Raw genomic sequence first — 57671 nt, forward strand, 5'->3', positions numbered from 1 at the left:
GCTATTGGTCGATCCCGGACTTTTTTTTAAGCCAGTCCAGTTCCATCTTCAACCGCCCGATCTCGGAGTAAAGCCGCTCCGGACTGGCCGCCGGATCATCGGGCTTCGGGCCGCGCTTAGTCTCGAAGATGCCTGGCGCCTGCGCGATGAGCTCTCGTTTCCACTCGCCCACCTGAGTCGGATGGACACCGAATTCCTGGGCGATTTCGTTCAGCGTCTTGACGCCGCGGATCGCTTCGAGAGCCACTTTCGTCTTGTACTGGCTGGTGAAACTTTTGCGCTTCCGTTCGCTCATTGCCTGCTCCTTTTATCGCAGGCGCCATCTTAAACTATTGTCCTGAAAATGGGGTCCACTATACCGGTTTTGGGAAAAGTGGAACAGTTTTCCTCAAAACTGTCACCAGATTAGAAAAAAGTTGTACCAGATTAGAAAAAAGCTGGACCGGTTTCCGGGAAAGTGGAACTGCTTTTATGGAAACTGTTCCTGTTTGGCGAAAAGCGTAACTGGTCTACTGAAAAGTGGAACTCTTTTCAGTTAAACTGATCACGTTTTTAAAAAGTTGTACCACTTGGGAACATCGATCTGTTTGTCAAAGTTGGGCGTGAAGAATTTCGTTACATCTCGTCTACATGACTGGCCTTCGGCGGTGTGGGATGGATGGATGGGAGGGAGGCTTTTGGCACTTCCCTGGAACTTACTTTTTACGTCCCATAAGATATATTATGTCAAGTTGAGTGTCTGGGGTCGTGTGGTTTGCTGGGAGGTATGCGACTCGTTCTTTTTCGAAAGGATAATGGTGGCAGGATTTTACCGGCGAGGTTCTACACTCACTTCGTGTTTCGCTTCTCTCGGAGGTACGCTCAATTATATACCCGGGCATGCTCCCCGCACTCTTGGCTTTGAAAAAAAAAATTCGCTCTCCTGGTCTGATGTCGTTTCCGCGTGTTGCTCCTTAACTTCTCACTCCCTTTAGCTCCCTTTAGCTCCCTTTAGCTCCCTTTAGCTCCCTTTAGCTCCCTTTAGCTCCCTTTAGCTCCCTTTAGCTCCCTTTAGCTCCCTTTAGCTCCCTTTAGCTCCCTTGCGACCCCTTACCGTCAACCGTCTTCTGCGGTCAAACTCCTTCCGCCGACACCTCCGATGGTAAAACCGCTTCTATCGCTGTTGTATGAAAAATGGGTGCAGGCCTGCCCCTGCACCCATGCAAAAAGTCCCTTTAAAAGGCAAATTTGGAAGCCGCTTTTTTGGGCACTTTTACCAGCGCCGGCTCTCTAACGCCTTTACCAGTTCGACCACCTTGTCAGCTACCAGTGATTCCAGCAAACGCCCTTTTTTGGCGGTCGCCTTGCCGGGATCGCCCCAGACTCCGCCGGGCCAAAAGCTCCGCTTGTCCCGAACCAGGATCCCCGTCGGAAACGACGGGTACTCGGCCTCGGCAAGCCCTTTGACCAGATGCGGATGCGAGTGCATGATCCTCGAGGTCTCGATCTCGCCCGCGTGGGCGTCGCCACGGGTCTCGATGATCCCGGCGCCGGCTTCCTTGGCCAAATCGTACTCGGTGACGACGGCCATGTTTATCTCGGGCAACTCGCGCATCAGTTCTTCGCCGGCGTCCTGCAACGCCATCTTGTGCGAACCGCCGGCATGACCGGTCAATGCTATGAAATTGGTGAGCCCATGCGAGTGCAGTGATCGCACAATATCCTTGAGCAACGACTTTAAGGTCGCGGTGCTGATCGAGATGGTCCCGGGATGGCACGACGTCGATCGGCAGGATCCGTAATGGATCGGCGGGGCCACGAAGAGCGGAATCCTTTCAGCCGCGCGTTTGCCGACCTCGTATGCCTCGATGGTGTCGGTGGATAACGGCAAGTGGCTGCCATGCTCCTCGACCGACCCGAACGGAATGTACACGGTCTTACTGACCGTCAGACCCTGGGAAAACTCCTCCATGGTCATACTTTCTATCAGCATGGCGAATCTCCTTGATAAACAAATGAATTCAATAGGATTTTACAAGGAACCCCCCTCCCCTGCTTTTGTAATTGGAGGAGGGGAGGGTCGTGGCGCGCTAGGCGGAAGCGAAAGAAACAGGTGGTCCCCTCCCCTATTTTGCCATCCGGGAGAAGGGAGGGAAACCGCCACTCTACTGCGCGTCCAGCATCTCGCGGACTTTTCTGGCCAATTCCATCGGCTTCGCAGGCTTGCGGATGAGATCGATACCATCCATGGCGATACCCTTGTCCTGGATCAGGTCCGCGGTGTAGCCGCTCAAGAAGAGCACCTTTAGCTGCGGCGAGCGCTCCCTGAGCTTCTCGCAGAGCTCTTTTCCGTTCATCTTGGGCATGATGACGTCTAACAGCGCCAGGCTGATGTCGTGAGACCTCGACTGGTAAATCTCGAGCGCCTCTTCACCGTTTCCAGCCAGGATGACGTTGTACCCGTATCTCTTCAATACCGACTCAACGAGTCGGCCGACCGAGGCGTCGTCTTCGACGACGAGTACCGTCTCGCTCCCACCCTGCGGAACATAGCTAGGGGACTGCTCCACCGTCTGCGGCTTTTCGACGTTGAGGGGGAGATAAATGCTGAAGGTGGTCCCGAACCCGCGCTGGCTGAAGATGGTGACGTACCCGCCGTGCTGCTTGATGATGCCGTAGACAATGGAGAGGCCAAGGCCTGTCCCGCGCCCCGGAAGCTTGGTGGTGAAAAACGGCTCGAAGATCTTTTGCTGCGTTTCGGGATCCATCCCGGTGCCGGTATCCGTCACAGTGATCAGGGCGTAGCGCCCAGGCATGCCGTACCCGTGCAGCCGGTGGAATTCCTTGTCCAGCTGCACCGCCTCTGTCTTGATGGTCAGCTCGCCGCCGCCGGGCATGGCGTCCCGCGCATTGGTGCCCAGGTTCATCAGTACCTGCTCGATCTGTCCGCTGTCGGCCATCACCATCAGCTTTTCTTCGCAGAAAGAGGTCTTCAGCGTAACATCTTCGCCGATGATGCGGACCAGGAATTTGACGTGCTTTCGCGCCAGGTCGCTCAATTCCACCTGGTGCAGCAGCATAACCTGTTTGCGACTGAAGGCAAGAAGGCTTCTGGTCAGATGTGTGGCACGGTCGGCGGCATCGAGGATCTGTTCCATACTCTCGAGCCTCGGGTCGCCCGCCGGCAGAGAGTGCTGGAGCAGTTGCCCGAACCCCATGATGACGGTAAGTATGTTGTTGAAGTCGTGGGCGACTCCCCCTGCAAGCTGGCCGATGGCTTCCATCTTTTGAGCTTGGCGCAGCTGCTCTTCGAGCTTCTTGCGCTCCGAGATGCTCTCCATGAACGCCATGAAATGGCTTATGGCGCCGGCGCTGTTCCTGATCGGGGAGATGGTGGCATGCTCCCAGTGCGTCGCTCCACTCTTGTACCGGTTGTAGAGCTCCCCGGTCCAAACCCGCCCCGAAGTGATGGTATTCCAGAGCCCCTGGTACAGTTCAGGCGATGTCTTGCCGCTTTGCAAAAGTTTCGGGTTGCGGCCGATGACTTCATCCGCCTCATAGCCGGTGACGTGGGTAAAGCGGGGATTGACGAACTCGATGTTGCCGAGAGTGTCGGTTATGATGATCGAAACCGGACTTTGCATGACCGCTTGGGAGAGTTTCAGCAGTTGCTCTTCCGCGAGCCTGCGCTCGGTCATATCCTTGTAAATGATGACGGCGCCCACCAGTTCGCCGTCTTCTCTTATCGGGCTGCAGTTGCATTCCACGTAGAAGCTGGTGCCGTCCTTGCGCCAGAAGAGTTCTTCGCTCTTGTAGGGGCGCCCCTCTTGGCACGCTGCGACGACCACGCACTCCTGGATCGGGGAGGGGGATCCGTCTTCCCTGCTGTGATGCATCAGCGCATGCTGGTTTTGTCCCAGCAGTTCCTCCTGAGTCCACCCCACCATGTCAGCGGCAGCAGGATTGACGAAGGTGATCCTCCCCTGCGTATCCACGCCGTTGATTCCTTCGCCCGCGGCATCGAGGATCAGCTGCAGTTGTCGCCTGGTCTTTTCGTGCGCGTCCTGGGCCAGCTTGCGTTCGGTGATGTCCTCGATCACCTGCAGGGCGCCGACCAGCACGCCATGCCGGTCCCTGATCGGAGCGGCGCTGATGGTGATGTAGTGCCCCTCTCCCGACGGATCGCGGTACCACCCTTCGGCCTGAAGGCCGCCGCTGATCAGGGGGGATTCCTGGTAATGGCTGTAATGCTTCGGCAGATCATCGGGCGCATCGTCGAGGATCAGGTCGGCCAGAAGCGGCCTCTCCGTTTCATAGAATATCTTCCAGAGGTTCTCCAAGCCGAGCACTTCATCGGCCTTAATGCCTGTGAGCGCCTCCAAAGCGGAGTTCCAGATGATGACGCGATGCCGGTGATCGAGCACGAAGGTAGGTACCGTCGAATTCATCACTAGGCTCTCGGCGAACTCTTTCTGCGTCTGCAGCGCTTCCTCGGCCTGCTTGTGTACGGTTACGTCCAGCATGGCGCCGAGGATGCCGCCGTAGCTTCCGTCGCTGGCCGGGAAGGTGGTCTTGAAGAAGGTGATGTCACGCTGGGTAAGGTGGCCGTTGAGCGCCTTCGCGTCGAACACCTGAACACCGCCTGCACTGACTAGTTCCTCGTCCGAGCGGTGGTACTGGTCGGCCAGATCTGACGGTACTACGTCGTAGACGGTTTTCCCCAGGAGTTCGTCCCTGGTGATGCCGTTGAAGTCGAGGAATGCCTGGTTGCAGCCAAGGTACCTTCCCAGGGAGTCCTTGTAGTAGACCGGGATGGGGATGATGTCGATGAGGATCCTGGAGAAATCCAGCTGGCTCTTCAGCTCGCTTTTCTGGGCTTCCAGCTCTTTCAGGAGCTGATCGAAGGCATCGCGCAGCACCCCGATCTCGTCGCCCGTGTTGACGCCGACTGCTTCGGCTGCCTCCTTGTGTTGCGTCATGCCCCGGATCTGTTCGGTAAAGGCAAGTAGCGGCGCCGTCAGGAATTTCATCGAGAGCCAGACGACGAGTATCGAGATGAGCAACACCACCGCCAGGGCGAAAAGGACGTAGGTCCGCGCCTTGTGGATCGGTGAGTAGGCCTCTTTCTGCGGAAAGTTCGAGGCGAGGATCCAGCCGGTGGATTTCAACCTCTTAAAGGAGCTGATCACCTGCACCTTGCGGGAGTTCACCGTTTCGCCGGTCCCCTCGAACCCGGCAACGGCACGGTCGTAGAGTACGTTGGCGCCGACCGGGACGTCCTTGCGGAAGATGCGCCTGCGGTCGGGATGGACGATCATGGTCCGGTCTTTGTTGTACAGGTACAGGTACCCTTCCTTGCCGAGCACCACGCTCCCGATCCTGGTCAGGAAATTGTCCTTGGCGAGGTCTATGCTCCCGGTCAGAACGGCGGAAACCTTCCCGTCGTTGCCGAAGATGGGCGAGGTGAACATGATGATCGGGTGATGGTGCGGCTGCGCCGAGATGAAGGGTTCGGATATCTGCGGTTTCCCCGCGGCAAGGGTATTTTTCAGGTAGTCGCGTTGCAAAAACGTCCTGCCAAGGAGCGTCTTTTCCACCGGGTTGCCGGAGATGAGCACTCCCTCGGGCGAGAAAAGGAAGAGGCCGTTGTCGAACATGGCCAGCGTGTCCGGCCGTTCATCGAAGAACGTTCTCAGCGCAGCCTGGTCCTTTACGGCCCCTTTGCTCAGGGTCCCCGCTGTGGCAACGAGCTCGGTCTGGGAGGAGATTATCTTGTCGTCGATCTGGTCCGCGATGGCGGAGACCATGTTGAACTGCTGGGTATACAGCAGCTGCTTGAGCTGGCCCACGAAGTACATCTGGGTGGAAATAGCGAGAACAGACAGCAACCCCGCTATCAGCAGCGATATGGTGACCGTCATCTTGGTCTTCAGACTGAAAGGTAACAAGCAGCCTCCGTGCTATCAACCACAGTTATGCCGGTTGACGCCAATATCTGCCGAAGCGGTGCATGTGCGTGGTGAAAATAACGTAAACACGACACCTTAATATGAATTCCGGCTGCGTGTCCAGACCAAAAAGAGAGGGCTTCGCTCTCCGGAATGGCAGCTAACTAGCTGTTGTTGACGGCAGTACCTGCTACCATGGCCAGATTAAAATAACTGTCGGGCTTTGATGCGGGATCTGCTATAGTAATCGGAATAACTGCCAAAAAATAAAATAGTATTTTGTAATGTTACGGCGTGCCGCAACATGAAATGGAGCGCCAACCGATGCTGGAAATAGGTAAATACAACAGGCTTGAAGTAAAAAAGATCAGCGCCATCGGCGCATTCCTCGTCTCGGAGCTTGGGGACATCCTGATGCCGACCAAGTACGTCCCCGAGGGGCTGCACCCGGGCGAGCACGTAAAGGTCTTCGTCTACCTCGATTCGGAAGACCGGCTCCTGGCGACCACCTTGACCCCGAAGGCCCAGGTGGGGGACTTCGCCGTACTGGAGGTGAAGGATGTCGGCAACGTGGGCGCGTTTTTGGACTGGGGGCTGGAAAAGGACCTGCTGGTACCTTTCAGCGAACAGCCAAAGCCTCTGAACAAGGGAGAAAAGCACCTGGTGCGGGTCTACCTGGACCGTTCGGAGCGCATAGCGGCCTCGGCCAAGCTGGGGAAGTTCCTGGAGAAGTCGCGCATCGAACTGAAGGAGGGAGAGGAGGTAAGGCTCACCTTCTACCAGTTAGGCGAACTGGGGGCCAAGGTCATCATCAACGACCGTTACGACGGGCTCTTGTTCAAGAGCGAGCTCTTCGGCAGCTACGAGGTGGGCACTTCGGTCAAGGGGTTCGTCAAGAAGATCCGCCCCGACGGCAAGATCGACGTGACGCTCAGGAAAGGCGGCGGGAAGGACCTCCACGGCAGCCGCGAGAGCGTGCTTCGGGTGCTGAGCGAGAGAGGGGGCTTTCTTACGGTGGGCGACAAGTCTTCGCCTGAGCTGATTTCGGAGATGTTCAGCATGAGCAAGAAGAGCTTCAAGACGGTGATCGGGAACCTCTACAAGGAAGGGGTGATCCAGATCACGCCTGAGGGTATCCGGCTGCGCTGACCGCCCCCTCCCCTATCTGCAAAAAAAAAGAGCCCGGTCGCCGCTGCGATCCGGGCTCTTTATGTTATGGCACCAGGCTAAGGGGGACAGGCACCTGCGCCAGTCCCCCTTGCGGGTCTAGCGGCGGTCGCCGAAAAGCCTCAGCATGGAGAGGAACATGTTGATGAAGTCGAGGTAGAGGGTAAGAGCGCCGAGAACGGCACCCTTGCGGCCGGCGTTCCCCATCTGCTTGATTTTCTGCGTGTCGTAGGCTGTGAGCCCGGTGAAGACGATAACGCCGCAGACGCTCAGTACCCAGGAGAGCATGGAACTGTGCAGGAACATGTTCACCAAGGAGGCGATCACCACGCCGACGAGCCCCATGAACAGGAAGCTCCCCCAGGAGGTGAGGTCGCTGCGGGTCAGGTAGCCGTACAGGCTCATGGCGCAGAACATACCCGAGGTGACCAGGAAGGTCGAGGCGATGGAGGTCGAGGTATAGGCGACGAAGATGCTCGACATGGTGAGCCCGTTAACCGCGGCGTAAATAAGGAAAAGGGCGCTCGCCGTGGTGGCGCTGATCCTGTTGATGGCGCCGCTGATGGCGATAACGAGCCCCAGTTCGCCGAACACCAGCGCGTAAAAGAGGATGCGGTTGCCCAGGATAGCCTGAAGCAGAGCCGGCGAAGAGGCGGTCATCAGCGAGACCAGGGCGGTGAGAGCCAAGCCTCCCCCCATCCATCCGTAGACCCCCCTCATCACGCCCCCCTGGGCGATGCTGATCGTTCTTGCTTGTGTCTGATATCTTTCCATGCTGTCTCCGTTAGTTATTCGCGTTTTAATACGGGCGCTTTTGCATTCCGTCAAGGGCGTCTTCACCTGTTACGCGTGAAGAAATGCTCGCCGTGTTTGAAATATATTGGCAACGCCGGTGATTATACAGACAAATCTGCCAGAATGTACAGCCTGTTCGACCATGGACAAGCATTTGTCACTCAATGAAGGTGCCAGTGTGACTTCACGCTGGTTGCGGCCAACGACATACGCTTCATTTAGCCCTTTCGTACTGGCTGGGCCATGCGGAATCGATCTGCAGGGCTTTGGCCGCGTGCAGCGGCCAGTACGGGTCCCTCAGCATCTCGCGCGCCAGGAACACCGCATCGGCAAGACCCGTCGCCACGATATGCTCGGCTTGCACCGGGGCGGTGATGAAACCGACGGCGCCGGTGGCGATGCCTGCCTGCTTCCTGATCTCGGTGGCGAAGGGGGTCTGGAAGCCGGGGCCGAAAGGGGGCGCCGCCTCGGGCACCAGTCCGCAGCTGGAGCAGTCGATCAGATCGACTCCGATCGCCTTGAGCCTTCGCACCAGCTCCACCGTCTGCTCCAGATCCCATCCACCCTCCATCCAGTCCGTTGCCGAGACCCTCACGAACACCGGAAGATGCTCGGGCCAGATCTCGCGCACAGCCTTCGCCACCCGCAACGGGAAGCGGCAACGGTTCTCCAGCGACCCTCCGAAATCGTCGGCGCGCAGGTTCGACAGCGGCGAGAGGAACTCGTGCAGCAGGTAGCCGTGCGCCATGTGAATCTCCACCACCTCGAATCCCGCTTCGGCGCTGCGGCGCGCGGCAGAGGCGAACTGCCCCAGGATGATCTCCAGGTCCTGGACGGTTGCCTCCCGGGGAGAGGGGAAGTTCGCGGCAAACGGAACCGGGCTGGGGGCGATGGTCTGCCAGCCGCGGTGGTTGGCATCCACCGGGCCGCTCCCTTTCCAGGGAAGGTCGGTGGAAGCCTTGCGCCCGGCATGGGCCAGCTGGATTCCCGGCACCGCACCCTGTTCCTTGATGAAGCGGGCGATGGGGGCAAAGGCCCGGGCGTGGTCCGCGCACCAGATGCCGGAGTCGTCCGGCGAAATGCGCCCCTGCTGGGAAACCGCCGTCGCTTCGACCATGACGAGCCCGGCGCCGCCGACCGCCCGGCTTCCCAGGTGTACCAGGTGCCAATCCGTCGGCATCCCGTCTTTACTTGAATACTGGCACATGGGGGAGACGAAGATACGGTTTTTGAAGGTCAGCTCCCGCAGCTGCAGCGGGGTAAAGAGCATGCTCATTGGTTAACCCTCCCTATGAAAGAATCGCGGGGCAAGCCCCAACCCCTGCGGCAGTTTATCAACCGGCAGGGGAAGGTCAATGCAAAGGCGCAGTTAAAGCTAGCTCTGGCAGCGGGGGCAGTAGAAGGTGGAGCGGTTGCCGAGCCTTCCCCGCTCTATGGCGCTGCCGCATTGCCGGCAGGCGAGCCCTTCCCTGCCGTAGACGAAGAGCTGCTGCGGGAAATAGACGAGCTTCTCCTCGCGGACGCTGAAATCCATGACGCGGCCGGCCTCGATGGAGGCGGCGAGGGTTTTCTTGATGCAGTCGCAAAGCCTGTAGCAGTCGGCCTCGGAAAGGGAGCCCGCCGGTGTGGACGGAAGCATGGCGCAGCGGAACAGGGTTTCGGCCGCGTAGATGTTGCCGAGACCGGCGACCACGGAACTGTCCATCAGGAAGCGCTGCAGAGGCGCCTTCTTGCCGCGGCTTTTGCGGTAGAGGTAGGGGGCGGTGAGCTCATCGGTCAAAGGTTCCGGCCCGATTCCCTGCAAAAGCTTGTGCTTTAGCGGGTCGCCGGAGGTGAAGTGAATCGAGCCGAAGCGGCGCACGTCGTTTAGCCGCAGTACAAGCCCGGACTCAAGCTCCAGGTCGAAGTGGTCGTGCACGCCTGCGCCGGCTCCGGCGGGAACCAGGCGCAGGTGCCCGGTCATGCCCAGGTGCAGCAGCAAGGAGCCTTGCCGGCAGGTAATGACCAGGTACTTGCCGCGACGGGTCAGCGAAAGGATGCTCTGGCCGGCAAGAAGACGCGGGAGTTCCTGCGGCACCATGGTGCGCAGTTTGGCGCTGCGAATGGCGACAACGGCGATCCTGGCTCCGACCAGTTGCGCTGCGATCCCCAGCCGCGTCACTTCGACTTCAGGTAATTCGGGCATCGGTGCTCCGTGTGGACCGGCGTGCGGCTTGCTACCCCATGGGCATCGGGTTGCAGACGTTGTCGGCGGAGTTGGCCTCGGCCCCGCAGGTAAAGCAGGTGACGGTCGGATGGTCGGTTATATGCGCGATCTCCTCGCTGCGCCCGGCGCTCTTCAACATGCAGATGTGACCCGTATGTTTGGCTCCACACTGGCAGGTCTTGTTGGATTCCATGTCTTAACTCTCCTCTATGGATGTGAAATATCGAACTACAAGTACCCCAAACATGCTGTGGCAGTCAATACATCTGTTAGTCGAATATCAACGTGTGCAACATGACTCACAACGGCGGCGGCCAGTGAATATTAAAAGCTATCTGCCAGTACGACAAATTTGCAAGAAAACATTATCAAGATATAATTTGCACTTGCTAGTTTAAAAATTCGAAGATATATTAGAGAACACTCAAGCGCCTGAGCACTGCCAGTCTTTCGGGCAGCTATGACAATATTTCGAAGGTGTGCGGGCAACATCGGCAACGAGGGGAAAATGAACAATCTGTCGGAAGCTGCGACCCCTGTCAACATCAGGACGAAAAGAGCTCCTGTTCCTCTTGCGGACCCCGCATCCGCCCCCCTCATGCAGCGGGAGCCTGTCCGCATCGATTACGAGCAGGTGCTGCGCACCATCTTCACAACGGCGCCCCTGGGCTTGTACCAGGCCGACATCGACGGCAGGAGAATCGCCGGCGCTGCAGGGGATGACGATAACGAAGCGCTTATCGGCTTCATCCACCCCCAGGAGCGCAAGGCGCTCACGGCCAGCTGGCAGCAGAGCATGGAGAGCGGAGCGCAGTGGTCGCAACGCTTCAAGTACCGTTCAGCCGACGGCAGGGTTTTCTGGCTGCATGCGGTGATCGCCCAGGTGCGAAACAGCCGGGGCGAAGTCACCGGCTACCAGGGTTGCAACCTCGACATCACCGCTGAAGTTCACACCAACGAGCAACTGGCGCTCAGCGAGGAACGCCACCGTAAGGCGGTGGAGGCGGTGAGTTCCGGGATCTGGGATCTGGACGTCGCCACCAGCACCTGCTACTTCAGCCCCTTTTGCTACGAGATGCTCGGCTACCGCCCCGGGCAGTCGCCGGTGAAACTGGAGGACTGGAGCAGCATCCTGCACCCGGCACAGTTGGAGGCCGCGCGCGTCCTGAAGGAAAGATGCGTAGAGGGGGCCGTGGAGAATTTCGAGTTCGAATTCCGCCTGAAGACCAACGAGGGGAAATGGCGCTGGTTTCGCTGCGAGGGGAAAGCGGCCGACCGCGACGCCTCAGGAAAGGCAATCCGGCTGGCGGGGATATTGTGCGACATCAACCAGGGCAAAATGATGGAACACCTGCTGCGCATGGAGCACGAGCTGCTGAACCTGATCACCTCCACGAGCCCTGTCGGTATCATGTTCATAGAACCCGACGGCAAGGTGGCCTTTGCCAATCCCCGCGCCGAACTTATCCTCGGGGAGTCCAAGCATGAGATGGCCGCCAGAAACGACGGCTCCCCGGTCTGGGGCATCACCCGCGAACAAAGCCAAGGCCACGTCGAGCCCGACCTGTCGCTTGGGGAACTGCTGCGCGAAACCCAGAGAATCGCCCAGTTGGGGAGCTACGTCCTCGACCTGGCCGGGGACCGCTGGAACTGCTCCAGCAAACTGGAGGAGATCCTGGGGATGGATCGAACCTTTCCCAGGACCCTGCAGGGACACTTCGAGATGGTCCACGACGAGTACCGGCAGCTTTTCAAGGAAAGGTACCTGGCCGCCATCGGCGACGGGCGCCCCTTCGAGATGGAATACCCGATTCGCAGGCAAAGCGACGGCGTGGAACGCTGGGTCACCGAGTGCTGCGAGCTTTCCGGGGTGGCCGCAGGGAAGCAGCCGCGGATGATCGGCACCATCAAGGACATCACCGAGAGAAAGGAGGCCGAAGAGGCGATCAGGAAACTGAACGACGAATTGGACCGGCGGGTGATTGAAAGAACCTCACAGCTGGCGGCGGCAAAGCAGGAAATCGAGTCCTTCAGCTATTCCGTTTCCCATGACCTCCGTGCTCCGCTGCGGCATATCAACAGCTACAGTTCCATCCTGATCGAGGAGCACGGCCACGCGCTCCCTGAGGAGGCTCACTACTACCTGGAGCGGATCAGCACCGCCAGTTCCAGGATGGGAAAGCAGATAGACGACCTCTTGACCCTCACCAGGGTGGGCAGAACATTGATGAAGCGCCAAACCTTCGACATCAGCCTTCTTGCGTCGGAGGTAGCCGACATGCTGGCCGGGGAGGAGGGGTCGCAACCAGTCGAGTTCCTGATACAGAAAGGGCTGACCGCTTTCGGCGACAGCGTGCTGGTGCGCCTTGTTTTGCAGAACCTTTTGGGAAATTCGATGAAGTACGCCTCACGGGTCTCCTGCCCGGTGATCGAGTTCGGCCAGATTCAGGGTCGCGGGCGCCAGACCTTCTTCGTAAAGGACAACGGGGTCGGCTTCGACATGGCCTACGTGGACAAGCTCTTCCAACCGTTCCAACGCCTGCACGGCTCCGAATTCGAGGGAACCGGCATCGGGCTTGCCACGGTGCGCCGCATCATCGATCGCCACGGAGGGAGCATCTGGGCCGAGGGGATGGAGAACCGCGGCGCCACCTTCTATTTCACCCTTTCCCAGCCGCGCAAAAATGCTGCGCAACACGAGCCGACTTCAAGCTAAGATAAAACCCCGTTCAATAAATATCAATCCTCGCCCCCCCTACCCCGTTTTTCTTTCCCCATGGCCTCGACCGCCAGGGCCGCTGCCTGCTGGAATGGGGCTTCGGCTGACGCGAGGCATCGGCCCAGACATGGCGACCCTCGATTAATCGCCCCCAGGCAAAATATTGCTACCATTTTACCAAACCTTGTTCTATGATATTGCAATAGTTGCAGCAAGCCCCGGCACGCACAGTACAGACAACTGCCTTCAGTGATCGATAGAGGGAATTTTATGAGGAAGACCTACCAGATGGTGGAGAAGGCATTGGTGGCGAGGTTGCTTAAGGGGGATCCGAAACCGGGCTGCACCCTGGAGAGCGAGCGTGATCTCGCGCAAAGCTTTTCGGTGAGCCGGGCCACGGTGAGGGAGGCCCTGCAGAAACTGCAGAATGCGGGATGGATCTCGGTGCAGCAGCGACATTGTACGGTGGTGAACGATTTCTGGTCCCAGGGGGACCTGGAGCTCATCTCCTCCATCACCCGCAACAGCGAGGATTTTCCGCCCGACCTGGCGTCCCACTTCCTGGAGTTGCGGGTCCAGTTCGCGCCGGACTACGCGAGAAGGGCCGTCGAGAACAACGCTGCCGGGCTTGCCGAGATCCTGGCGCGGGCCGACAAGGTCCGCAACTGCGCCGGCTCCCTGGTGAAATACGACTGGGAACTGCACATGGCCATGGCGGTGATGTCGGGGAACAGGATCTATCCCCTGATCCTGAACAGCTTTTCCAGCGTCTACTCCAAGCTGCGCACCGCCCTCTTCACCAGGGAGGAATACCGGCTCCAGGCGCGGAAGTACTACCGGGAGATGCTGCAGGCAGCGAGCACCGGCAACGCGATCCTCGCTGAAAGCATCACGAGGGGCGCGATGAAGCTGAGGCTCGACTCCTTCCAGATCCAGTTCGGCGGGATGCAGGGGCTGCCGGCACCGGCCTGACTCAGGGGCAGAGGGTGAAGCAGATAGTCGCGCCGTTGCCGACCTCGGCCTCGGCCCAGATCCTCCCGCCATGGCGGTGCACGATGCGCTGCGCCGTGGCGAGCCCTATCCCGAGGCCGGGGAACTCTTCCTCGCGGTGCATGCGCTGAAACGGAGCGAAGAGCCGCTGGGCGAAGCGCAGGTCGAACCCCGCCCCGTCGTCGCGGATGTAGTAGACGGTACTGCCCCCTTCCTTTTTTTCTCCGAACTCGACAGTCGCCTTTTCCTTTTGGGCCGTGAACTTCCAGGCGTTCCCCAGCAACTGCTCGATAACCGTCCTCATCAGCTGGGGGTCTGCCTTGACCGGCAGTTTCTCCGCTATCCTGAACTCTACCTGCCTCGCGGGGGCGGCCTGCTGCAAAGAGCCCGCGTATTGGCGCGCCAGCGCGGCCAGGTCCACTTCGACCAGAGTCAGATCCTGTTTGGTCACCCGGGAGAGAAAGAGAAGCGCTTCGAGAAGGTCCTCCATCTTGCGCGCAGACCTGGTGATGCAGTCCAGGTAGCTCTGCGCGGTCGGCTCCAGTTGTTCGTTGTAGTCCTCGACGAGGGCGCTGCTGAAACCGACGAGGTGCCTAAGCGGCGCGCGCAGGTCGTGGGAGACGGAATAGCTGAAGCTTTCCAGTTCCTGGGCAAGAAGGGCGACCTCCCGCTCCGCCTTGCTGCGCCCCTGCTGTTCTTGATTCAAAAGGGCTTCGGTTTCGGCAAGCTTTGCCTGGCAGAGGGCGAGGCGGCTTTCCGGATCACTCGCCAGGGCCGATTGCTGTTCCTGTACGCACACCGATTCTTGTTTTTCTCTTTCCTGCCTCTTCAAACCATCCCCCCTTCAGCGACTCTGCGTCATTCATGTTGCCAATATGTCCAAACACTTCGGTACTGATTTCTCCGGAGACGCCTAGAAAAGATACCGCTCCGCTTCCAGCGCGGCATCGGCAAGCTTGCGCTTTTGCTGCAGCAGACCTGTGGCGTCGTACTTGGTGAAGCGCCGGATGCCGCTCAGCATCAGGGTCAGCGCGTCACCTTCTTCGATGTAATAGGCAGCCTTGCGGGCCGCGGCGGCGCACCTCTCGCCGGCGTTGAAGGTGAAGGTCTTGACTGCCGCCTGCACCGCGTCCCTGCGGGCGGGGCTGAGCGACGGGAGCATCTTCTCGCCCCGCAGCACCGCGCTTTCGATGGCGAAGATGTTGATCACCACGTCCGCTGCGGCTAACAGCACCTCCTGCTCTTCCCTGATGGCGGCCTGGAATTTTTGCGCCGCGCTCCCCGCCAGGACCAGAAACGCCTGTTTCAGCCCGGCCAGGAGCGCCTTCTCGGCGGCGAATGGGACGCTGTCGTCCAACTCCTCGAAGGAGGGGGTCATCAGCGACTCAAAGGCCTTGAGCGCTTCCTGCTGCAGCGGGATCTCGCCCTTCATGGCGCGGGCCAAAAGCGTCCCCGGGACGAGCAGGCGGTTGATCTCGTTTGTCCCTTCGAAGATCCGGTTGATGCGCTCGTCGCGGTAGTAGCGCTCGGCGGGGTACTCCTGCACGAAGCCGTAGCCGCCGTGGATCTGCACCACTTCGTCCGCCACGAAAGCGAGCACCTCGCTGCAGAAGACCTTGGCGACGGCGCACTCCATGGCGTACTCCTCGATGGCGCGCTGGTAGACGTCGTAGTAGTTGAGGGTGTCGCGGGGGATGGTGGCAAGACGCTGGTCGATGAGCCCGGCCAGTCGGTAGACCATCGATTCGGCAGCGAAGACCGCGGACGTCATGTCGGCGATCTTCTCCTTGATGGCGCCGAAGGAGCCTATGGTACGCCCGAACTGCTTTCTCAGGTTCGCGTACTTGATGCCGTCGGCAAGCGCTCCCTTGGCCGCCCCGGTGACCGCGGCCCCGAGCTTGAAGCGCCCTACGTTCAGCACGTTGAAAGCGATCTTGTGCCCCTTGCCGATCTCGCCCAGGACGTTTTGCACCGGCACCTTGGCGTTGTCGAGGATGACCTGGGTCGTGGAGGAGCCCTTGATCCCCATCTTCTTCTCCTCGGGCCCGACGCTCACCCCTTCGAAGCCGCGCTCGACCAGGAAGGCGGTGAAATGCTCCTTGTCCACCTTGGCGAAAATGGTGTAGAGGCTCGCGATGGAGCCGTTGGTGGTGAACTGCTTGGTGCCGTTCAAAAGGTAGTGGCTGCCGTCGGCGGAGAGGGTCGCCGTCGCCTTGGCCCCCAGGGCGTCGCTACCGGAATCGGGCTCGGTAAGGCAGTAGGCCGCGATCCATTCGCCGGTAACCAGTTTTTCGAGGTACTTCTTTTTTTGCTCCTCTGTGCCGTAGTAGACCAGCGGGAGCGTACCGATGCCGGTGTGGGCCGAGTAGGCGACGGAAAAGGAGCCCGAACCGGAGATTTTCTCCGCCGCGAGCATGCTGGTCGCCTTGTCCAGTTCCAGCCCGCCGTACTCCTCTGGGACGTCGATCATCAAAAGCCCGAGTTCGCCGCATCTCTTCATCAGGTGCACCACGTGCTCGAACTGCTGGTGCTCGATCTCTTCCCGCACCGGAAGCACCTCGTTCGCGACGAACTGCTCGGTGGTCTGCCCTATCTGCTTCTGCTCGTCGGTGAAATCCTCCGGGGTGAACAGCTCGTCCTTTCCGGTTTCAGCGATCAGAAACTCCCCGCCTTTGAATATCCTCGCAGTCATAAAGCACCTCTGTCTTGTAATGTCATTTCAGTCGGAGCGGGAAGCCTTCACCCCCGCACACCCCTTCCCTCACCCCCGCCCCCCCCAGAGGGCGAGGGGAGAACACCCGCACTCCGCCCCCCCCACAGTGCTCGACTTAGACCATCTCGAAGATCCCTGCCGCGCCCATGCCGCCGCCGATGCACATGGAGACGCAGCCGTAGCGCTCCTTCCGGCGCCGCAATTCGTGCAACAGCGTCGCGGTCAGCTTGGTCCCGGTGCATCCCAGCGGATGCCCCATGGCGATGGCGCCGCCGTTCACGTTGACCCTCTCCGGGTCGAGCTTCAGCTCGTCGATACAGACCAGCGACTGGACGGCGAAGGCCTCGTTCAGCTCGAAGAGGGAGACCTGGTCCAGGGAGAGCCCGGCAAGCTTTAACGCCGCTGGAATGGCCTCGATGGGGCCGGTCCCCATGATCTCGGGCGGGACCCCCTTGACGGCGAAGCAGACAAAGCGCGCCATCGGCTGCAAGCCGGTTCGCTTCAGGAAATCCTCGGAGACGACCAGCGCCGCCGCGGCCCCGTCGGTCATCTGGGAGGAGTTGCCTGCGGTAACGCTGCCGCTGGCCTTGAAGGCGGGCTTGAGCTTCGCGAGTGCCGCAACCGTCGTGTCGGCGCGGACGCCGTCGTCGACGCTAACCTGTTCCACGCTGCACTTCATCTTCAGGCCGTCCAGGCCGCAGATTTGAGCTTCAACCGGGACGATCTCGTCGGCAAACCTCCCCTCCCTTATCGCCTGTGCCGCCTTTTGGTGGCTCGCCGCGGCGAAGGCGTCCTGGTCCTCGCGGGACACCCCGTACTTCTCGACCATGAGCTCCGCGGTGATTCCCATCGAGGCGTAGGTCTCGGGCCAGGCATGGACGAGCCCCGGGTTGGCGCTGAACTTGTTCCCCCCCATGGGGATGAGCGACATGCTCTCGGTCCCCCCCGCGACGATGCAGTCGGCGAAGCCGGCCATGATGCGCTCGGCGGCGGTGGCGATGGTCTGCAGCCCGGAGGAGCAGAAGCGGTTCACCGTCTGGCAGGGAACCTGGTACGGGACGCCCGCCTTGAAAGCGGCGATGCGCGCCACGTTCATCCCCTGTTCGGCCTCGGGGAAGGCGCAACCGATGATGACGTCGTCGAGTTCTGCCGGGTCGATGCCGGTGGCGTCGATGACCCCTTTGATGGCCGCGGCGGCCAGGTCGTCGGGGCGCACCTGCCTCAGTTTCCCCTTGTAGGCCTTGGTCGCCGGAGTGCGCAGGGCGGTAACTATGTATGCGGTTCTCATGGTGTTTCTCCTATAGTCGCTGACCGGATGCAGCTTTTGCTTACCAAATCCCCCCTGTCCCCCCTTCGCAAAGGGGGGAACGTTAGTTCACGTGCAGCGCTTGGAGGGAAAATACGTCCTAAGTTCCCCGACATTCGCCTAATTCCTGAGGGGCCTTCCTTTTTTCAGCATGTGCTGGATGCGCTCCAAGGTCTTCTTCTGGCCGCAGAACTTGAGGAACATCTCGCGCTCCAGCTCCAACAGGTACTCTTCGGTGATGAGGGTGCCGCCGGGGACGTCGCCGCCGGTGATGACGTCGGCTATGCCTGAGGCGAGGTAGCTGTCGTAGCTGGAAATGAAGCCGCCGCGCTCAAGGTTCCAAAGCTGCACCTTGATGCTGGAGGCGACGCTTTTCCCGGGCGCCTTGACGCCAGTTGCCGGGCGCCCCGGCCGGTAATTCGCGGCGAGCGCTATCGCCTTCAGCTTGGCGTCGTGGATGCGCCGGTCCAGGTCGAGCGTGATGCCGTCCCCCTGCCGCATAAGGCCTAGCGCCAGCAGCTCGGCAGCGGAACTGCTCATCTTGCCCATGGCGATGTTCTGGTAGTTGCGGAACAAAAAGGACGAGACGTCGGCCCCGTTCTCCTCGGCAAGCCTGACCGCCCTGATGGCCATCTCCTTGGTGCCGCCGCCGGCGGGGATCAGCCCTACGCCGATCTCCACCAGGCCCATGTAGGTCTCGGCATGGGCGTTGATGGCGTCGGCGTGCAGGCAGGTCTCGCACGCCCCTCCCATGGCGAGGCCGTGGGGAGCGGCGACCACCGGAACCTTCGAGTACTTGATGGACATCATCGCCTTCTGGAAGGCCTTTACGGTAAGGGCTAAGTCGTCCCAGGCCCCTTCCGCTATCGCCATAGCGACCAGCATCAGGTTGGCGCCGGCGGAGAACGCCCCCCCCTCGTTGGCGATCACCATCCCGATCCCGTCGGCCTCGGCGCGACGGATCCCCTTCTGGATCATGGCGAGCGTCTCGCCCCCCATGGTGTTCAGCTTGGAATGGAATTCGAGGCAGAAGACGCCGTCGCCTATGTCGATGAGCGAAGCGGCTGAGTTTCGCTCCACCTCGCCGCCGGCGCTTTTCAAAAGGGTGAGCGAGACGCTTCCCTCGGGCCTCGGTATTTCTGCGAAATCGTGCTTTTCCGGGAGGTACTGGAACTTTTTGCCTGCCTCGACCCGGTAGAAGCTCTGCACCTCTTTGAACCAATCCGGCAGGGCGACGCCGTCGCGCTCGCAGCGGGAGACGAACTCGGCGACCCCGAGGGCGTCCAGCAATTCGAATGGGCCGAGCTCCCAGTTGTAACCCCATTTCATGGCGTTATCGACGTTGACCGCGTCGTCGGCGATTTCGGCAAGCCTCTTCACTACGTAGATCAAGGTATCCCGCAGGGTGAGCCAGGCGAATTGAGCCGCGCGATCCCCACCGGATAGAAGCGTCCTCACGCGCTGCCCGGGGTCGTCGACCTGTTTGGCCGCGGCCACCGAGGCGAACTTGGGACGGACGCAGGGGTTGTAGCTGCCGCTACGGTAGTCGTAGCAAAGCTTCACGCTTTCCCCTTCTACGGTTTCGCGGCGGTAGAAGCCCCCCTTCCCTTTCTTGCCGGTAAGACCGTCGGACACCATGCGCCGGATCTCTTCCGGCACCAGGAACAGCTCACGCTCGTCGTCGCCGGAAAGAAGGGCATAGCTGTTATCGAGCACCCGGACCACCGTATCGATCCCCACCAGGTCCCAGAGGGCGAAGGTGCCGGTCTTGGGTCGGGCGAGCGCCGGGCCGGTGACGGCATCGACCTCCTCGACGGTAAGCCCCATGGCGGTCATGTGGCGCCAGGCGGCGGCGCCGGTATAGGTGCCGATGCGGTTGGCGATGAAGTTGGGTGTGTCCTTCCCGTAGACCACCCCTTTACCGAGCCTCTTCCCCAGGAATTGGGCCATTGCGGCCAGCAATTGCGGGTCGGTTTCGGCGCAGGGGACCATCTCCATCAGGCGCATGTAGCGGGGGGGATTGAAGAAATGGGTGACCATGAAGCGCCGCCTCACCTGAATCGGCAGCGCCCGGGCCAGTTCGTTCACCGAGAGCCCGGAGGTGTTGGTGGAAAGGACGGCGTCCGGCTTCAGGTTCGGGACCACCAGCTCTGCGAAGAGCTTCAGCTTCACCTCCAGGTTCTCCAGCACCACCTCGATCACCCAGTCGCATTCCTTGAGCCTTGCCGCGTCGTCCTCGAAGTTGCCGGGATGGATGTACTCGGCATAGGCCGGGGCGTACAGCGGCGCGGGCTTCGCGAAGGCTAAGGCGGAAAGCGCGTTCGAGGCGATCCGGCTTCGCTCCCGGTCCTCTCCCTCTCCCCGGGGCGGGGCGTCGGGGGGAACCAGGTCCAGCAGCAGGACCTCGACGCCGGCGTTGGCCAGATGGGCCGCTATGGCCGCTCCCATGACCCCTGCCCCCAATACCGCGACCTTGTTTATCTGTCTCATCACGTCCTCCGATTGCGCAGGCAGGCCCTTACGATTCGCTGCCGTTGTAGAGATGGTCTATCTGGTCCCGGTACCGCTCCGAGATCACCTGCCGTTTCACCTTGAGGGTCGGGGTCAGCTCGCCGCTGTCAATGGTGAAGTCGCGCGGCAAGAGCGCGAACTTCTTGATGGCCTGGAAGGGGGCAAGCTCGTTGTTGACCGCCTCGACGCGGCTTTGGTACAGCTCGATCACAGGCTGGTGCACGACCAGGTCATCCAGGTCGTGGTAGGCGATTCTGCGCTCCTGGGCGAATTCCAAAAGCCTTTCCAGGGTCGGGACCAGAAGTGCTGTCAGGTAGGGCTTCCTGTCGCCGTAGACGTAGGCCTGGGAGATGTACTTGTCCCGCTTCAGGAGGTTCTCGATCGGCTGGGGGGCGATGTTCTTCCCGCCGGCGGTGACGATCAGGTCCTTTTTGCGGTCGGTGATGTAGAGGAAGCCTTCCTCCAGGCGGCCGATGTCGCCGGTCCTGAACCAGCCGTCGGCCAGCGCCTCCTTCGTCGCGGCCTCGTCGTTGAAGTAGCCGGCCATGACCTGCGGGCCGCGCGCCAGCACCTCGCCGTCGCCTGCTATGGCGATCTCGGTAGAGGCGAGCGGGGTCCCGACCGATCCGAAGCGCAGGGCGTCATAGCTGTTGCTGCAAAGGACGGGGCTCGTCTCGGTGAGGCCGTACCCTTCGAAGACCGGCACCCCGATGATCCAGAAGAACTCGTTGATCTCCCGGTCCAGGGGCGCGCCGCCGCTTGCGCAGAACTTGAGGCGGTCGCCGAAGCGGCTGCGCAGCTTGCTGAACACCAGCCGGTCCGCGATCGCGTGCTGGAAGGAAAGCCAAAACGGCACGTATTTATCTATGTAGCGCGCGTAGACGTAGCGGCGCCCGACGGCAAGGGCGCGACGGAACATCTTTCTCTTGAATAGGGAGAGCTGATGCACCGCTTCGTAGATGCGGGAGTAGATCTTCTCGAAGAACCTAGGCACGCAGACCATGATGGTCGGGTGCAGCTCCATCATGTTCTCCGAGATCTTCTCCATGCTGTCGGCGAAGGCGATTGTTGCGCCGCAGGAAAGGGGGAGGTAGTACCCGGCGCTGCGCTCGAATACATGGCTTAAGGGGAGAAAGCTCAGAAAGAGGTCCTCCTGCCCCACCCCTCCGACCTTGTCGAGGGTGGCCCAGACATCGAAAACGAGGTTGCCGTGGGTGAGTACGGCCCCCTTGGGGGTGCCGGTTGTCCCCGAGGTGTAGATGATGGTGGCCGGCATTTCCGGGGTGAGAGAGTCGATCACCGAATCGATCTCGGCCCTTTCGGTGTCGAGGATGGGGTCGTCCACCTCGCTCAGCTGGTAGAAGGTAGTAACCGGCAGCGCCGCTTCGCCCAGGAAGCGCTCGAACGAGATCACGTGCTCCAGATCGGGCAGCGCGTCCCGCACCTGGAGCAGCTTCCGGTATTGCACCTTGCCGGAGAGAAAGACGATGCGCGCCCCGCAACTGGAAAGCGCATAGGCTATCTGGTCCGGGGTGCCGGTGGCATAGACCGGGACGGTGACGCCGCCGCCGCAAAGGATGCCCATGTCGGCGATGATCCACCCGGCGCGGTTCTCGGACAAGATGGCGATCCTGTCCCCAGGTTTCATCCGCAGCTTGCGCAGCCCCCGCGACACCATGAGCGCCCGATTGTAGAACTGGGCGTAGCTCAGGGTGACCCACTGTCCGTTCTTTCTGAACTTGACGGCGTTAAGCGCTTGGTATTGAGCGGCGCTATGTCTGAGCATGTCCGGTATCGACCGGTAAGGAACCTTTTCCATGACTGACTCCAACGGAGAAACTGGAAAATAAAAGCTCCATTGCTCAAAGCATAGTACATGGAGCAGACATATATCAAGCTACGAAAATGTCTTGTGGAAGTATTCTGCTGCCGCAGCTATGAATAAGGAGCTTGCAATGCGGCAAGGAATGGTTTGACTTCGGCGGCGCTGATCAATATTATCCCGCAGTCAGAGTTGTACAACCTGGACAGGATAAAAATATCCCACTGACAGTCAGCCTTGCTCTTTGCCGCTATCCGGCGAGACCGCAGTGCTGACAGGAACTGTTACAGCTAAAGTATTTGAATAGGGGACAGAGAGTTATGCATGAAGATCAGAAAGTCGTAGAAGCTATAACCGGGGAGATGGGTACTTTATTCTGTAAAGGGGTATTCACCGACAGGACTGTCTTCCGCTTTACCTTGGGAGAAGCTTCCATCACCATCGCAATATCGGCCGACAGTTACACGCTGGAAGGGGACGCCGGGAAGGCGGACTGCTCCTGCCGCACCAGCGCGGAGATGTTCAGTAAGATCTGGCACGACGGGTACCGCCCCGGCATCATGGATTTCCTGGGGGGAGCCATCAACTCGGATGCCCCTTTGCTGCTGCCGCAGTTCCTGCGGGCCTTCGGCAAGCTCTAAGCCGTCAGGGGCGCGCCGTGCCGCGCTCGGCAGCCTTCAGCAATTCGGATTCGGCGTATTCAGCCCAGGCCGGGCACTCTGCCCCGCGGCGCTGGCGCGCTTCCCGGATCAGCCGCAGGTCGCGCGCCGTGGTCTCCGGCTCCCACGCCTCGCGCACCATGGCGAGGCTGCGCCCCAGGGCATCCCTCCCCTTCGCTTCGTCCAAGGACAAAGCGGCCAACTCTAACAGCGTGGCGTAGTCCCAGTAATCGGCGGCGCCAGAGCGGATGCGCTGTTCCACAGCGTAGTGCACCACCGGCAGGATCTCGCGGCGGCGCGGGTCCGCCGGCTCCTTCAGCTCTATTAGGGTTACCGCGTTCACTCCGGGATAGGTGCTGCGCCAGTCCGCCTCGAACCCTTTCAGATATGCCGAGGCGGCTTTTTGCAAAAGTTCCCTGGCAAGCTCCATGTCGCCGCGCGTAAGCGCCTTTTCCCAGCGGTCTTTCATGATCCGTCCCAGGATGCCGTAGCTGTCGCTGCTAGGCCCGCGCCTGGCGATGAGCTGACGCAGCACCTGTTCCGCATGCTCCCCCTCACCGGCCCAGTTCAAGGCGAGCCCCAGCTGCTGCTGCACGAGGACGCTGTCCGCCAGGGCCGGAGGCATCTGCCTCGCCAGCTCGATGATCTCGCTCCAGCCGTTCAGAGCGCGATAGCTGAGCAGGAGTTCGACCAGGTCCGCCGGGTCGGCCTGGGCTTGAGCGGAGAGCTCCGACTGCAATTCGCGCAGCGCGTCAAGCCCCACGGCCCGCCCCTTTTTAAGCAAGTTGGCGAAGACGGTGGCGTGAAGCTCCCTCCCGGCTATCCCCTCCTTTTTTGCCGCCTGCTCTCCGCCTCCCCCACGCAGGGCGCGGTACGCCTCGCTTTCCGCAGCGCCTGTCATCGCCTCCACCAGACGCTCCGTCAAAAGCGCGCGGTATTTCGCCTCGTGCATCGGCTGGCCGTGCGGCGACACGCGGTAGGGGACCGCCGGGAGCCCCTCTGCCTCGAGCGGGAGCTGGGCGCAGCCTGCCGCGTGAACCAGGAGCGTCCGGACCGGATGCACAGCCTGCCTGATCCCCAACTGGTACAAGACCCTGGGGTCGCCGGTGGAGAGGTCGGCCAGGGCGCAGTCGCAATACCTCAGCCGCTCCAGCGGCTGCCTTAAGTTGAGGCATCCGGTCCTCTGCTCGTCGGCTCGCACCGGCAAGAGCCCGGCCGCCTCCACGGCAGGCACGATCAGCCGGCGGTACACCGTCTCGTAATCGACCACCTTGCCGGCGGCGTCCTTTTTCTTTTCGTAGGGGATGATGACCAGGCAAAGCGGCTCAGAATTCGGCATGAACCCCTCCCTCCACCAACAGGCGTTCGAACTCGTGCGGGGGAAGCGGCCTGCTGATCAGGTCCCCCTGCACCTCGTCGCAGCCGAAACTGCCGACCAGGGCGAGTTGCTCGGCAGACTCGACCCCGACCGCGTTGACCCGCATCTTGAGGCTGTGCGACATGCAGATGACGGCGGAGACGACGTCCAGGTCGTTGGGCTCGGTGAGGATGTCCCTGATGAAGCTGCGGTCGATCTTGACCTTGGCGATGGGGAGTTCCTTGATCCGGGAAAGGGAGGAGGCGCCGACGCCGAAGTCGTCCACCGAGAAGGCGACGCCGATGTCGGTCAGCCGGCGCATGTTGCGCAGCGAGAACGCGGGGTTGTCCATGATCGCCTTCTCGGTGACGTCCAGCTCCAGGGAGGCGGGGTCGAGGCCGCTTTGGGAAAGGGCGCGCAGGGCCAGGTCGATGAAGTTCGGCTGGTGAAACTCACGGTTGGAGAGGTTCACCGCCACGCTTAGGTCGAACCCCTGGCGCTGCCACAGGCGCATCTGGCTGCAGGCGTTCAAGAGGACCCACTCGCCGATGGGGACGATGGCGCCGGTCTCCTCGGCGACCGGGAGAAACTGCGAAGGGAGCAATAGCCCATGCTCGGGATGGTGCCAGCGCAAAAGGGCCTCCGCCCCGACGATCTCCCCCGACTTGAGGCTCAACAGCGGCTGGTAGACCAGATCCAGCTCGTTTTTGGACACCGCCTCGCGCAGGCGGCGCTCCATGTTCTGCCGGGCCACGGTGCGGGCGTTGATCTCGCCGTTGTAGAACTGGTAGCTGTTGCCGGGGGTCTGTTTCGCTACGTACATGGCGCCGTCGGCCTTTTGCAAAAGCTCCTGGGCCGAGTCGCCGTCGTCAGGGAACATGCTCACGCCGACGCTTGTGGTCACCTTAAGCTCGGCCCCCTCCAGGACGAACGGGGTCTGGAACACCCCCATGATCTTGCCGACCACGATGCCGACGTCGTCGGTCTGGGCCAAGTCCGGCATGAGGACGTTGAATTCGTCGCCGCTTATACGGGCGACTGTGTCCGACTCGCGCACGCAGCGCTTCAACCTTTGCGCCACAGCCTGCAGCAGACGGTCCCCCGCCGCGTGCCCCAAGGTGTCGTTTACCTGCTTGAAACGGTCCAGGTCCATGAAGAGCACGGCGAGGCTCTTTCTGTTGCGCCGCGCCTGGGCCAGCTCCAGGTTGAGGAAATCGCCGAAGAGTTTGCGGTTGGGGAGGTCGGTCAGGGTGTCGTGCTGGGCCTGGTGCTTGATGATCTCTTCCATGCGGGTGCGCTCGGTTACGTCGCGCGCGATGCAGGAGGTCCCGACGACGCCGCCGTCGGCGCTTTTGATGGGGGACATGGTGAGGGAGACGTAGATCTGCCTCCCCCCGCGGGTCACGTGCACCACCTCGCAGTGGGTGACCGCGCCGTCGCTGCGGATACCGTCGTTGAGGCAAGTGACCTGCTCCTTTTTCTCCGGGGAGACCAGGAAGGAAAGGTGCACCCCCTTCATGTCCTGGGCTGGATAACCGAACATCTTTTCGGCCCCGGCGTTCCAGCTGGTGATGGCCCCCGCGCGGTCCACGGCCATGATGGCGTCGTCGGAGGATTCCACGATGGCGGCAAGCCGCGCCCGGTCCTCCTCAAGCCTCTTTCTCTCGCTGATGTCCTTGAAGAGCGTGAGCAGGTAGGGGTTGCCGTTGATCTCAATGAGCTCAGCCGACACCAGCCCTTCAAGCTCCCGGCCGTTTCTCCCCTTAAGCCGCACCTCGATGTCCCTCACCTCGCCCCGCACCTCAAGCTGCTGCAAAAGGGCCGCCGGCTGATCCGAGTCGGCCCAAAGCCCAAGCTCCCCGGCGTACGTGCCGATCACCTCCTGGCGCTGGTAACCCAGTGCGCGCAGGAAAGCCTCGTTTACCTCCAGTATGGTCCCGTCCGTCAGGCTCGTGATGCTCAGGAGGTCCGGGGTCGCCTGGAATATCTTGGAGAAGCGCCGCTCGGAGGCGCGCAGGGCTGCCTCTGCCCATTTGAGTTCGGTGACGTCGTGGCAGGCGCCGATCACCGTCTGCCGACCGCTGCCGTCTCTGACCGACTCGAGCTGGCCGCGAACGATCCGGGCCTCGCCGTCGGCGCGCAGCAGCCGGTAGTAATGGATTCCCATGGCGCTGCCGGTCTCGCGCAGCTGCTGAACCGCCTTTTCCAGGGCCTCACGGTCGGCCGGGTGCACCATCTGCAAAAGCGCTTTGAAGGTCGCCGGGACGCTCTCCGGCTCCAGCCCGAGGATCCGATACAGTTCGTCGGACCAGACCGCTTGGCCTGTCTCCAGGTTCCACTCCCAGCTCCCCAGGTGCGTGATTCTCTCCGCCTGGGAGAGCTGCTGCTCCCTGCGCCGGATACGCTCCACCTGCTCGGAAACCAGGCGCTTCAGCATGATCTTGTCGGCGATGCGGTCGAGCACGTGGAACAGTTCCGGGTAGTTCACCGGCTTCAGCACGTAATGGTCCATGCCGATCTCGATGGCGCTCATCAGGTACGAGGTTTCGCTGTGGGCGGTCACGGCGACGATGGTGGCCTCGGGGTCGAGCTCCTTGATCTCGCGCGCCATGGCGATGCCGTTCATCTGCGGCATGTTGATGTCGGTGACCACGATCTCGGGCCGGAACTGGCGGAAGGCCTCCAGGCCGCTCATCCCGTTGTCGGCGGTGTATATCCTCACGCCCTGGTAGTTGAGGCCGAGCATCCGTCCCAGCATGTCCCGCGCCTCGATTTCGTCCTCGACCAGCAAGAGCGAGATGTCCTTCAACGGCCGGTTCAAAGGTTCCATGATCAGACCTCGATGCGGAATTGGGCCCCTTCCGGCTGGTTGGTCACCGTAAGCGAGCCCTTCATGTTTTTCTCGATGATGGTCTTGGACATGAACAGGCCGATGCCGGTCCCTTTGTCCGGTCCCTTGGTGGTGAAGTACGGATCGAAAATCTTGTCCATGATCTCCGTGGGTATTCCCCCTGCGTTGTCCGTGATGGTGACCACCGATTTTCCCCCCTCCCTGAAGAGCCTGACCTCGACCTTTGGATGCTCGACCTTGCGCTCCAGGAGCGCGTCTTTCGCGTTCATCAGGATGTTGAGAAGCACCTGCGAGTACTCGTTCGGTATGCCGTGCACCACCGCCTCGCGGTCCACCCAAACCACAAGTTCCAGGTTCAGTTCGGCGAAGGCCGCGTCGAGGATGGAGACCGTCTTCTCCAGCACCTCGCTCGCCAGGAAGGTCTGGCGCTCCTTGTCCGGGCCGAAGAAGTTGCGGAACCCGTCGATGGTCTGCGACATGTAGTTGATCACCTGCATGGCACGGGAGACGCTCCCCTCCAGGTACTCGACGGTGAGAAGGTTCCGCTCGTGGTAGGTGGGAAGTTCCTGGATGATGAGCCCCAGCGTGTTCAGGGGCTGGCGCCACTGGTGCGCTATGTTGGCGATCATCTCACCCATGGCGGCAAGCCTTCCCTGCCTGATCAGCAGCTGCTCCTGCCGGCGCAGTTCTTCGACCGCACGCAGCCTTTCGCTCATCTCTTCGTTGAGCGTCTCCTGGGCCTGCACCACGTCGGTTATGTTGAGGCAGGCGCCGACCAGGCGCAACGGAGTCCCCTCGTCGTCATAGAAGACCCGGCCGCGCATGCTGAGCCAGCGGACCTTGCCGTCCATGGCGCCTACGGTACGGTATTCGGCGCTGTAAATGCCGGCGCCTCCGGGGCTCGCGGCGTCCCTGGCGATCCGCTCTACCTTCTCCTTGTCTTCCGGGTGCACCCCTGTAATCACCGTGGAGAGGTCCACTTCCGCATCGGCAGGGAGGCCGTAGTGACTCTTGGCGATAGGGGACCACTCCCCCTTGCCGGTTTTCAGCTCGAGGTCGAAGATGCCGAGCCCGGTGGTCTCGACGGCGAGTTTCAGCGTGGATTCGCTGTGCTTCAGCGCCTGCTCCGCGCGCTTCAGCTCGGTCAGGTCCACGGCGAAGCCGATCCCCTCGTCGGAGCCGGCCGATATGGCGATGGCGGTCAATACCGGCACCTTCACGCCGGTAGCATGGTTTATGAAGAGCTTCTCGTAGGACTTGCAGATGCCGTGAATCTGGCTCTCCGCCACGGCGGCTACGTCTCTTTCCAGGTACTCCGGGGCCGTCACGTCCAGCCAGTTGAGCCCTCCGGACTGGCACTCCTCCCTGGTATATCCGGCCAGGTCGCAGTAGGCCTGGTTCGCATCAGTGATGGCGCCGTCGCGGTTCCAGTAGAAGATGGCGATCAGGTTCGATTCGTAAAGCCAACGGAACCTGGTCTCGCTGGCCGCGAGCTTTTCCTGCGTCTCCCTCAGCTCGTCGATGTCGGTCGCGGTACCGTACCACTTGACCGCCCTTCTCTGCTCGTCGAGCTCGGCCCGGGCACGGCTAAGATGCCAGCGGTAGACCCCGTCTTTGCGGCGCACCCGGCTTTCGTACTGGAACGGCTCGCAGCTCTCCATGGACCGGAACCAGGCGCTCTCCAGCCCGTCACGGTCATCGGGATGGACCACACCGGAGAGGAGGGTCTCGGCTGTGACGTGCCCCTCCTCCACGCCGCTTCTGTCGATGCCGGCGTACTCCTCGAAGTAGGCGTTGATGTAGTCCACGCTGCCGTCTGGCCTCGCGGTCCAAAATATTTGGGGCATCGTATCCGCCATGCGCCTAAAGCGCCGGACGTTGCGCAAAAGCGCCTCCTCAGCAGCCTTGCGTTCGCTGACGTCGAAGATGACGCCGATGAAGCGGCACCTTCCTTCCCTCTGCTCGCAGATGAAGCGCCCCATCACGTTGACCCAGACGGTTTCGCCGCTGCCGGCCTTGAGGATGCGGTGCTCCGAGCGGAACAGGGTGTCGTCCCTGCGGGCCTGTTCCAGCAGCCTCTTTACCTCTTCCAGGTCGTCCCGATGCACCAGGTCGAGCCACATGGAGGTTGCGGCCGGGGCCGATTCGCCTTCGGGCGCGGGGTACCCCAGGAGCGTGAAGTGATGCCGGGACCAGATCCCCGCGCCTGTATTCACGTCAATATCGCAGGATCCCATCTCAGCCGCGTCTAGCGCCAGCTTCAGGCGTTCCTCGCTCTCAAAGAGCGCCTGGGCCGCGAGCTTGCTTTCGGTGATGTCGGTGAAGGCCGCCACGGCGGAGACGATCTCCTCAGAGGCATCCCGCAGCGGGGTCGAGTTGACGCAGATGTAACCGTAGGAGCCATCGCCCCGCCTGATCTTGTACTCGTCCCCGGAGATGATCTCCCCTTGCAGCAGGGAGAGGGCGACGGGGCACTGCTCGGCGGGAAGGGGGGTGCCGTCCAGGCGGAACATCTCCCATTGCCGGTAATCTTCCATGCCTGAGACGGGGGCGATATCGCGCCCGAATATCTGCCGGGAGCGCTCGTTTTGGTAAAGGGTCTTGCCCGATGGAGCCTCGGCGATGACCACGCCGATTGGCAACTGCCTGACCATGGTCTCGAAACGGCTCTGCTGGAACGCCAGATCCTTGAGCATCTGCTCCCGTTCGCGCTCCTGCTGCTTCCGTAGCGTCACGTCGCGGGCGATGACCTGTATGGAAGGGATTCCCTGGTAGTCGATGAGGCTGGAGGAGGTTTCCAGGACCAGCTCTTTGCCGTACGGGCAACACATCCGGTATTCCTGCTGCGTTATCCCCTGGTCCGCCTTTAGTTCCTCGATGCGCTGACGCAGTTTTCCCCTGTCGTCTGGATGCACCAGGTCGAACAGGGTGCGCCTTTGCAGTTCATCCCGGCTCCGCACCCCGCAGATGCCTAAGGCCGCGCAGTTGGCATAGACAAAACGCCCGTCCTGGTGCACGAAGACGGCGTCGGGGGCCATTTCCACCAGGACCCGGTAGCGCATCTCGCTCTCCCGCAAAAGCCGCACCATCCTCAGGCGCTCCGTATTGTCGCGGGCAATGGTGGAAATCCCAATGATGGTGCCGGCCTCGCAGTAGATGGGGGAGAGGGTTAAGGAAACGGGGATTTCATGGCCGTCCTTGTGGCGGCGGACCGTGTCCAGATTCTTGACGCGTTCCCCTTGCAGGATCTTCTCTGTGATCTGCCTCAGCTCGTCGAGGCGCTCCGGCGGCACCAGGAAGGATATATGGCGCCCGATGGCCTCCGAGGCGCCGTAGCCGTAGAGCTTCTCGGCCCCCTGGTTCCAGCTGGCGACGACCCCTTCCAGGGATTTGCTGGCGATGGCGTCGTCGGAGGAATCGACGATGGCGGCCAGGTGCGCCCTCAGCTCCTCAATCCCTTCTGCAGGCAGCCTGGATGCGGATTGGTCGTAGGCCATGCCCTAGCCCCTTTGTTCCAGGGAGGAAAGCCCCTCCGTCAGGTAGTTCCCCGTTTCCGGGTTGGGTTCCAGGGTGAAGCTGAAGGTCGCCCCGTAGCCGACCTCTCCCTCAGCCCAGACCCGGCCGCCGTGGCGCAGGATGATGCTGTGCACCTTGGCGAGACCGATCCCTGTGCCGTTCCAATCGAACTCGCCGGGGGTGTGGATGGTCTGGAAAGGTTTGAAGAGCTTGTCGGCGTACTTCATGTTGAAACCAGCCCCGTTGTCCTTTACGAAGTAGACCGAGACCCCTTCCTGCTCGCGCCTGCCGAACTCGATGCGGGCGTACTCCGTTTTGGAGGTGAACTTCCAGGCGTTTTTCAAAAGCTCGCTCACGGCGGTGCGCAGCAGTTCCGCGTCCCCCCTCACCCTGATCCCGGGCGCCACCAGAACCTCGACCCGGCGCTGCAGATCGTCCTGCTGCAGCTCTTGGGCCACCTCCCGTACCACCGCGCTCAGGTTGGTCTCGCCTATGGCAAGGGCGCAGCGCGCGTAGTGGGTCAGGCTGTTGAAGGCGTCGATGATCTGTTTGATCTGCTGCGCCACGTGCTCGGCGCGCTCTGCGTACTGCCGGCAGTTGCCTTGCCCCTCGTCCCCGCAGTCCTCCAAGAGAGCCTTGCAGTACCCTTCCAGCCGCGCCACCGGCGCGCGCAGGTCGTGGGAGACGAAATAGCTGAAACTTTCCAGTTCGCTCACAGTCGCCTGCAAAAGCGAGGTGCGCTGGATCACGCGCCGCTCCAGGTCCTCCGTCAAAAGCCGAACCTGTTCCTCCGCCTCCTTCAGCTCGGTCACGTCGTGGCAGGTCCCGATCACCGTCGCCTTCAGGCCGCGCTCCTCAGTCAAGAGGTCCGCTTCCACCCGAACGATCCTTCTGGAGCCGTCGGGGCGGAGCACGCGGCAGAAACGATGATCCTCCTCCGCCTCTCCCTTCAGGGCGTCATGCATGAGCCTCTCGATGACCGGGCGGTCTTCGACGGCGAAAAGCTCCAGGAAACGCTGGTAGTCAGGGGTGAGAGAGCCGGGCTCGAGGCCGCAGATGCGGTAGAGCTCGTCCGACCATTTCATGGTGCCGCAGTCAACGTGCCACTCCCAGCTTCCCAGGTGGGCGATGCGCTGGGAGCCCGCCAACTGCTTCTCGCTCTCGAGGATGCGCTGGTTTTGCTCCCCCACCAGGCGCTTCAGTGCCACCTGTTCCAGCACCTTGTCGATCACGCCGAACAGTTCCTGGTAGTTGAGCGGCTTCAGCACGTAGTTGTGCACGCCGATTTCGATGGCGTTCAAGAGGTAGGAGGTGTCGCTGTGGGCTGTTACTGCGATGATGTGTACTTCGGGGTTTAAGGACTTGATTTCACGTGACATCCTGATCCCGTCCATGACAGGCATGTTGATGTCGGTCATCACGATGTCGGGGCGCCGCTGCCGGTAAAGCTCAAGCCCGGTGGCACCGTTGTCGGCGTGGTAGATGGTGAGGTGCGGGTAGTTCATGCTGAGCATCTTCGCCACCATGACTCTCGCGTCCGCCTCGTCCTCCACGTACAAAAGGGCTATGCCGCCGACCTCGCGCGGCAGGGGGATCTCTTCGCTCCCCCGGGCAGGCTCATCTGGCATTCACCCCTCCTCCCTGTGCCGCAGCAGGCGCTGCAGCATGTCGGCCGTCATCGGTTTGTAGAGGTAGTCGAGCACCTCCAGCTCGAAACAGCGTTCCTGGTCCATTTCGTTGTCCGAGGAGGTGAGAATGGCAACGTCGAGTTTTTGGAGCTGGTCGTTCTTGCGGATCCAGAGCAGGAGGTCGAGGCCGTTTATCTTCGGGAGCTTGAGGTCGAGGAGCATGAACCTGATGCGGTGATAACTCCCGTCGCGGGCCATGCGTTGCAGCAGCTCGGTTGCTTCTTCGCCGTCCCTTGCCACGAGGATCTCGTCCGGGCACACCTTCCTGATGATGCGGCTGGCAAGGAAGGCATCGTCGGGGTTGTCTTCAACTAGCAGTATGTACGACTCTGCCATCGGCGTCTCCGTGCGATAACTAGTTTGCAGGCAGGCAGCAAAAACATGGCCGAGCATGCCTTCGAAAATCCGTGCCGGCCCGGCCAGAGGTAAGCGTCATTAATAGGCGCTAACGCTTAAAATTAATCCGCACTTATTCTAACCGCATGGGAAATCATGTCAATGCTGGCGGGGCGCAACTTTGCCCACCTCGATCCTGAATTCCGCCCCCTTTTCCGTGTTTCGGACCGACAGTTTTCCGGGGATGTTTTTCACGATGATCATCTTGGTCATGTAGAGTCCTATCCCGGTCCCCTGCTCCGGCCCGCGGGTGGTGAAATAGGGGTCGAATATCTTGTCCATGATCTCCTCGGGGATGCCGCCGGCGTTGTCGCCTATGGTGACTACGGCGGTTTCGTCTTCCGGGAAGATGCGGATCTCGATCTGCCGGCAAGAGATGCTGCGCTCTTTGAAGGCGTCGCGGGCGTGTAAGAGGATGTTGAGGATCGCCTGGGAGAACTCGTTTGGGTGCCCCATGATCGCCGGGTCGTCGACGGAATGGACCGTCACCTGGCGACGCTTTCGCGCAGGTACTCCTTGTTGAAGTCCCCCCTGTCTTACATGATGGGAAGTTCCTGGACGATCAGCCCCAGTTCGTTCAGGGGCTGGCGCCACTGGTGCGCGATGTTGCTGATCATCTCCCCGAGAGCCGCCAGCCTGTTTTGCTGCAAAAGCATCCGTTCCTTGCGCGCGAGCTCCTCCAGAGCGCTCAACCGCTGCGCGGTCTCCTCCTCCAGCGCGAAATAGGTCCGCACCAGTTCCTCGTGCTGCTCTTGCATCTTCTGGCGGCTTTTCTCCAGGTCCTCCGTTCTCTTGGCTACCCTCAGTTCCAACTCCTCGGTGGCAGTTTCCAGCGCCCCGATCAGCTCGCAGTTGCGGATGCTGATCCCTAGCACCGAGGCGGTCCCCATGATGAGGCTGATGTCCCTTTCCACCAGCGGCCTTTTCAGCTGCACGTTTTCGACGGTCAGGACCCCGAGGGAAGCGCCGTCGGCAACGATGGGGCAGCAGATGAAGGCGCGCGTGCCGCTCATGTGGGCGCAGGCGAGGGTGTTTTCGCCCACGCTGCCGCTGGACAGCTCGTTCACCAGAAACGGCCGCTGCCCTCGGAAGCATTCGAGGTAGACGTCCCCCTGCTCCCGGTTTTCCAGCGGGAACGGGAGCGAGTTGAGGCAGGCCAGTTCCTCGTCCTTGTAGCCGTAGCTTGCGCGCAGTTCCAGGCGCTTTCTGCACCCGTCCGCCAAAAGGATCATGCCGCGGTCGTATTCCAGCCGGTACCTCATGATCTGGACCACGTCGAAGAGCATCTCCTCGATCTTGGTGTAGTTGCCGAGCCTTTGCCCGATCTCGTGGGTGAGCATGGCGTTGTTGTAGTTGAGGTTGATCTGGTCCAGGAGGGCCTCGATGGAGTCACGGGTGCTCCAAAGGCTCTCCTTGATCGCCTTTTTCTCGCTGGTCTCCGTCGCCAGGGCAACGAGGAGCAAAATGCAGAGGCTCGACGGAAAGACCCAGGTCAAAAGCCCCGTCTCCCCCATCGCCAAAAGCGCCAGGTTCAGCGCCGCCACGTCGAAGCGGCTACTCTCCCCGAACTCCCAGGGCTTAGGGAGAGCAGCCGGACCACCGTTCCCGTGGTGAAAGGCATAGGAGAAGAGGTCGAGCGAGCAGCTTGACTGGTCCTGGTGCTTCTTGGCGAAGCCGCCGAAGACCCGGCTGGGGAACTTGTTGTCGGGGCGGTAGTAGCAGTAGACGTAGCGCAGATGGGCGAAGGCGAAGCTCTCCAGCTCGTTCAGGTAACGGCTCACCTGGTCCAGCACGGCGAGCCCCGCCTTGATGGAAACCGACTTGCGAGCCGCGTGATGGTGGATGAGCCATGAATTCGGGTAAAAGCGGACCATGGCGAGATGGCCCAGGATGATGCCGCGGTCGAGGTAGATGAAATGGCGGGCGATCTGGGGGGTGTGCGTGTAGAGCTTCGCGTAGGTCTCCTTGATGCTCTCCTTGTTGGCCTGGAAGTGTGCGTATTTTCCGGGATAGATGAACCCCGTCTCGAAGAAGAAGTCCCAAAGCTCGTCCAGGTCCACCTCGGCGGAAACGTACGATTTCCGGTTCGCCACCTGGTGCAGGATCGACAGGAGCTTCACGTGGTCGTGGATCTCCATGTCCAGGATGGCGAGGCCGCAGCGGACGCTCCCTTCCTCTTCCCCTCCGGCCGCGTTGCGGGAAACCACCTGGGCCAGGCACTTGAGGCTGAAGCCGTGCGCGAAGCTGATCTTCAGGTCCGGGAGCATCATCCCAGCCATCAGCACGCTGTCCCCCTCCCCTTCCTCGACCGCGAAGCCGGTGCCCGAGATGTCGGCCATCTTGCGGTTGACCCGCTTGTCGATGAGCGGGTGCTCGAAGACGATGTTGGGGGATGGCACCAACTGCTGCCTGGCATTCCGGTACTTCTTGGTGCGGTACCTCTGGATGTTGCTATCTAACTGCCTCAGCACGAAGGAGCAGCTCTTGCCGGACAACTGGCGCGAGTGGATGGAAAAGTTGCCGGAGTAGATGACCTCGCCGTCCCGCACGAGGCGCAGGTGCACCGGGCTCTCCGTGTTGACCCACATGAGCGTCTCGGCGCTCCTAAGGCTCCCTGTGGCCCGAACCGAGACCGGGGTGAAATCGACCAGTTGACAGTCGAAGGTGACGCCGTGCTGGATCAACTGCACCGAAATCTCCCGCGCCGGGTGCCTCTTGATCTTCCTCGCCTGGAACTCGCGGCAGGCGGCCGGGAGCAAGAGCGAGACCCCCTCTTCGTTGATGGTGAGCAGCTCGGAGTTCACCACCAGGTACTTCCGGCCGTCGGCGATGAGCAGGTACTCGAACCGGTAGGTCTTCAGCAGCTGCTTGAGGCTCGGGATCTCGGCCCAGACCAGGTCCAGCCGCTCTCCGGCGCAGGGCTGTGGACAGGCGCGCAGGGATATCGCGTCGTCGTACGCCTCGTGCCGCAGGCTGACCAGGACGGTCAGATCCTGGAAGTTGAGATAGTTGAGCCGGTTCACCAGATGGCTTTTGCTGATGCTACGGCCGCGGTCCGCCTGGCTCTCCTGCTCCTCGGCGCTCTCGGTGCCTGGCGCAGGCTCCGGCTCCAGTTTTTTCACAGCATTTGCCATGTAAGCCTCGCTCACTGGCCGGTCACGCGCCGGGTTCCGCCGTGCCCGCTCCGACCTCGACTGCTCCCTTTGGTCGAGAAGCGTAGTTGGGCGAGGCCAGTTGCGGGGGGAGGTTCAAGCCGAGCCAGTACTGCACCAGAGCCTGCATCATCACCAAAAGGGTGTTGAAAGAGGGGGGCTTCAGCAGGAAGGAGTTGCAGCCAAGCTCGTAGGCACGATCGATTTCGCCCTCTGGGCCGGGCTTCGTCAGCACGATGACCGGCGCCCTGTTCAGGACCGGTTCCTGCCGCAGCCGGCGGAGAAACTCCAGTCCGGACATCTCGGGAAGCTTAAGGTCGAGGAGCAGCAGAACCGGCAGCGGGAAGTTCTCCCGGTCCTGGTACTTGCCGCTCCCCTTAAGGTAGTCGATGGCCTCCTCTGCAGTGCCGGCTAGCTGCACCGGCGTGATGACACCGACACGCTGCAGCGCGAGCATGGCGAAGTGGGCCATATCCTGGTCGCTGTCCACCAATAGTATGGTGTGGTGCACGTAGCTCATACAGCCTCCCAGGCGGGTTCGGCCCTCATGACGAGGGCACGGCTTTTTTAAGCTCGATCCAGAACCTGCTCCCTTCCCCTTCCCGTGACTCCACCCCTATCCTTCCCCCAAGCTTGGTCACCGCCTTGCGCGCGATGGCCAGCCCGATTCCTGTGCCGGCGTAGCTTTCTATGCCGTGCAGCCGCTCGAAGATCTTGAAGATCCGCTCCTGGTGCTCAGGCGCAATGCCGATGCCGTTGTCGGCGATGTTCAGGCGGCACTCCCCGTCCATATCCTCGGCCCACACCTCCAGCTCCGGGACCACCCCTTTGGGAACGAACTTTATGGCGTTCCCCATGATGTTCAGAACTACTTGGACCAGCACCGTATGGTGCCCGACCACATCGGGGAGATGGTCCCGCACCTCCAAGCGGTAGCTCTTGCCCCAGCTGGTAAGCTCCAGTTGCCGGGCCGCATCGGCAAGCACCTCACTGAGGCTCACGCGCTGCAGCACCAGTTCCTGCCGGCCGACTCGGCTGTAGGCGAGGAGATCCTGGATCAGGCGCTCCATCCCCTCCGCCGCCCCCTGGATCCGTTTCAGATACGCTATCCGCTCGTCCTCGCTTTGCTCCTCCTCCAGCAGTATCCCGGCGAAGGCCCGCATGGCGCGCAGCGGCGCGCGCAGATCGTGGGAAACCGTGTAGGCAAAGCTGTCGAGTTCCTCGTTGATCTCCTGCAACTGCGCGGTCCTCTCCGCCACGCGCTTTTCCAGCCCCGCCGTCTGCCGCTCGATCTGGGCCGAGAGCGCTGCTATCTCGGCCTCCCCCTTTTTCTGCCGCGTGACGTCGACGACAACGAGCCCCAAGTGCTCCTCCGACAACCCGAATATACGGGCGCGGTAAAGGGACCCTCCCCAGGAGACCTCGCCCAGTTCCACCATGCCGCCGAAGGCCGCCAGGCGTTTGCAGGTTTCCTGCAGCCGGTCCTCGTCGAACCAGCCGGGGAAACAGTCGACGACCTTGCAGTTGCCGAAGTTGAACTGGCGGCAACGGCAGAGTTTCACCGCGGCGGGGTTCATCTCGATCACCGCCGGGGATCCTTCCCCATCGTCGGGGTCGATGCGCAGGATGACCAGCCCTTCCCGCATGTTGGTGAACATCAGTCGGTAAAGCCGCTCGGCGAGTTCCATCTCCATGACAGGGTCCTTTTGCGCGAAATGCAGAAGAGTATAGCGAAGGAAAATTAATTTGCACCAATAATAAGCGTGGGTTGCAGAGGCATAAAATTGGAAGGTCAGTCAGCCGTTCTTCTACCGGACTGAACCGGTGCAGCATGAGGAGCGGCAGACTCTGCTAGGTAAGGGAAAGCTGCGATCCTTACATCTTCAGGTAAAAAGGTAATGACATGCACATCTGCGGGGATTGTCTCTGTAGGTGACGCTAACAGTAATTGAAGGAAGGAAAATCAAGGATAGCTTCACGGAAGGTCTGAAATCATCTTGCATAGGCCGTCCGGTTATGGTTTTGAGACAAAGGAATTTCCGGCTATGTAGAAACGCAGTAACTTTCCCGCCCAAATACCTGAGTAATCGACCCCGATCCTTGGCCTGGAGACTACCTGCATCGATTCCCGCTTGGAGCTTTCCGCCACGTAGAAATCGTCGCTTAACAGGTCGCGACCGTTTTGCCGGCGGTCGATCCCCATGGCGCGGCAGAGCAGACCCGGCCCGGAGCTGCGCCCCTCGACGTTTCTTACCGGTTCCAGCGCGCGCAAAAGCACCGCGCAAGCACTTCCTTCACGTTCGGTGACGATGTTCATGCAGCAGTAAATGCCGTAGATCAGGTAGACGTAGGCGAATCCGGGAGGGCCGAAGAGAATGGCGGTGCGGGGAGTACGCCCCTTGGAGGAATGCGCAGCCAGATCCTGCTCGCCCAGGTACGCTTCCACCTCCACGATGCGCCCTACCCGCTCCACCCCGGCCACCACATGCACGAGCCTTGCACCGAGAAGCTCACGCGCTACGGTCACCGTGTCGCGGTCGTAGAAGGAGCGGGGGGGTTTCTTCATGAGATCCATGGCGCACCGCCTTCAGATCAGTCCTTCCTTGGCAAGCTTCTTTACCACCTTGCGGGCCAGGTCCTGCCCAACGGTGGTGACCTTCTGAGGGTCGGTACTCTGCATGGTGGCGGCCCAGATGAGCTTGTCGGTGCCCGCGTCGAAGAGGTTCACCTGCATGGTGGCGACATCGTAGGTAGTGACATAGGTGGGGCCGTAAAGCGCCATGGAGCGGTAGTATCCGGGGAAGTCCCAAGTAGGGAACCCCTGCGGGTACCAGTAGCCGGGATAGGCGCTGTCCGGCTGCACGCTGGTCTGCCTCTCGACCTTGGTGGTCTGCACCGTGAGTATCGCCTGGGCCTGGGCCCGCCGCACCGCCCGGTCCAGCACCCCCCAGTCGGCAAAGGCCGCACCGGGGATCACGGTGTACCCAGGGATAGCCTCCACACCCTTGCGCGAGAGTTCGCTCGCCAGCATATCCTCGTAAACGTGGCGGGCAGCATCCTTATTGTTGATACTCACCACCAGTATCTTTTGCAGCCGCTGAGGACGAAGCTCCGGATTGCGCCAGGTGTCGACGACGGAGACCGAAGCACATGAGCAAAGAAGCGATGCCAGCCACAACACGATCGAGACCTCTAAGACTTTATGCATGTTACACCTCCCGTAACTGGTTGATGTTTTTGGGTTCCTGAACCGTTTTCCCTGGCCGAGTAAAAGATTAGAAATATTTATATCAAGTTGCCTGGACTTGGCAATCGTATATACTGGGGTGGGCCAATCATTAACGCCCTCCTTTCAAGGATTTATTAACGACGTTCAACGGCTAAAGCGACGCACAGATCGAGAGACGCCGGGCCAGCCGAACCAACAGCCGAGTTACTCAGGAGGCAAGACCATGGAAAATTTCAAGCGCGTTCTCGTGGTCAACAGGATGAGCGAGTATTCCCGCGAAGCGATCGAAGTAGGCATTTCTATCGCGAGAAAGTACGGGGCGGACTTGTCGGTGCTGCATATCTTGTCGGGGGTGGCGGGCACGGTAAGCATGGGCGGCGCCTCCATCAACGCCCCCAGCCCCTACCCCGAAGAGAGCAAAAGCTACGCAAGCGAGAAGGACCAGGCCCGGGAAGAGCTGGAGCAGATCATCCGCAAGGAGATCACCGCGGGACTCCCCATCAAGCTCATCATTAAGGAAGGAAAGCCGCTCGACGAGGTGATGCAGGTGGTAAAGGAGGAGCGGATCGATCTCATGGTGCTGCTCTCCCACGAAGAGGGGCGTCTGGAGCACATGGTCTTCGGGCGCGACAACGACGCCATCCTGCGCCGGATGCCCTGCAGCATCCTGTTGATCAAGCGGGAGCCGGAGGCGGTTAACTGGTAAGGAGCCCGTCACATGCAAAAATGGATCTGTACCGTATGCCGCCACATCTACGACCCCGCTGATGGGGACCCGGTAAACGACGTACCCCCCGACACCTCCTTCGAAGACCTCTTGCTTGAGTGGCATTGCCCGGTGTGCGAAGCCGGAAAAAACCTCTTCGAGCCCTACCCCGACCCGGACCAGCGCCTGGAGGTAGGGTGAAAAGGCACGCCGGCCGCGGACAACAAAAGAGATCCACCTGCGGGAGCAGGTCATACGACCTGCTCCTTTTTTTTGTTTTCTGTCACCAGATACGCTGGAGAGTACTCGCTACTTGCTTAAAATAGGGGAGGAGTGAGTCAGCATTCTTCCGCCTTGGCAAAGGCGTAGTTGCTTTTGTGTCTGCAGAGGTAGTCGTATCCCACTTGAAGCGCGTACCTGCACTCGGCGTAATCGATGCCGCAGTAGAACATCTCAATCCCGCTTCCGGGCATGACAGCACCGACACTGCTGGTCCTGCACCGGGCAAAGTCCGGATCCCTTTTTTCCTGTCGACATCTGGAGTTTTGCATGGCACCATCCTTGATCGCATGATCTGGAGAGTATAATAAAAAACTTTTAACTGTAAACCGCTCACGCTAAAAAGGATACGGTCCAGATGACAATCCTGCAAAGCCAAGAGGTCAGCAAAAGCTACCGTATCGGAAACCGCTTGATCAAGGTGCTCGACTCCGTCTCGCTCTCGGTCGAGAGCGGCGAGTTCCTAGTGGTGAAGGGAGAAAGCGGCAGCGGCAAATCGACGCTGCTCACCATCCTTTCCGGGCTGGACCGCCCGGACCGAGGACGAGTCCTCATCGACAGGGAGGACATCACCGACCTAGGCGAAGACGCCCTAGCTCCCTTGAGAAACAGCGCCTTCGGCTTCGTTTTCCAGTCCTTCCATCTGGTCCCCTCTCTGAACGCGCTGGAGAACGTGATGTTCCCGGCGGAGCTCAAAGGGGATCTCGAAGCCCGCGCCAAGGCCAAGGCCCTCCTGGAAAGGGTCGGATTATCCGGGAGGCTCACCAGTTTCCCGCACCAGCTCTCCGGCGGCGAGAAACAGCGCTGCGCCATCTGCCGCGCCCTCATCAACGACCCGCGCATCATCTTCGCCGACGAGCCGACCGGCAACCTCGATTCCATAAACGGGGCCGCCATTCTGGAGCTGCTCCTGGAACTGCAGCGCGAGCGCGGCACCACCCTGATCCTGGTGACACACAGCCCCGAAATCGCCCAGCGCGCACATCGCGTTGTCACGCTCAAAGACGGCAGGATCGTCACGGGGCAGGAGCATGGTTAACGCCAGGTTCCTGCTGCGCCAAGTGACCGGCGCCAAGAGGCAGTGCACGGTCTTCGTCCTCTGCGTCGCCCTCTCCATGATCACCCTGGTCTCCTTGGGAAGCTTCCGCGAAAGCGTGGAAAGCTCGCTTCTGCGCGACGCCCAGTCACTGCACGCAGCCGACATCATCATCAAGTCCCACTCTCCGGTTCCGCCAGGCCTCGAACGCAAACTGGCGGCTCTTCGCGACCGACGTGAAATAACGAGCGCCCGTTTCTGGGAGTTCTATTCCGTGGTGCAAAAGCCCAGCGCCGACGCGTCGCTTTTGTGCAACATCAAGGTCGTGGAGCCGGGATATCCCTTTTACGGCTCGGTGCGCCTTGCCTCCGGCCGCCCCTTCGAAAAGGTGCTCGCGCCCGGGAGCCTGGTGGTGGAGCAGGCGCTCCTGGACCGGCTGCGACTTAAAATCGGGGACCCGCTGATGATCGGGAACGCGGTCCTGACCGTTAAGGACGTCGTGGTGCAGGAGCCGGACCGGCCGGTGAATTTCTTCGCCTTAGGCCCCCGCGTCTTCGTCGCCGCCGCGGACCGCGCCACCCTCGCCCTCATCGGCAAGGGAAGCCGCGTCGAGCACGTCACCCTGGTCAAGGTGACGGATCCCCCGAGGCTGGAAAGGATCGCCTCGGAGCTTCGCGCCGCAACCGGCAACGACGGCCGGGTCAGGGTCGAGACCTACAAAAACGCCGGCTCGCGCGTGAAGCGCTTCTTCGACAACCTGCTCTTCTTCCTGAACCTAAGCGGCATCTTCACCCTGCTTCTTTCCGGCTTCGGCATCCAGAGCACGCTCTTCGCCCTTTTGAAGGAGCAGGAGCGGACCATAGCAGTGATGAAGGCCCTGGGCGCCAGGAGCCGCTTCATCATCGGGCATTTCCTGGGGCTCACCCTGATCCTCGGCCTCCTCGGCACCGTCGCGGGGCTCGCCGGTAGTTTCGCGCTGCAGCGCTATCTCCCTGCTCTTTTCAGTGGGCTGATACCGGCCCAGGTGACTCTCCAGGTCTCGACCTCGGCGATCTTACAGGGTATGGCGATAGGCCTTTTGGTGGTGCTACTTTTCACCGCCCTCCCCCTCTACCGGCTGAAGGAGGTGAAGCCCAGGGCCATCTTCGGCAAGGAGGACACGGCCGCCCTTTGGAACCGATCCACCTGGATCATCGCAAGCCTTGGCGCTTTGTTCTTCCTCTCCATGGTGCTCATCCGCCTGCGCGACCTGAAGACGGGGCTCTATTTCATGCTTTCCCTGGTGTCGCTGATCCTGATCTCCTATCTGCTGGCCTGGGTCACCCTCCATTTCCTGAAACGGAGTCAGCCAAAGAACCTCGCTTTGCGCCAGGCGCTCAAAGGGCTTTTCCGGCCGCACAACGCGTCGCTTTCCATCATGGTCACCCTTTCGGCGGCCTTCGCAGTGATCTTCGCCATCAACCTCGTGGAGAAGAACCTCAACGCCACCTTCATCGAGTCCTTTCCTCCGGGCGCCCCCAACGTCTTTTTCATCGACATCCAGCCCGGCCAGCGCGACGCCTTCGCCCGCATGATCGGCCCCGGCGGCGCCTTCTACCCAATCGTAAAGGGGAACGTGACCGCGGTGAACGAGATCCCCATAGATCAGGCACAGGAGCGAAAATCCAGGGGCGACAACCTGGCGCGCGAGATGAACCTCACCTACAGGGAGTACCTGCTCCCAGACGAGCGGATCGAGTCAGGAGAGACCCTGTTCCGGAAGGATTGGACCGAGCCGCAGGTCTCGGTGCTGGACACCGTGGTGAAGATGCACGACATGAAGGTAGGGGACCGGGTGAGCTTCCGCGTCCAGGGGCTCCCCATCACCGCACGCGTCTCCAGCGTGCGTACCCGTACCAGCAGCGGCTTCTCGCCTTTTTTCTACTTCGTCTTTCCAGATTCCGTGCTCTCGCAAGCGCCGCAGACCTTCTTTGCCGCCGTCAGGGTCGACAAAGCCGGCATCAGCGCCCTGCAAAACCGCGTGGTTTCCGCCTTTCCCAACGTGAGCGTCATCGACCTGACCGAGACCGTCACCGTCTTCGGGAAGATCATGCTGCGGCTCTCCAGCATCGTCAGGTTCTTCACCTCGTTCAGCGTCATTGCCGGGGTCCTGATCATAATCAGTTCGGTCTTCGCCACGCGCTACGCGAGGATCCAGGAAGCGGTCTATTTCACCATACTGGGCGCGCGCAGGGCGTTCGTGCTCAAGGTCTTCGCTGCGGAGAACCTGGTCCTCGGGTTGGTGAGCGGCGTCATCGCGCTGCTTATTTCCCAGCTGGGGAGCCTCATCATCTGCCGCAAGGGGCTCGACATGACCTATGAGCCGTATCTCGGCGAGAGCCTTTTGTTGCTTTTGGCCACCACTTTGCTGGTGATGTTCGTGGGGCTTGCCGTCGCGCTCCCCATCCTCTACCAGAAGCCGGTGGCTTTTTTGCGGGAGCAGTCGGAGGAGTAAAGAGAGGGCGAGGGGAGACAGGCGCCCCACAAAATAGGAAAAGCCCCGCTGGAGGTTTCATGTTCAACTTGAGGTTTTTCACCATAACCATCCTATTTGCTTTCCTTCTGGTCTCCTGCCAAAAGGAGAAGGAGCCCGCCGCCGTGAACGCGACCGAAAAACCAGCACCGCGCGGAACTATCGTCGCTTTCGGCGACAGCCTTACCGCCGGCTACGGCGTACCCGAGACCGACGCCTACCCGGCGCAGCTGGAGCGGAGGCTCAACCAGGCTGGATATAAGTGGCGCGTGGTGAACGCCGGCATCAGCGGCGAGACCAGCACCGGCGCCCTGGCCCGCGTCGAGTGGATTCTGAAGCTCGCGCCCGACATCGTGGTCCTCGAGACCGGCGCCAACGACGGGTTGCGCGGGCAGCCCCCGGAACTCACCCGCAAGAACATCGAGCGCATTGTGACAGCCTTGCAGGCGAAAAACGTGGTCGTGGTCCTGGCGGGGATGCAGATGCTCACCAACATGGGCTCGCCCTATCGGGACAAGTTCGTGGCGATCTATCCGCGGGTCGCCAAAGAACGAAAGCTTATTCTGGTCCCGTTTTTCCTGGATAAAGTCGCTGGAGAAGAGAACCTCAATCTCTCGGACGGCATCCATCCCAATCCACAGGGTTACGCCATTGTCACCGAGACGATCTTTCCCTACGTGCTTCAGGCCATAAAGCTCAAAACCGGAAGCTGAGGGTTGGGCCGCTCCAATCAGGTTCAGCTAAAAGTTGGCTGAAGCCGCGTCTTGTCTTGCCTTTTTGCTCGATTTAATGTACACATACTCTGCTATAGTGGGCGACCTGTCCGTTCTGCTAAACCCGCTTGAGACAAGTACAATCGACGATGCATGGACCTGCCTCCGCCATGCCCAAGCTTGTCCTTCTGCCGAATCATTACTCGTTTAGGCCATCGCAATTCCGCTGCTAATTTGCTGGCAACAGGAGAAGCCCGTTTGGATCCATTTTCACTACAGGGTGACCATACCGCTCGCTCTGCAAACCTGGAAAACCTGGGTTCGTGGCACCCCGCCTCGAACGCCCCCCCTCAAAAGGCCGCTAACCTGAGAGAAGCCCTCCGCTACGTACGCCAGCCGCTGTATCTCGTAGAAAAGGAAAGGACCACGGTCCCGAGGCTGGGAGGCATCGGCCGGCTCGGCGCCGTCAACCCGGGCGCGCTGCCGATCGCCGCTTACGCCCCTCCCTGCTTTCCGGAAAACCTGGGGGATCCTTCTTTTTGCCGCGAACTTGGCATCCGCTACCCCTACGTCGGCGGTTCCATGGCCAAGGGGATCAGTTCCGCGGCCATGGCCGAGGAGTTGGGCCGCGCCGGGATGCTCGGCTTCTTCGGCGCCGCCGGCCTTCCGCTTGCCACCGTCTCCGAGACCGCCGACCGCCTCAAGGCCTCCCTCGGCGACATCCCCTACGGCTTCAACCTGATCCACTCCCCGCATGAGCCCGAGCTTGAGAGCGAGCTCGCCGAGCTGTACATCAGGAAGGGGATCCGCATCATCGAGGCCTCGGCCTTTCTGGCCCTGACGCTGCCACTGGTCAGGTACCGGCTGCACGGCATCAAGCGCGCCGCCGACGGGACCATCGTGACCCCCAACCGCATCATCGCCAAGGTCTCCCGCGAGGAACTGGCGGCGAAGTTCTTCGCACCGCCCCCCGAGAAGCTCCTGCGCGCGCTGGTCGCCAACGGCTCCATCACCGCCGAGCAGGCCGAACTGGCCGCGCTGGTCCCGCTGGCGCAGGACGTGACGGCCGAGGCGGACTCCGGCGGCCATACCGACAACCGCCCCGCCCTCGCCCTCTTCCCGACCATCAACGCGCTGGCGGCGAAGCTGCAGCGACAGTACGGCTACAGCTGCCGCCTGCGGGTGGGGCTTGGCGGCGGAGTCTCGACGCCGGCCTCAGCGGCAGCCGCCTTCTCCATGGGCGCCGCCTACCTCGTGACCGGGTCGGTGAATCAGGCCTGCGTCGAGTCCGGCACCTCCGACACGGTGCGCGGCATGCTCGCCGGCACCCGCCAGGCCGACGTGACCATGGCCCCCGCCGCCGACATGTTCGAGATGGGGGTCACCGTGCAGGTCTTGAAGCGCGGCACCATGTTCCCCATGCGCGCACAGAAGCTCTACGAGATCTACCGCGCCTGCAAAAGCCTCGACGACATCCCCGCCGCCGAGCGCGAGAAGCTGGAGAAGACCATGTTCCAGGCGCCGCTCGCCGACATCTGGCGCGATACCCGCGCCTTCTTCGCCAAGCGCGACCCCTCCCAGGTCGAGCGTGCCGAGCGCGACCCGAAGCACCTGATGGCGCTGGTCTTCCGCTGGTACCTCGGCATGGCCGCACACTGGGCCAAAGACGGCGCCGAAGAGCGGCGCATGGACTACCAGGTCTGGTGCGGCCCCGCCATGGGAGCCTTCAACGAATGGGCCTCCGGCTCCTTCCTCGACACCCCGGGCAACCGCACAGTCGAAGCCGTGGCCCTCAACATCCTGCACGGAGCGGCCGCACTCAACCGCGCCAACTTCCTGAGCAGCCAGGGCATCGAACTCAGGATGGATGAAATCGCACCGCAACCTCTCGAAATCGCACAAATCAAGGAGTACCTTTGTTGAAAACTGACGATCTGAAGCCGGCCGCCTCCAGTAACGGAACTCAGCTTGCCATCATCGGCATCGGTTGCCTTTTTCCCAAGGCCGAGGACCGTGACGCCTACTGGGCCAACATCGCCGATGGGATCGACGCCATCACCGAGGTCCCCGAGACCCACTGGCCGGTGGACGCCTACTACGATGAGAACCAGAAGAGCCCGGACCGCACCTACGGCCGGCGTGGCGGTTTCCTCTCCCCCGTCGACTTCAATCCGATGGAGTTCAACATCCCCCCTAACGTCCTGGAGGCGATCGACACCTCGCAGCTTTTGGGGCTCGTCGCTGCCGGCCAGGCGCTGAAGGACGCGGGGTACGGCCCCGACCGCAGCTTCGACAAAAGCCGCGCTTCGGTCATCATCGGCGTAACCGGCACGCTGGAGCTGGTGATACCCCTCGGTGCACGGCTCGGCCACCCGATCTGGCGCTCGGCCTTGAAGGACGCAGGCGTAGACGAGGCGACCGCCAACGACGTCGTGGAGCGGATCTCCGACTCCTACGTCCCCTGGCAGGAAAACTCGTTCCCGGGTCTTTTGGGCAACGTGGTTGCCGGCCGCATCAGCAAGCAGTACGACCTGGGCGGGACCAACTGCGTCGTCGACGCGGCCTGCGCCAGCTCCTTCAGCGCGTTGCACCTCGCCTCCATGGAACTTGCCTCCGGCAAGTCCGACATCGTGGTGACCGGCGGCATCGACACCTTCAACGACATCTTCATGTACATGTGCTTCAGCAAGACCCCCGCCCTCTCCCCTAGCGGCAACGCGAAGCCCTTCGACGTTTCCGCCGACGGGACCATTCTCGGCGAGGGGCTCGGGCTCGTGGTCATTAAGCGGTTGGCGGATGCGGAGCGCGACGGCGACAGGATCTATGCTGTGGTGCGCGGCGTCGGTTCCTCGAGCGACGGCAAGGGTGACGCGATCTACGCCCCGAGCGCGACCGGACAAAAGAACGCGCTCCTGAACGCCTACAAGAACGCGGACGTCACCCCGCAGAGCATCGGCCTGATCGAGGCCCACGGCACCGGCACCAAGGTAGGGGACGCTGTCGAAGTGAGTGCGCTTCGCGATGTATACGGCGAGTCGGAGCTTCCCTGGTGCTGCCTCGGCTCGGTCAAGTCCCAGATCGGCCACACCAAGGCCGCCGCTGGTTCCGCCGGCCTTATCAAGGCGGCGCTCGCGCTGCACCACAAGGTGATCCCCCCGACCATCAAGGTGCAGACCCCACAAAAAGAGGTGGTCGGTGAGAAATCCCCCTTCTATCTCGCCAAGGAAAAACGCCCCTGGTTCCCGCGTGCCGACGTGCCGCGCCGCGCCGCCGTCAGCGCCTTCGGTTTCGGCGGCTCCAACTTCCACGTGGTCCTCGAGGAGTACCAGGCCGACAAGAAGGCGGCCGACTGGGACGGCAACACCCAGATCCTCGCCTTTTCCGGCGCCGACGCCGCAGCCATAGCTGCCGGGCTCGACCGGGTGCCGGCGGCTGCAGCCTGGAGCGCCGTCAGGGAGCTGGCATTCCAGACCCGCGCGAGCTTCGACGCCATGGGAACCCTGCGCCTTGCCCTGGTGATCGAGCGCGGAAAAACCAACGTCGCCTCGCTGGTGAAGAACGCCAAGTCCATGCTGGAGAAGAACTCGAAATCCCCCTGGCAGACCCCCGACGGTGCCTTCTTCGGCTGCGGCGCAGCCGGCAAGCTCGGCATGCTCTTCCCGGGGCAGGGCTCCCAGTACACCGGGATGCTGAACGATCTCGCCTGCCGCTTCCCGCAGCTACTGGACGCGGTCACCGCTGCTAACGACGGTTTCACTTCCGCCGGTGGCAGGAGGCTTTCCGACCTCATCTACCCCCCCTCCGCTTTCGACGATACGACCCGTAACAGCCAGGAAGAGGCCCTGCGGGCGACCCAGGCGGCGCAACCTGCCATCGGTGCCGTGAGCCTCGGCGCGCTGCGCCTTTTGCAGTCCTTCGGCCTTGAGCCTGAAGGTGTCGCCGGCCACAGCTACGGCGAGCTGACCGCCCTTTGCGCCGCAGGCCGGCTGGACGAGAGCGCACTGCACGCCCTGTCGCGCCTGCGCGGCGAGCTGATGGGCGCCGGCAAAGGGGACAAGGGGAGCATGCTGGCCGTCTCCGCTCCGCTGGCGAAGATTGCCGAGGTGGTAGCTGCAGAGAAACTGGACCTGGTGATCGCCAACAAGAACGCCCCCTCACAGGCGGTCCTCTCCGGCGCCAGCGCCGAGATAAAGCGCGCCGTCGAGATCTTCAAGGGGCGCGGACTCACCTGCAAGGAGCTTCCGGTCGCAGCCGCTTTCCATAGCGCGCTTGTGTCCGACGCCGCCACGCCGTTTTTGGCCGCGCTCGCCAAGATCGAGATGCCTAAGGCGAAGGTCCCGGTATACGCCAACACCACGGCCGCGGTTTATCCTGCGGACCCCGCAGCCGCCAAGGCGCAGCTCGCTTCCCAGCTCGCCATGCCGGTCGAGTTCGTGGCGGAGATCGAGGCGATGTACGCGGCGGGCATCACCAGCTTCGTCGAAGTCGGCCCCGGCAACAGGCTGACCGGGCTCGTGCAGGCCATCTTCGCCGACCGGCCGCACGCAGCCGTCGCCCTCGACTCGTCTTCGGGCAAGCGCGCAGGCATTGCCGACCTGGGCCGCACGCTGGCGCAACTGGCAGTGCTCGGCTTCGGCGTGAAGCTCGCCGCCTGGGACGAGGGATACCAGCCGGCTCCCGCAGGTAAGAAGCCGCTCTTGAGCATTCCCATCTGCGGCGCCAACTACAGCAAGCCGAAGCCGAAGAAGCCGCCGGTCCTGCCGAAACCGGCAGCGGTGGCTGCACCAGCTGCTCCGCAGGCGGCACCAGTAGCCATGAGCGCGCCGGCTGCACAGCAACCCGCCTACCAGGCTGCACCGGCTGCGCCCCAGCAAGCTTCCTTCCAGGCAGCACCGGCCGCCACCACAGCACCCCAGGCGGCGCTTGGTGAATCTTTGCGCCTGGCGCGCGAAGGGATGGCGGTCCTCCAGCGGATGCAGGAGGATACCGCGCAGTTGCACCGCCGCTTCCTCGAAGGGCAGGAGACCGCAACCAGAACCTTCCAGACCCTGCTCCAGCAGCAGCAACAGTTGATCCTGGGCACCAACCTTTCCCCCGCCGCAGTGGCTCCGGCGACCGTACCGGTCCAGGCGCAGGCCCCCTCGTACGTCGCCCCGGCTCCGATGGCTGCACCCGCCGCCCCGGCTGTCTCCGCACCAGTGGCTAAGGCCGCGCCCGTCGCCGCCGCACCGGCAGTCGCCCCTGCGCCTGCGCCGACAGCAGCCGCTGCTCCCGCTTCCGCTACCGCCGACTCGGCGCGCATCACGCAGGTGCTCCTCGCGGTAATCGCCGAGAAGACCGGGTACCCTGTCGAAATGCTGGAACTCGACATGGGGATGGATTCGGATCTCGGCATCGACTCGATCAAGCGCGTAGAGATCCTCTCCACGCTGCAGGAGCGCCTCCCGGGGACTCCGGTCATCGGCCCCGAACACCTGGGGACACTGCGCACCCTCGGCGACATCGCCGGCCATCTCTGCGCCGGTTCAGCTTCGGCCGCACCCGCTGGCGAAGGGGGACAGGCACCTGGCGGAGCCAGTCCCCTTGTCGCATCGGCAGCAACCGCTGCGCCCGCCGCTTCTTTCGGGGTCGCAGCCGAGCAGATCACCAGCACGCTTCTCTCCGTAGTAGCCGAAAAGACCGGCTACCCGGTGGAGATGCTGGAACTCGACATGGGAATGGACAGCGACCTCGGCATCGACTCCATCAAACGGGTCGAGATCCTCTCCACGCTGCAGGAGCGTCTCCCCGGCACCCCGGCCATTGGCCCGGAGCACCTGGGGACCCTGCGCACCCTGGGGGACATCGCAAGCTTCCTCGCTGCCGGATCGGCTTCGGCCGCACTCGCCGGCGAAGGGGGACAGGCACCTGGCGGAGCCAGTCCCCTTGCCGCACCGGCTCAGCTCGCAGCACCCCAGACCGCAGCAATCGCCGCCGGCGAGGTCACCAGCACCCTTATGGCCGTAGTCGCCGAAAAGACCGGCTATCCGGTGGAGATGTTGGAACTCGACATGGGAATGGACAGCGATCTCGGCATCGACTCCATCAAGCGGGTCGAGATCCTCTCCACGCTGCAGGAACGCCTCCCCGGCACCCCGGCCATAGGCCCCGAGCACCTGGGGACTCTGCGCACCCTGGGGGACATCGCAAGCTTCCTCGCTGCCGGTTCAGCCTCGGCCGCACTCGCCGGCGAAGGGGGACAGGCACCTGACGGAGCCAGTCCCCTTGCCGCAGCAGTCCCGGCTGAAGAGATCACCGCCACCCTGCTCTCCGTCGTCGCCGAAAAAACCGGCTACCCGGTGGAGATGCTGGAGCCTGGAATGGGGATGGACAGCGACCTCGGCATCGATTCGATCAAGCGCGTCGAGATCCTCTCTACGCTGCAGGAACGCCTGCCCGAGACTCCGTCCATTGGCCCCGAGCATCTGGGAACCCTGCGCACCTTGGGCGACATAGCAAGCTTCCTCTCTGCCGGTTCGGCTTCGGCGGCGCACGCCAGCGAAGGGGGACAGGCAACTGACGGAGCCAGTCCCCTTGCCGCCGCATCCAGCGACCCCGCTCGTATCATGCAGACCCTGCTTGAGGTAGTCGCCGACAAGACCGGCTACCCCGTGGAGATGCTGGAGCCGGGAATGGGTATGGACAGCGACCTCGGCATCGACTCCATCAAGCGCGTCGAGATCCTCTCCACGCTGCAGGAGCGCCTGCCCGAGACTCCGTCCATTGGCCCCGAGCATCTGGGAACCCTGCGCACCTTGGGCGACATAGCAAGCTTCCTCTCTGCCGGTTCGGCTTCGGCCGCGCCCGCCAGCGAAGGGGGACAGGCACCTGGCGGAGCCAGTCCCCTTGCCGCTCCGGCATCCGCATCGGCTCAGCCCGTCGCAGCCCCTGCCGACGAGGCAAGCCAGGCGGTCGCCGCGGAACCGGTACCTGCACCGGCCCAGGCGATCCAGAGAAGCTCCGTCACCCCTGTAGAGCTTGCCGCTGACGACGAGGGCGAGGCCATCGTCCTTGCCAACGACGGCGAGATCTGGGTCACCGACGACGGTTCGGCGTTTGCCTCCGAGCTTTGCAGCATTCTCCTGGAGCACGGCTGCACGGTGCGCAAGGTCAACGCGGCCCAGGCCCAGCAGACAGCGCCAGCCGGGAAACTCTCCGGCCTGGTGATCTGCGCGCCCACCGCAGGCACCGACGACCTATTCCTGGAAAACGCCTTCCAGCTGGTCAAGAACGCCGCCGGCGCCCTGAACGAGTCGGCTAACGCCGAAGGGGCCGTCTGCGTCACCGTCTCCCGACTGGACGGGGCCTTTGGTTTCGGCTCCGGCAAGAGCATCAAGGATGCGCTCTCCGGCGGACTGGCGGGGCTCGCCAAGACGGCGGCGCTGGAATGGCCGGAAGTCTCCTGCAAGGCGATCGACCTGGGCGAGTTCCCGCATGCGGCTACCGCCGCCAGCGCCGTCGCCATCGAGATGCTGCGCCGCGGCCCGGTCGAGGTAGGTCTCTCCAGCAAAGGGCGCTTCGCGCTGCAAACCGTTGTGCTTCCCTCCGCACCGGCTCCGGCAGAACCCGCTATCAAGGCCGGCGACGTGGTGGTAATCACCGGCGGCGGGCGCGGCGTGACCGCGGTCTCCGCCCTTGCACTCGCCAAGGAGTACAAGCCGTTCCTGGTGCTCCTGGGGCGCAGCTCCGAGCCCGAGGATGAGCCCGCCTGGCTTGCCGGCGTCTCCGAAGAAGCCGAGATCAAGCGCGCCATCATGCAGAACGCGGTGGGCAAACTCCACCCGCGCGAGATCGAGGAGCGCTACCGGGCCGTCATGGCCGGGCGCGAACTTAGCGACACCCTGCAGAAGATCTCCGCCACCGGCGCCGAGGCGATCTACCGCTCGGTCGACATCCGCGACCGCAGCGCCATGGAACTCCTCCTGGGCGAGATTCGCCGCGCCCATGGCCCGATCCGTGGCGTGGTCCACGGCGCCGGCGTCCTCGCCGACCGCCTTATCGTCGACAAGACGCCCGAGCAGTTCGAGCAGGTCTACAGCACCAAGGTCGAAGGGCTGCGCGCGCTCCTGCACGCGACCCGCAACGACGAGCTTAGCTTCATCGCCCTCTTCTCCTCCTCCACCGGCCGCTTCGGCCGCGTGGGCCAGGTTGATTACGCGGTCGCCAACGAGATCCTCAACAAGGTGGCCCAGGCCGAGGCGCGCCGCCGCGGCGGCTGCCGCAGCGTCAGCATCAACTGGGGTCCCTGGGACGGCGGCATGGTCACCCCGGCACTCAAGAAGGTCTTCTCAGCCGAGGGGATCGGCGTGATCGACCTCACCGAAGGCGGCGACTTCCTCGCCAGAGAAATCTCCGCTGCCGGCGCGCCGGTCGAGATCGTAGCCATCGCCCAGCTCCCCGAGCAGAAGGGAGCAGCCGCCCCGGCCTCCTCCGCGGCGAAGCCCGAGAACCTCTCCGAGGCGTTCACGCTGACCCTGACCGTCCCGGAATTCCCGTTCCTGCGCTCGCACGTTTTGGACGGGAAAGCGGTGGTCCCCATGGCGGTCATCGTGGAATGGCTCGCCCACGGCGCGCTCCACGGCAACCCCGGTTTCCGTTTCCACGGCTTCAATGATCTAAGGATCTGCAAAGGGGTGGTCTTCGAGGACAACACCTCGTTCCCCTTGAGCGTGCTGGCCGGGCGCGCCGTGAAGAAGGAATCGTTCTGGCTGGTGCCGGTTGAGCTCTCCAGCCCCGGCGTCAACGGCAGGACCGTCCTCCATGCCCGCGCCGAGATCGTGCTCGCCACCAAGCACGTGGAAGGTATCCGCTCCATCACCGAAATACCGGCCACCGCCTACGCGCCGCACGACGGGGTCATCTACAACAACGAGCGCCTCTTCCACGGCCCCGATCTGCACGGCATCGAGCACGTCGACGGTTGCTCCGCCAAGGGAATAGCCGCCTCGGTCAAGGGCGCGCCCGCGCCGGGCAAATGGATCCGCCGCCCCTTGAGGAGCGCCTGGCTCACCGACCCGCTGGTTATGGACAGCGCCTTCCAGATGATGATCCTCTGGAGCTTCGAGCGCTTTGGCGCCGGATCGCTCCCCTGCTTCGCCGGGCGCTACCGCCAGTTCCAGGAATCCTTCCCCAAGGAAGGTGCCCAGGTAGTGATCCGCGTCACCTCCGAGAACCCGCGCGGCGCCAGCGCCGACATGGAATTCCTGGACCGCAACACCGGCAAGCTCATAGCGCGCCTGGAGGGATACGAGTGCGTCATCGACCCGTCCCTCAAGCAGGCCTTCCAGCGTAACAAGCTGCGGACCGTTTCCGTTGCACTGGGGGCGGCATAGGCATGAAGCAGCAGTCGCCTTCCGTGGCAATCGTCGGCATCGGCGGGATCTTTCCCGACGCGCCGGAACTGACAACTTTCTGGAATAACATCCGCAACGCTAAAAGTGCCGCCCGCGAGGTCCCGGCCGGGCGCTGGCAGCTCCCGGCCGATACCGCCTTCCACCCCGAGGCGGGAAAGCCGGACCACGTCTACTCCAAGCGCGGCTGCTTCATCGACTCCATTCCTCCCCTGGCTAGCCTTTCGGGGCTGAACATCGACGCCGAGCTTGCCTCGGGGCTCGATCCCCTGTTCCACCTGCTGCTGCACGCCGGCAAAAGGGCCTTCGACTCCGCCGTCACCACGGGGGTCGACCGCTCCCGCATCGGCGTCATCATCGGGAACCTGGCGCTTCCCAGCGAGAAATCCGCGGAGCTCTCCCGCGCCCTTTTGGGGCGGAACTTCGAGGAGAAACTCCTCGGGCACGCGGGGGACGCACCGATCCCGCAGGGGCTGAACCGCTACGTGGCCGGTCTCCCTGCGGGCCTTCTTTCCGCGGCTCTCGGCCTGGGTGGCGGCTGCTGCACCCTCGACGCCGCCTGCGCTTCCTCCATCTACGCCATCAAGCTTGCCTGCGACGAGCTTCTCTCCGGTCGCGCCGACGCCATGCTCACCGGCGGGCTCTCCCGCCCAGATCCGCTCTACACCCAGATGGGCTTCTCCCAGCTGCGCGCGCTGTCGCGCCGCGGCATATGCTCCCCGTTCGACGCGAGCGGCGACGGCCTGGTCGTGGGCGAAGGCGCGGGTATCTTCGTGCTGAAAAGGCTCGCTGACGCCGTGGCGCAGGGAGACAAGATCTACGGCGTAATCAAGGGAATAGGTCTTTCCAACGACGTGGGTGGGAGCCTCCTGGCCCCCCTTTCCGACGGGCAGTTGCGCGCCATGCGCGCCGCCTACGCCAAGGCTGGATGGGAGCCGCAGGACGTCGACCTCATCGAGTGCCACGCGACGGGCACCCCCGTAGGGGACGCCACGGAAGTGGCGAGCCTCAGGGAGCTTTGGGGCGAAACGGGCGAGGCCGGTAAAGGGTGCGTCATCGGCTCGGTGAAGTTGAACATCGGCCACCTTTTGACCGCGGCTGGTTCGGCGGCACTCACCAAGGTGCTCCTGTCCATGGCCGAGGAGACCTTGCCCCCTACCGCCAACTTCAACGCGGCGCCGGCCAACTTCCAGCTGGAACAAAGCCCCTTCCGGGTGCTGCAGAGCGCCGCTCCCTGGAAAAGGCGCGCCGACAACGTCCCGCGCCGCGCCGCCGTCTCCGCCTTCGGCTTCGGCGGCATCAACGGGCACCTGCTGGTCGAGGAGTGGCTCCCTGAGAGCGAGGCCGCAGCATCCCCCGCCCCGGCAAAGGGTTGCCCCATAGCCGTCGTGGGCCTGGACGCCCGATTCGGGGAGTGGCAGGATCTCACCTCCTTCCAGGCACGCGTCTTGGGCGGAGGCGCTGCCGCGCGCCCGACCCAGCCCAAGGACTGGTGGGGCGCCGAGAAGAGCGCCTGGTTCGCCAAGGGAAAGCTGAAGGAGACCCCCTTCGCCGGCTTCTACCTGGACCAGTTCGACCAGAGCCCTGGGCAGTTCCGCATTCCGCCCAAGGAGCTGGAAGAGATGCTCCCCCAGCAGCTCCTCATGCTGCAGTCGGCCGCCGCGGCCATCGCCGACGCGGGTATGGACAAGAAGGAAAACCTGCGCGCCGGGGTCTTCATCGGCATCGCTCTCGACCTGAACAGCACCAACTTCGCCTTCCGCTGGTCCATCGCCGAAAAGGCGCGCGAATGGGCCAAGGAGCTGGGCCTCAACCTGAGCGAACAGGAATTCGAGGCGTGGGTCGCACAGTTGCGCGAAGAGGCCGGCCCGGCACTTAGCGCCAACCGGACCATGGGCGCGTTGGGAAGCGTCGTGGCGAGCCGCGTCGCCCGCGAGTTCCGCTGCGGCGGTCCCAGCTTCACCCTGTCCAGCGAGGAAAGCTCGGGCCTGCGCGCCCTGGAGATCGCTGTGCGCCAGCTCCAAAGCGAGGAGGTCGACCGCGCCGTCGTCGGCGCCGTCGACCTTGCCGGCGACCTGAGGGCGGCGATCGGCCAGCACCTGGGACGCCCCTACTCCCGCTTCGGGAGCGCTACCCCCTTCGACCAGTCCGCCGACGGCGCCATCATAGGGGAAGGCGCGGCCAGCGTCATCCTGAAGCGACTTGAAGACGCGGAGCGCGACGGGGACAGGATCTACGCCGTGATCGGCGGCGTGGGTGCCGCCAGCGGCGACCTGATGCTACCAGGCGCAGCCGCTTACCGGCACGCGCTGGAGCGCGCCTACGGCGAGGCCGGCGTCACGCCGGAAAAGGTCGGCTACCTTGAGGCACATGGCAGCGGGCACGCCGCCGAGGACCGCATGGAAGCGGCGGCCCTTGCCGAGTTCTTCGACGACCCCGCACACGCCGCAGCCTCACAAAGGCGCTTGGCCGTCGCCAGCGTCAAGGCGGACATAGGGCACGCAGGCGCAGCCAGCGGCCTAGCCTCCCTGGTCCGCGGCTGCCTCGCGCTTTACCAGGAGATCATCCCCGGGGCGCGCTCCGCCGAGCGGCCGCTCGGCAAGGTCTCGGGAAGCGGTTCGCTCTTCTTGCCGGAGGCCTCGCGCTTCTGGCTCAGGAACCGCTGCGACGGGCCGCGCCACGCCGGTGTCAGCGTCTTCGGCGTGGACGGCAGTTGCAGCCACGTTGTGCTTCAGGGGTACGACAAGGACCAGCTCAAAGCTGCGGCCGAAAAGGTCGCTCCTTTGGGGGGATGGGACGAATACCTCTTCTGCATCGCAGGTAGCGACCGGGAGCAGCTTGCCGAGCGCCTGCAGCAGTTGAAGCAGCAGGCCGAAAGAAAACCGGCGCCGTCGCTGTCCGCGCTCTCGCATGACCTGCTCAACAGCCAGAGGAGCCTGGCCGGCGAACCGCTGGCGATAGCCCTGGTGGCGCGCAGCCTGGAAGAGCTCGCTTCCCTCTGCTTGCAGGGGGAGCGGATGGTCCAGTCGGGCCCGGCCTACGCCGAGGCGGTGCTCCACCCGTCGCTTCGCGACCGCATCTTCTTCAACGCCGACCCTATAGGGAAATCAGGAAAGATCGGCTTCGTCTACCCTGGTTCCGGCAACCACTTCGCCGGGATGGGGATGGAGCTATCCGCGCACTGGCCGCAGGTCTACCGCCGCCAGGACGGCGAGAACCTCTACCTGCGCGACCAGTTCCAGCCGGAGCAGTTCTGGAACGGCGCTCCCATGGAGAGCGTCAACGAGAACCATCTGGCCGTCATCTTCGGCCAGGTCGCGACCGGCTGCGCCGTGACCGACGTGGTGCGGCAATTCGGCATCGACCCCAGCGCCGTGATCGGCTACAGCCTGGGCGAATCCGCCGGCCTCTTCGGCAGCCGCACCTGGGTCGAGCGCGACCTCATGCTGTCGCGCATGAAGGCCTCCACCCTATTCACCCGCGACCTGGCCGGCGAGTGCCGCGCCGCCCGCGAGGCGTGGGGGGAAACCGAGGGGAAGGAGATCCACTGGAGCATCGGCGTGGTCGACGCCCCGGCCCGCGAGGTGCGGCGCGCGCTGAAGAAAACCTCGCGCGTCTACCTCCTCATCGTCAACACCCCCGATGAATGTGTCATCGGCGGCGACGTGAAGTGGGTGAAGCATCTGGTCGCCATGCTGGACTGCCGCTTCTTCCCGCTCCAGGGGGTCACCACCGTGCACTGCGAGGTGGCGCGCCAGGTGGCCAACCCTTACCGCGACCTGCACAACTTCAACACCACCCCTCCCGCTGGGGTTACCTTCTACAGCGGCGCCGCCGGCGCGGCGTACCAGGTGCACCGGCGCTCCGCAGCCGACTCGATCCTCTCCCAGGCCATCGAGGGGATCGATTACCCCAAGGTGATCGAGGCGGCCTACGCCGAAGGGGTAAGGTACTTCATCGAGATGGGACCGGGCGGCTCCTGCAGCCGCATGATCGGCCGCATCCTCGCCGGACGCCCCCACATGGCGCGTT

The 57671-nt window shown here is 62.5% G+C and carries 33 protein-coding genes and 2 pseudogenes (1 of these 35 running past the window's edge); 12 read left to right on the forward strand and 23 right to left on the reverse strand.

From position 1 onward, the window contains the following. Positions 1 to 19 precede the first annotated feature (19 nt). The 3 genes and pseudogenes from K419_RS0102485 to K419_RS0102495 form a co-directional block, all read right to left on the reverse strand. Positions 20 to 295, reverse strand: a pseudogene (locus K419_RS0102485) (transposase); the annotation flags it as partial. A 957-nt stretch (positions 296 to 1252) separates the two neighbouring features. Continuing rightward, positions 1253 to 1972, reverse strand: a complete 720-nt coding sequence (locus K419_RS0102490) for a creatininase family protein (RefSeq protein ID WP_026840177.1) — start codon at positions 1970 to 1972, stop codon at positions 1253 to 1255. Between the two features lie 172 nt (positions 1973 to 2144). Next, the gene (locus tag K419_RS0102495; RefSeq protein ID WP_026840178.1) at positions 2145 to 5927 is read right to left on the reverse strand and encodes a PAS domain S-box protein; all 3783 of its coding nucleotides are present in this window, start codon (positions 5925 to 5927) and stop codon (positions 2145 to 2147) included. 324 nt (positions 5928 to 6251) lie between these two features. Here K419_RS0102495 and K419_RS0102500 point away from each other — a divergent pair, with 324 nt between their 5' ends. After that, a complete protein-coding gene (locus K419_RS0102500) occupies positions 6252 to 7076 on the forward strand; it encodes a CvfB family protein (RefSeq protein ID WP_026840179.1) in 825 nt (274 codons plus the stop codon). 117 nt (positions 7077 to 7193) lie between these two features. Here K419_RS0102500 and K419_RS0102505 read toward each other — a convergent pair whose 3' ends face one another. From K419_RS0102505 to K419_RS0102520, 4 genes are all read right to left on the reverse strand, one after another. Next, positions 7194 to 7868: a Bax inhibitor-1/YccA family protein gene (locus K419_RS0102505; protein ID WP_026840180.1), complete on the reverse strand. Its 675-nt coding sequence runs from the start codon at positions 7866 to 7868 to the stop codon at positions 7194 to 7196. A 235-nt stretch (positions 7869 to 8103) separates the two neighbouring features. Further along, on the reverse strand, positions 8104 to 9165 hold the full coding sequence (locus tag K419_RS0102510; protein ID WP_026840181.1) for an NADH:flavin oxidoreductase/NADH oxidase: 1062 nt from the start codon (positions 9163 to 9165) through the stop codon (positions 8104 to 8106). Positions 9166 to 9264: 99 nt separating this feature from the next. Then, positions 9265 to 10074 (reverse strand): bifunctional DNA-formamidopyrimidine glycosylase/DNA-(apurinic or apyrimidinic site) lyase, encoded by an 810-nt coding sequence (gene mutM / locus K419_RS0102515; protein ID WP_026840182.1) that lies wholly within the window; start codon positions 10072 to 10074, stop codon positions 9265 to 9267. A gap of 31 nt (positions 10075 to 10105) precedes the next feature. Next, entirely contained in the window at positions 10106 to 10288 is a 183-nt protein-coding gene (locus tag K419_RS0102520; protein ID WP_026840183.1) for a hypothetical protein, read from the reverse strand. Between the two features lie 315 nt (positions 10289 to 10603). Here K419_RS0102520 and K419_RS0102525 point away from each other — a divergent pair, with 315 nt between their 5' ends. Next, positions 10604 to 12811, forward strand: a complete 2208-nt coding sequence (locus K419_RS0102525; protein WP_026840184.1) for a PAS domain-containing sensor histidine kinase — start codon at positions 10604 to 10606, stop codon at positions 12809 to 12811. Between the two features lie 273 nt (positions 12812 to 13084). Continuing rightward, on the forward strand, positions 13085 to 13786 hold the full coding sequence (locus K419_RS0102530; RefSeq protein ID WP_026840185.1) for a GntR family transcriptional regulator: 702 nt from the start codon (positions 13085 to 13087) through the stop codon (positions 13784 to 13786). Between the two features lies 1 nt (position 13787). On the opposite strand, the gene K419_RS0102535 is transcribed toward K419_RS0102530, so the two are convergent. From K419_RS0102535 to K419_RS0102555, 5 genes are all read right to left on the reverse strand, one after another. Then, the gene (locus tag K419_RS0102535) at positions 13788 to 14636 is read right to left on the reverse strand and encodes a sensor histidine kinase (RefSeq protein WP_026840186.1); all 849 of its coding nucleotides are present in this window, start codon (positions 14634 to 14636) and stop codon (positions 13788 to 13790) included. Positions 14637 to 14717: 81 nt separating this feature from the next. Next, positions 14718 to 16496, reverse strand: coding sequence for an acyl-CoA dehydrogenase family protein (locus K419_RS0102540; protein WP_026840187.1), 1779 nt, complete (start codon positions 16494 to 16496; stop codon positions 14718 to 14720). A gap of 136 nt (positions 16497 to 16632) precedes the next feature. Then, positions 16633 to 17805, reverse strand: coding sequence for a thiolase family protein (locus K419_RS0102545; protein WP_026840188.1), 1173 nt, complete (start codon positions 17803 to 17805; stop codon positions 16633 to 16635). Positions 17806 to 17943: 138 nt separating this feature from the next. Continuing rightward, positions 17944 to 20313 carry a 3-hydroxyacyl-CoA dehydrogenase/enoyl-CoA hydratase family protein gene (locus tag K419_RS0102550; RefSeq protein WP_026840189.1) on the reverse strand — a complete coding sequence of 790 codons (2370 nt, stop codon included), beginning with the start codon at positions 20311 to 20313 and terminating at the stop codon, positions 17944 to 17946. 28 nt (positions 20314 to 20341) lie between these two features. Beyond that, positions 20342 to 22153, reverse strand: coding sequence for an AMP-dependent synthetase/ligase (locus K419_RS0102555; protein WP_026840190.1), 1812 nt, complete (start codon positions 22151 to 22153; stop codon positions 20342 to 20344). A 323-nt stretch (positions 22154 to 22476) separates the two neighbouring features. Here K419_RS0102555 and K419_RS0102560 point away from each other — a divergent pair, with 323 nt between their 5' ends. Continuing rightward, entirely contained in the window at positions 22477 to 22797 is a 321-nt protein-coding gene (locus K419_RS0102560) for a hypothetical protein (RefSeq protein ID WP_012530557.1), read from the forward strand. 4 nt (positions 22798 to 22801) lie between these two features. On the opposite strand, the gene K419_RS0102565 is transcribed toward K419_RS0102560, so the two are convergent. The 10 genes and pseudogenes from K419_RS0102565 to K419_RS0102615 all read right to left on the reverse strand — a co-directional run bounded on the left by K419_RS0102565 (position 22802) and on the right by K419_RS0102615 (position 38983). Then, entirely contained in the window at positions 22802 to 24154 is a 1353-nt protein-coding gene (locus K419_RS0102565) for a TRAFs-binding domain-containing protein (RefSeq protein WP_026840191.1), read from the reverse strand. Then, positions 24141 to 27002: an EAL domain-containing protein gene (locus K419_RS0102570; RefSeq protein WP_026840192.1), complete on the reverse strand. Its 2862-nt coding sequence runs from the start codon at positions 27000 to 27002 to the stop codon at positions 24141 to 24143. The genes K419_RS0102565 and K419_RS0102570 overlap by 14 nt, the downstream gene beginning before the upstream one ends. A 2-nt stretch (positions 27003 to 27004) precedes the next feature. Next, positions 27005 to 30520 carry a PAS domain-containing sensor histidine kinase gene (locus K419_RS0102575; RefSeq protein ID WP_026840193.1) on the reverse strand — a complete coding sequence of 1172 codons (3516 nt, stop codon included), beginning with the start codon at positions 30518 to 30520 and terminating at the stop codon, positions 27005 to 27007. A gap of 3 nt (positions 30521 to 30523) precedes the next feature. Beyond that, positions 30524 to 32167, reverse strand: a complete 1644-nt coding sequence (locus tag K419_RS0102580) for a sensor histidine kinase (RefSeq protein WP_026840194.1) — start codon at positions 32165 to 32167, stop codon at positions 30524 to 30526. Next, positions 32168 to 32563, reverse strand: coding sequence for a response regulator (locus tag K419_RS0102585; RefSeq protein ID WP_026840195.1), 396 nt, complete (start codon positions 32561 to 32563; stop codon positions 32168 to 32170). 159 nt (positions 32564 to 32722) lie between these two features. Beyond that, positions 32723 to 35757: pseudogene (locus K419_RS24010) on the reverse strand (GAF domain-containing sensor histidine kinase). 22 nt (positions 35758 to 35779) lie between these two features. Further along, positions 35780 to 36295, reverse strand: coding sequence for a response regulator (locus K419_RS0102600; protein ID WP_026840197.1), 516 nt, complete (start codon positions 36293 to 36295; stop codon positions 35780 to 35782). 25 nt (positions 36296 to 36320) lie between these two features. Next, positions 36321 to 37469 (reverse strand): sensor histidine kinase, encoded by a 1149-nt coding sequence (locus K419_RS0102605; protein ID WP_026840198.1) that lies wholly within the window; start codon positions 37467 to 37469, stop codon positions 36321 to 36323. 320 nt (positions 37470 to 37789) lie between these two features. After that, positions 37790 to 38350, reverse strand: a complete 561-nt coding sequence (locus K419_RS0102610) for a DNA-3-methyladenine glycosylase (protein ID WP_156912168.1) — start codon at positions 38348 to 38350, stop codon at positions 37790 to 37792. Between the two features lie 12 nt (positions 38351 to 38362). Continuing rightward, entirely contained in the window at positions 38363 to 38983 is a 621-nt protein-coding gene (locus K419_RS0102615) for a DUF4136 domain-containing protein (protein ID WP_026840200.1), read from the reverse strand. 244 nt (positions 38984 to 39227) lie between these two features. Here K419_RS0102615 and K419_RS0102620 point away from each other — a divergent pair, with 244 nt between their 5' ends. Next, on the forward strand, positions 39228 to 39710 hold the full coding sequence (locus tag K419_RS0102620) for a universal stress protein (RefSeq protein WP_012530545.1): 483 nt from the start codon (positions 39228 to 39230) through the stop codon (positions 39708 to 39710). Positions 39711 to 39722: 12 nt separating this feature from the next. Further along, positions 39723 to 39911: a rubredoxin gene (locus K419_RS0102625; RefSeq protein WP_026840201.1), complete on the forward strand. Its 189-nt coding sequence runs from the start codon at positions 39723 to 39725 to the stop codon at positions 39909 to 39911. Between the two features lie 137 nt (positions 39912 to 40048). Here the strand turns inward: K419_RS0102625 and K419_RS24245 are convergent, their stop codons facing one another. Beyond that, positions 40049 to 40183 (reverse strand): hypothetical protein, encoded by a 135-nt coding sequence (locus tag K419_RS24245; RefSeq protein WP_264175564.1) that lies wholly within the window; start codon positions 40181 to 40183, stop codon positions 40049 to 40051. 164 nt (positions 40184 to 40347) lie between these two features. On the opposite strand from K419_RS24245, the gene K419_RS0102635 reads away from it, so the two are divergent. The 6 genes from K419_RS0102635 to K419_RS0102660 all read left to right on the forward strand — a co-directional run. Beyond that, on the forward strand, positions 40348 to 41028 hold the full coding sequence (locus K419_RS0102635; RefSeq protein WP_026840203.1) for an ABC transporter ATP-binding protein: 681 nt from the start codon (positions 40348 to 40350) through the stop codon (positions 41026 to 41028). After that, the gene (locus tag K419_RS0102640) at positions 41021 to 43519 is read left to right on the forward strand and encodes an ABC transporter permease (protein WP_026840204.1); all 2499 of its coding nucleotides are present in this window, start codon (positions 41021 to 41023) and stop codon (positions 43517 to 43519) included. The genes K419_RS0102635 and K419_RS0102640 overlap by 8 nt, the downstream gene beginning before the upstream one ends. A 59-nt stretch (positions 43520 to 43578) precedes the next feature. Further along, positions 43579 to 44250 (forward strand): arylesterase, encoded by a 672-nt coding sequence (locus K419_RS0102645; protein ID WP_026840205.1) that lies wholly within the window; start codon positions 43579 to 43581, stop codon positions 44248 to 44250. 258 nt (positions 44251 to 44508) lie between these two features. Next, positions 44509 to 46173 (forward strand): PfaD family polyunsaturated fatty acid/polyketide biosynthesis protein, encoded by a 1665-nt coding sequence (locus K419_RS0102650; protein ID WP_026840206.1) that lies wholly within the window; start codon positions 44509 to 44511, stop codon positions 46171 to 46173. Further along, positions 46170 to 53621 carry a type I polyketide synthase gene (locus K419_RS0102655; RefSeq protein ID WP_035496826.1) on the forward strand — a complete coding sequence of 2484 codons (7452 nt, stop codon included), beginning with the start codon at positions 46170 to 46172 and terminating at the stop codon, positions 53619 to 53621. The genes K419_RS0102650 and K419_RS0102655 overlap by 4 nt, the downstream gene beginning before the upstream one ends. 2 nt (positions 53622 to 53623) lie before the next feature. Continuing rightward, positions 53624 to 57671 carry the 5' portion of a type I polyketide synthase gene (locus K419_RS0102660; protein WP_026840208.1) on the forward strand. 3155 nt of this gene lie beyond the right edge of the window, so the window shows 4048 of its 7203 coding nt (coding positions 1-4048); the start codon lies at positions 53624 to 53626; its stop codon lies off the right edge, out of view.

This window comes from Citrifermentans bremense R1, assembly GCF_000426865.1.
Lineage (GTDB): Bacteria > Desulfobacterota > Desulfuromonadia > Geobacterales > Geobacteraceae > Geomonas > Geomonas bremensis.

Coding starts and splice junctions, on each gene's coding strand:
- K419_RS0102605 (WP_026840198.1), bottom strand. CDS start 37,469: ATGGAGATGGAACTCGCCGAGCGGCTTTACCGACTGATGTTCACCAAC.
- K419_RS0102525 (WP_026840184.1), top strand. CDS start 10,604: ATGAACAATCTGTCGGAAGCTGCGACCCCTGTCAACATCAGGACGAAA.
- K419_RS0102610 (WP_156912168.1), bottom strand. CDS start 38,350: ATGGATCTCATGAAGAAACCCCCCCGCTCCTTCTACGACCGCGACACG.
- K419_RS0102575 (WP_026840193.1), bottom strand. CDS start 30,520: ATGGCCTACGACCAATCCGCATCCAGGCTGCCTGCAGAAGGGATTGAG.
- K419_RS0102510 (WP_026840181.1), bottom strand. CDS start 9,165: ATGAGCATGCTCTTTACCCCGCTGCAGCTGCGGGAGCTGACCTTCAAA.
- K419_RS0102570 (WP_026840192.1), bottom strand. CDS start 27,002: ATGGAACCTTTGAACCGGCCGTTGAAGGACATCTCGCTCTTGCTGGTC.
- K419_RS0102505 (WP_026840180.1), bottom strand. CDS start 7,868: ATGGAAAGATATCAGACACAAGCAAGAACGATCAGCATCGCCCAGGGG.
- K419_RS0102500 (WP_026840179.1), top strand. CDS start 6,252: ATGCTGGAAATAGGTAAATACAACAGGCTTGAAGTAAAAAAGATCAGC.
- K419_RS24245 (WP_264175564.1), bottom strand. CDS start 40,183: ATGCCCGGAAGCGGGATTGAGATGTTCTACTGCGGCATCGATTACGCC.
- K419_RS0102585 (WP_026840195.1), bottom strand. CDS start 32,563: ATGGCAGAGTCGTACATACTGCTAGTTGAAGACAACCCCGACGATGCC.
- K419_RS0102550 (WP_026840189.1), bottom strand. CDS start 20,313: ATGAGACAGATAAACAAGGTCGCGGTATTGGGGGCAGGGGTCATGGGA.
- K419_RS0102565 (WP_026840191.1), bottom strand. CDS start 24,154: ATGCCGAATTCTGAGCCGCTTTGCCTGGTCATCATCCCCTACGAAAAG.
- K419_RS0102600 (WP_026840197.1), bottom strand. CDS start 36,295: ATGAGCTACGTGCACCACACCATACTATTGGTGGACAGCGACCAGGAT.
- K419_RS0102635 (WP_026840203.1), top strand. CDS start 40,348: ATGACAATCCTGCAAAGCCAAGAGGTCAGCAAAAGCTACCGTATCGGA.
- K419_RS0102620 (WP_012530545.1), top strand. CDS start 39,228: ATGGAAAATTTCAAGCGCGTTCTCGTGGTCAACAGGATGAGCGAGTAT.
- K419_RS0102640 (WP_026840204.1), top strand. CDS start 41,021: ATGGTTAACGCCAGGTTCCTGCTGCGCCAAGTGACCGGCGCCAAGAGG.
- K419_RS0102555 (WP_026840190.1), bottom strand. CDS start 22,153: ATGGAAAAGGTTCCTTACCGGTCGATACCGGACATGCTCAGACATAGC.
- mutM (WP_026840182.1), bottom strand. CDS start 10,074: ATGCCCGAATTACCTGAAGTCGAAGTGACGCGGCTGGGGATCGCAGCG.
- K419_RS0102490 (WP_026840177.1), bottom strand. CDS start 1,972: ATGCTGATAGAAAGTATGACCATGGAGGAGTTTTCCCAGGGTCTGACG.
- K419_RS0102520 (WP_026840183.1), bottom strand. CDS start 10,288: ATGGAATCCAACAAGACCTGCCAGTGTGGAGCCAAACATACGGGTCAC.
- K419_RS0102540 (WP_026840187.1), bottom strand. CDS start 16,496: ATGACTGCGAGGATATTCAAAGGCGGGGAGTTTCTGATCGCTGAAACC.
- K419_RS0102625 (WP_026840201.1), top strand. CDS start 39,723: ATGCAAAAATGGATCTGTACCGTATGCCGCCACATCTACGACCCCGCT.
- K419_RS0102580 (WP_026840194.1), bottom strand. CDS start 32,167: ATGCCAGATGAGCCTGCCCGGGGGAGCGAAGAGATCCCCCTGCCGCGC.
- K419_RS0102645 (WP_026840205.1), top strand. CDS start 43,579: ATGTTCAACTTGAGGTTTTTCACCATAACCATCCTATTTGCTTTCCTT.
- K419_RS0102615 (WP_026840200.1), bottom strand. CDS start 38,983: ATGCATAAAGTCTTAGAGGTCTCGATCGTGTTGTGGCTGGCATCGCTT.
- K419_RS0102530 (WP_026840185.1), top strand. CDS start 13,085: ATGAGGAAGACCTACCAGATGGTGGAGAAGGCATTGGTGGCGAGGTTG.
- K419_RS0102545 (WP_026840188.1), bottom strand. CDS start 17,805: ATGAGAACCGCATACATAGTTACCGCCCTGCGCACTCCGGCGACCAAG.
- K419_RS0102560 (WP_012530557.1), top strand. CDS start 22,477: ATGCATGAAGATCAGAAAGTCGTAGAAGCTATAACCGGGGAGATGGGT.